This window comes from Candidatus Eisenbacteria bacterium (assembly GCA_005893275.1).
Lineage (GTDB): Bacteria > Eisenbacteria > RBG-16-71-46 > SZUA-252 > SZUA-252 > WS-7.
Map to the genome: position 1 here is coordinate 1 of VBOW01000021.1, position 57,671 is coordinate 57,671.

38 protein-coding genes and 2 tRNA genes (1 of these 40 running past the window's edge) are annotated in these 57,671 nt (G+C 65.9%); 10 read left to right on the forward strand and 30 right to left on the reverse strand.

The genetic code is table 11. The annotated features are described in order from the left end of the window. From mdh to E6K76_04455, 13 genes are all read right to left on the reverse strand, one after another. The coding region (gene mdh / locus E6K76_04395) for a malate dehydrogenase (protein TMQ59526.1) at window positions 1–788 on the reverse strand (788 nt) is incomplete at its 3' end. Then, a complete protein-coding gene (locus E6K76_04400; GenBank protein ID TMQ59527.1) occupies window positions 781–1,074 on the reverse strand; it encodes a 50S ribosomal protein L27 in 294 nt (97 codons plus the stop codon). The genes mdh and E6K76_04400, both read right to left, overlap by 8 nt. After that, window positions 1,064–1,570: a 50S ribosomal protein L21 gene (gene rplU, locus E6K76_04405; protein ID TMQ59528.1), complete on the reverse strand. Its 507-nt coding sequence runs from the start codon at window positions 1,568–1,570 to the stop codon at window positions 1,064–1,066. The genes E6K76_04400 and rplU overlap by 11 nt, the downstream gene beginning before the upstream one ends. A gap of 37 nt (window positions 1,571–1,607) precedes the next feature. Then, a complete protein-coding gene (locus E6K76_04410; protein TMQ59529.1) occupies window positions 1,608–3,173 on the reverse strand; it encodes an Rne/Rng family ribonuclease in 1,566 nt (521 codons plus the stop codon). Next, window positions 3,155–6,076, reverse strand: a complete 2,922-nt coding sequence (locus tag E6K76_04415; protein ID TMQ59530.1) for a TIGR03960 family B12-binding radical SAM protein — start codon at window positions 6,074–6,076, stop codon at window positions 3,155–3,157. The genes E6K76_04410 and E6K76_04415 overlap by 19 nt, the downstream gene beginning before the upstream one ends. A gap of 103 nt (window positions 6,077–6,179) precedes the next feature. Next, window positions 6,180–6,959 (reverse strand): ComF family protein, encoded by a 780-nt coding sequence (locus tag E6K76_04420; protein ID TMQ59531.1) that lies wholly within the window; start codon window positions 6,957–6,959, stop codon window positions 6,180–6,182. 25 nt (window positions 6,960–6,984) lie between these two features. Then, complete coding sequence (locus E6K76_04425) at window positions 6,985–8,148, reverse strand: shikimate dehydrogenase (GenBank protein ID TMQ59532.1); 1,164 nt, start codon at window positions 8,146–8,148, stop codon at window positions 6,985–6,987. Then, on the reverse strand, window positions 7,848–8,738 hold the full coding sequence (lgt, locus tag E6K76_04430; GenBank protein ID TMQ59533.1) for a prolipoprotein diacylglyceryl transferase: 891 nt from the start codon (window positions 8,736–8,738) through the stop codon (window positions 7,848–7,850). The genes E6K76_04425 and lgt overlap by 301 nt, the downstream gene beginning before the upstream one ends. A gap of 10 nt (window positions 8,739–8,748) precedes the next feature. Next, the gene (gene rodA / locus E6K76_04435; protein ID TMQ59534.1) at window positions 8,749–9,978 is read right to left on the reverse strand and encodes a rod shape-determining protein RodA; all 1,230 of its coding nucleotides are present in this window, start codon (window positions 9,976–9,978) and stop codon (window positions 8,749–8,751) included. Between the two features lies 1 nt (window position 9,979). After that, complete coding sequence (gene mrdA / locus E6K76_04440; protein ID TMQ59535.1) at window positions 9,980–11,818, reverse strand: penicillin-binding protein 2; 1,839 nt, start codon at window positions 11,816–11,818, stop codon at window positions 9,980–9,982. Window positions 11,819–11,821: 3 nt separating this feature from the next. Beyond that, complete coding sequence (gene mreD, locus E6K76_04445) at window positions 11,822–12,316, reverse strand: rod shape-determining protein MreD (GenBank protein ID TMQ59536.1); 495 nt, start codon at window positions 12,314–12,316, stop codon at window positions 11,822–11,824. Continuing rightward, window positions 12,313–13,224 (reverse strand): rod shape-determining protein MreC, encoded by a 912-nt coding sequence (gene mreC / locus E6K76_04450; GenBank protein TMQ59537.1) that lies wholly within the window; start codon window positions 13,222–13,224, stop codon window positions 12,313–12,315. Before mreC ends, mreD begins: the two co-directional genes overlap by 4 nt. Window positions 13,225–13,243: 19 nt before the next feature. Further along, window positions 13,244–14,281: a rod shape-determining protein gene (locus E6K76_04455; GenBank protein ID TMQ59564.1), complete on the reverse strand. Its 1,038-nt coding sequence runs from the start codon at window positions 14,279–14,281 to the stop codon at window positions 13,244–13,246. Between the two features lie 223 nt (window positions 14,282–14,504). Between E6K76_04455 and E6K76_04460 the strand changes: the two genes are divergently transcribed. Then, the gene (locus tag E6K76_04460) at window positions 14,505–15,041 is read left to right on the forward strand and encodes a carboxypeptidase regulatory-like domain-containing protein (protein TMQ59538.1); all 537 of its coding nucleotides are present in this window, start codon (window positions 14,505–14,507) and stop codon (window positions 15,039–15,041) included. Between the two features lie 4 nt (window positions 15,042–15,045). Here the strand turns inward: E6K76_04460 and E6K76_04465 are convergent, their stop codons facing one another. Further along, window positions 15,046–16,278 (reverse strand): rhomboid family intramembrane serine protease, encoded by a 1,233-nt coding sequence (locus tag E6K76_04465; protein TMQ59539.1) that lies wholly within the window; start codon window positions 16,276–16,278, stop codon window positions 15,046–15,048. Window positions 16,279–16,402: 124 nt separating this feature from the next. Here E6K76_04465 and E6K76_04470 point away from each other — a divergent pair, with 124 nt between their 5' ends. Then, window positions 16,403–17,665: a Glu/Leu/Phe/Val dehydrogenase gene (locus tag E6K76_04470; GenBank protein ID TMQ59565.1), complete on the forward strand. Its 1,263-nt coding sequence runs from the start codon at window positions 16,403–16,405 to the stop codon at window positions 17,663–17,665. Here E6K76_04470 and E6K76_04475 read toward each other — a convergent pair whose 3' ends face one another. The 8 genes from E6K76_04475 to E6K76_04510 all read right to left on the reverse strand — a co-directional run bounded on the left by E6K76_04475 (window position 17,666) and on the right by E6K76_04510 (window position 33,147). Further along, window positions 17,666–18,589 carry an LD-carboxypeptidase gene (locus E6K76_04475; protein ID TMQ59540.1) on the reverse strand — a complete coding sequence of 308 codons (924 nt, stop codon included), beginning with the start codon at window positions 18,587–18,589 and terminating at the stop codon, window positions 17,666–17,668. Further along, window positions 18,586–20,193 carry a D-alanyl-D-alanine carboxypeptidase/D-alanyl-D-alanine-endopeptidase gene (gene dacB, locus E6K76_04480; protein TMQ59541.1) on the reverse strand — a complete coding sequence of 536 codons (1,608 nt, stop codon included), beginning with the start codon at window positions 20,191–20,193 and terminating at the stop codon, window positions 18,586–18,588. Before dacB ends, E6K76_04475 begins: the two co-directional genes overlap by 4 nt. Next, window positions 20,190–21,296, reverse strand: coding sequence for a PorV/PorQ family protein (locus E6K76_04485; GenBank protein ID TMQ59542.1), 1,107 nt, complete (start codon window positions 21,294–21,296; stop codon window positions 20,190–20,192). Before E6K76_04485 ends, dacB begins: the two co-directional genes overlap by 4 nt. After that, on the reverse strand, window positions 21,296–24,271 hold the full coding sequence (locus E6K76_04490; GenBank protein TMQ59543.1) for a hypothetical protein: 2,976 nt from the start codon (window positions 24,269–24,271) through the stop codon (window positions 21,296–21,298). Before E6K76_04490 ends, E6K76_04485 begins: the two co-directional genes overlap by 1 nt. Window positions 24,272–24,334: 63 nt before the next feature. Then, a complete protein-coding gene (locus tag E6K76_04495) occupies window positions 24,335–27,274 on the reverse strand; it encodes a TonB-dependent receptor (GenBank protein ID TMQ59544.1) in 2,940 nt (979 codons plus the stop codon). Window positions 27,275–27,557: 283 nt separating this feature from the next. Then, the gene (locus E6K76_04500; protein ID TMQ59545.1) at window positions 27,558–28,922 is read right to left on the reverse strand and encodes a hypothetical protein; all 1,365 of its coding nucleotides are present in this window, start codon (window positions 28,920–28,922) and stop codon (window positions 27,558–27,560) included. Between the two features lie 321 nt (window positions 28,923–29,243). Next, the gene (locus E6K76_04505) at window positions 29,244–29,753 is read right to left on the reverse strand and encodes a GWxTD domain-containing protein (protein TMQ59566.1); all 510 of its coding nucleotides are present in this window, start codon (window positions 29,751–29,753) and stop codon (window positions 29,244–29,246) included. An 826-nt stretch (window positions 29,754–30,579) separates the two neighbouring features. After that, the gene (locus E6K76_04510) at window positions 30,580–33,147 is read right to left on the reverse strand and encodes a hypothetical protein (GenBank protein TMQ59546.1); all 2,568 of its coding nucleotides are present in this window, start codon (window positions 33,145–33,147) and stop codon (window positions 30,580–30,582) included. Window positions 33,148–33,242: 95 nt separating this feature from the next. On the opposite strand from E6K76_04510, the gene E6K76_04515 reads away from it, so the two are divergent. The 6 genes from E6K76_04515 (at window position 33,243) to E6K76_04540 (ending at window position 38,608) form a co-directional block, all read left to right on the forward strand. Continuing rightward, window positions 33,243–33,857 (forward strand): DUF47 domain-containing protein, encoded by a 615-nt coding sequence (locus E6K76_04515; protein ID TMQ59547.1) that lies wholly within the window; start codon window positions 33,243–33,245, stop codon window positions 33,855–33,857. 42 nt (window positions 33,858–33,899) lie between these two features. Further along, a complete protein-coding gene (locus tag E6K76_04520; protein TMQ59548.1) occupies window positions 33,900–34,889 on the forward strand; it encodes an inorganic phosphate transporter in 990 nt (329 codons plus the stop codon). 3 nt (window positions 34,890–34,892) lie between these two features. Then, complete coding sequence (locus E6K76_04525; protein ID TMQ59549.1) at window positions 34,893–35,510, forward strand: DedA family protein; 618 nt, start codon at window positions 34,893–34,895, stop codon at window positions 35,508–35,510. 36 nt (window positions 35,511–35,546) lie between these two features. After that, window positions 35,547–35,620, forward strand: a tRNA-Gln gene (locus E6K76_04530). 36 nt (window positions 35,621–35,656) lie between these two features. Further along, window positions 35,657–35,731: transfer RNA gene (locus tag E6K76_04535), tRNA-Glu, on the forward strand. A 54-nt stretch (window positions 35,732–35,785) separates the two neighbouring features. Further along, complete coding sequence (locus tag E6K76_04540; GenBank protein ID TMQ59550.1) at window positions 35,786–38,608, forward strand: insulinase family protein; 2,823 nt, start codon at window positions 35,786–35,788, stop codon at window positions 38,606–38,608. Window positions 38,609–38,637: 29 nt separating this feature from the next. Here E6K76_04540 and E6K76_04545 read toward each other — a convergent pair whose 3' ends face one another. The 6 genes from E6K76_04545 to tkt form a co-directional block, all read right to left on the reverse strand. Beyond that, complete coding sequence (locus tag E6K76_04545) at window positions 38,638–41,484, reverse strand: hypothetical protein (protein ID TMQ59551.1); 2,847 nt, start codon at window positions 41,482–41,484, stop codon at window positions 38,638–38,640. 61 nt (window positions 41,485–41,545) lie between these two features. Next, on the reverse strand, window positions 41,546–42,760 hold the full coding sequence (locus tag E6K76_04550) for a glycosyltransferase family 4 protein (GenBank protein TMQ59552.1): 1,215 nt from the start codon (window positions 42,758–42,760) through the stop codon (window positions 41,546–41,548). Next, window positions 42,757–44,238: a glutamate--tRNA ligase gene (locus E6K76_04555; GenBank protein ID TMQ59553.1), complete on the reverse strand. Its 1,482-nt coding sequence runs from the start codon at window positions 44,236–44,238 to the stop codon at window positions 42,757–42,759. The genes E6K76_04550 and E6K76_04555 overlap by 4 nt, the downstream gene beginning before the upstream one ends. Before the next feature lie 51 nt (window positions 44,239–44,289). Next, window positions 44,290–48,432 carry a hypothetical protein gene (locus E6K76_04560; GenBank protein ID TMQ59554.1) on the reverse strand — a complete coding sequence of 1,381 codons (4,143 nt, stop codon included), beginning with the start codon at window positions 48,430–48,432 and terminating at the stop codon, window positions 44,290–44,292. Beyond that, window positions 48,375–50,162: a hypothetical protein gene (locus tag E6K76_04565; GenBank protein ID TMQ59555.1), complete on the reverse strand. Its 1,788-nt coding sequence runs from the start codon at window positions 50,160–50,162 to the stop codon at window positions 48,375–48,377. Before E6K76_04565 ends, E6K76_04560 begins: the two co-directional genes overlap by 58 nt. 7 nt (window positions 50,163–50,169) lie before the next feature. Then, the gene (gene tkt, locus E6K76_04570; protein TMQ59556.1) at window positions 50,170–52,200 is read right to left on the reverse strand and encodes a transketolase; all 2,031 of its coding nucleotides are present in this window, start codon (window positions 52,198–52,200) and stop codon (window positions 50,170–50,172) included. Window positions 52,201–52,305: 105 nt separating this feature from the next. On the opposite strand from tkt, the gene E6K76_04575 reads away from it, so the two are divergent. After that, window positions 52,306–53,784 carry a peptidase M48 gene (locus E6K76_04575; GenBank protein TMQ59557.1) on the forward strand — a complete coding sequence of 493 codons (1,479 nt, stop codon included), beginning with the start codon at window positions 52,306–52,308 and terminating at the stop codon, window positions 53,782–53,784. On the opposite strand, the gene E6K76_04580 is transcribed toward E6K76_04575, so the two are convergent. Further along, window positions 53,781–54,380: a TVP38/TMEM64 family protein gene (locus E6K76_04580; GenBank protein ID TMQ59558.1), complete on the reverse strand. Its 600-nt coding sequence runs from the start codon at window positions 54,378–54,380 to the stop codon at window positions 53,781–53,783. The genes E6K76_04575 and E6K76_04580 overlap by 4 nt on opposite strands. 182 nt (window positions 54,381–54,562) lie before the next feature. Between E6K76_04580 and acnA the strand changes: the two genes are divergently transcribed. After that, window positions 54,563–57,340, forward strand: coding sequence for an aconitate hydratase AcnA (gene acnA, locus E6K76_04585; GenBank protein ID TMQ59559.1), 2,778 nt, complete (start codon window positions 54,563–54,565; stop codon window positions 57,338–57,340). A gap of 51 nt (window positions 57,341–57,391) precedes the next feature. Here the strand turns inward: acnA and E6K76_04590 are convergent, their stop codons facing one another. Then, window positions 57,392–57,671, reverse strand: the end of a protein-coding gene (locus E6K76_04590; protein TMQ59560.1) for a TIGR01777 family protein. Its footprint extends 641 nt past the window's final position; the window shows 280 of its 921 coding nt (coding positions 642–921); its start codon lies off the right edge, out of view; the stop codon is at window positions 57,392–57,394.

Below are 57,671 nucleotides of genomic sequence, written 5' to 3' on the forward strand. Positions count from 1 at the left end.
TAGATATCGCGGAACCCATATTCGCCGTTCAGATAGGCCGCCACCGGGAGGAGCCGCTTCTTATCCCGGAGGATCGACTCCGCCATTTGCACCGCGGACGCAGCCGGCGCGTAGAAAGCGCTGCCGGTTTGCAGGAGCTTCACGATCTCGGCGCCGCCGTCCCGCGTGCGCTGGACGATCTGGTCGAGACGCTCCCTGGCGACGAACTTCTCGATCGGGACGCCTCCGACGGTGGAGTAGCGCACGAGCGGCACCATCGTGTCGCCGTGCCCGCCCAGAACCATGGCCTGGATGTCCTCGACCGAGACTCCGATCTCGGCGGCCAGGAAGGAACGAAAGCGCGTGGAATCGAGCACGCCCGCCATGCCGATGACCCGCTCGCGCGGGAAGCCGGTCACGCGGTACGTGAGGTAGGTCATCACGTCGAGCGGGTTCGTGATCATGATCACGAACGCCTTGGGAGCGTGCTCGCGGATCGCCTGGGCGACGCCGCGGATGATGTCCGCGTTCGCCTTCAGGAGATCGAGCCTCGACATCCCCGGCTTCCGCGGCAGGCCCGCGGTCACGACGACGAGGTCGCTTCCCGCGATCGAGCGCAGGTCGCCGCTTCCTTCGATCAGCGTGTCGTAGCCGCGGACGGGGCCGGCCTCGAGCAAATCGAGCGCCTTCCCCCTGGCGACCCCCTCGACGATATCGACGAGCGTGATATCGCCCAGCTCCGCTTCGGCGAGGTACAGCGCGGCGGACGCACCGACGTTCCCCGCGCCGACGACGCCGATCTTAGGCACGGGCCGCCTCGGCCTCCGCGACGGCGGGATTGGGCTTGGGATCGATGGAGACCTGCATCCCTCGCTTGCCGCGCCGGGCGTACACGACGATGCCGTCCCTGAGCGCGAAGAGCGTGTCGTCCCTGCCTCGGCCGACGTTCAGGCCCGGCGCGACCGCGGTGCCTCGCTGGCGCACCAGAATATTCCCCGCGCGGACCCACTGCCCGCCGAATCGCTTCACGCCGAGCCGCTGCGACGCCGAATCGCGGCCGTTTTTCGAGCTGGATACACCTTTCTTATGCGCCATGCTTTCCTCGTTTTTCTCCTTTGGGCAGGCTGATGTCCAGGATCTTAACCCGCGTCAGGGAATCCCGGTATCCAATCTTCCGCCGGTACTTCTTGCGACGCTTGTACGTGCCGACCGTGACCTTGTCCCCCTTCTCATGGCCGAGCACCTGCGCCAGGACCGCGGCCCCCTCGACCAGCGGCGTCCCTACGTGAACCTGATCCGCCTCCGAAACCAAGAGGACGCGCTCGAACCTGAGCTCGGCCCCGGGCGCCTTGTCCACGTGCGGCAGGATGTGTTCCTCCTGCGGCGCCACCCGTAGCTGGAGCCCTTGGGCATGGATGACGGCGAAGCGCGGCTCGGCCTTGGATTCGGCCCTCGGTTCGGCTTTCGGTTCGGCCTTGGATTTGGCCTTCGCTTCGGCCTTGGATTTGGTCTTCGCTTCGGCCTTGGACTTGGCCTTCGCTTCGGCCTTGGACTCGGCTTTGGATTCGGCTTTCGATTTCGTTTTGGCCATGACGTTCCCTTTCCGCCCGGAGTCCCGGGACCCCCGACTAGCGTTCGAACTGCTTGGTGATCTCCTCGAAGGTCCGCCCGCGGAACAGGCGAATCTCGTCCCGCCTGAGCGAGGGATCGTCCCGGATCTCGACGCGGAAGCGGTAGTTCCGCTCGAGATCTTCCAGGAGATCCGAATTCTGCTCCACCAAATGCACGGCGAGGTCCGGATGCACCCGTAACAGGATGAGTTTCTCCTTGGCGCGGAGCCCGACCCGCCGGAGCATCCGCTCGATCCGGAGCGTCGCGGACGCGAGCGAGAGCACTCTCCCGGTTCCACCGCATTCCGGACAGTCCTGATTGAAATACGTGACCAGGCTCGGCCGCTGCCGCTGCCGCGTCATTTCCACGAGGCCCAGGTCGCTCACCGCGAACGTCTTCGTGCGCGAGCGATCCCGCTTCAACCGATTGCGAAGCGTGTCCAGAACCGCCTTCTTGTTCCCCTCGCTTTCCATGTCGATGAAATCGAGGACGATGATTCCACCCAAATCACGAAGTCTCAGCTGGCGCGCGATTTCCTCGGCCGCCTCCAGGTTGGTCTTGAGAATGGTGTCTTCCTGATTCTTCTTCCCGGTGAATCGTCCCGTGTTGACGTCGATCGCCACGAGCGCTTCGGTCTGATCGATCGTGATGTAGCCGCCGCGCTTCAACCAGACTTTGCGCTCCATCGCCTTCTCCAGCTCGGCCTCGATCCCGAAATGATCGAAAATGGGCTCCGCGCCGCGATAGAGCTTGATACGCGAGCTCAGCTCCGGAACGTAGTTCTTCAAGTAATCCAGGATCTCGCGGTACTCCTCCTTCGAGTCGATGACAAGCTGGGCCACGTCCTCCGTGAAGATGTCCCGGATCAACCCGGTGGTCAGCTCCATTTCCCGATGGAGGATCGACGGGGCCTTCGCCCGCTCGACCTGCTTTTCGATTTTGCTCCAGAGCTGCTCCAAGTACTTGATGTCGCTCTGGAATTCCTTCTTTCCGCGCTCCGAACCCACGGTGCGGACAATGAGCCCCGATCCCTTGGGCCGGATTTCCCGGATCAGCGTCTTGAGTCGGGTCCGCTCCTGGCGATCCTCGATTTTCCGGGACACCCCGATGTGATCGTGTCCGGGCATCAACACCAGGTAACGCCCCGGGAGCGAAATCTGAGTCGTCACGCGAGGGCCCTTGGTGCCGATCGGCTCCTTCGTAATCTGGACGAGGATCTCCTGGCCCTTCTGGAGCGCCTCCTCGATTCTCGGCGCCGGTTCATCGCGCCGCCACCGGCCGCGGCCCCCACCCCCGTCGTTTTGCTTCAGATCCTCCGATTCTTCGTCCTCGAACATGTCGTCGAGCTCGGAATCGGACGGGTGCAGATCGGACGCGTGAAGGAAAGCCGTCTTTTCGAGCCCCAGGTCCACGAATGCGGCCTGCATGCCCGGAAGCACTGCGTTGACGCGGCCCTTGTATATGTCGCCCACGCGGCGCCGGGCCTCGGGGCGTTCCACCATGACCTCGACGAGCTCTTTTTCTTCGAGGATTGCGATGCGTGTTTCGTGTCGACCGGCGTTAATTACGATTTCTCGGCGCATTCACCTCCGTAAGCAGGATCCGCCGCGTCCCCGTCAGCCGGATGGACCGGCACCGGCCGCCAGAACGACGATTCCTCAAGTGCTTCCAATGGATTCAAGACCGATCCGCCGCGCTCTACCCAAAGCGCTTCGCGATGGACGAGCAGGAGGCGGGGGTCGAATTCGAACGATTGAAAGAGGCTCCGGAGCAGAAGATCGGGCCTCAAGTAGCCCGGCGCGTGGAGCCGGCTCGAGACGCGGACGCAGAGCAGCGTCGATCCCGAATCGAGCGCGATCGCGGTCACCGCCGGCCGGGCGTTCACGGTCTTTCCCTTCTGCCCGTGCGATTGCTTCATCACCGGCCAGTCCGCCGCCTCCCGAAACGCCGCGACCCCTTGCTCCAGCTCCTGCCGTACGAGATGGACGTTCTCCCCGCGCGAGAGGCGATCCATCAGATAATTCGTGAGCCGCACTTCGTAGTCCGCCTGGGTGATCGCCGCCATGAGCGATTCGGTCTGACGCGTGAACGGGCTGCCCCCGGTGATCCGGATTCCGTCCGGCAGCACCTCGTTCATCGACTCGATCACGAGCCATGGGCACGGCTGTGCCAGCTCGAGATCGAAATACTCGGCGCGGCTCGTCGCGCCCAGCGAGAGCGGCGGTCCGTACGCGATCTTGGCGTGGCGATTGAACCCTTGCGAGAACGCCATCGGAATTTTCGCGACCCGGAGCGCGCGGTCGAAGATGCGCACCAGATCGAGATGCGACGTGAATCGCGCCTGGCCGAGCTTCTCGTACGAGACGCGGAATCGTTGGGCCTGGGGTCCCTTGTTCGAGGTGGGCCAGGTCTTGCGGCGGCGTCCGTAGGCCGGAGAGTCCGCGGAGCCCTTTCCCACCGCCCCGTTTCCATTCCCCGGCGGCTCCTTCTGCGGCTCGGCCTCAGGCGTGACTGCCCTGAGCGTTTCGATCGGCGCCTCGCGCAGCTCCTCGACCCGGTGCTCGATCATCTGCGGTGTCACGTCGTCCGGCACGCGGAAATCGAGCGTCTCGGGAAGCTGTCCCTGCCCCGGGGCGAGCTGGAGCGAGACGCGGCGTCCATCCCGCGCCTTGGGGGTGAAGCACGGCGCCCCGCAGCGGTAGCATGCGTGATCCCGGCAATCGGGCGTCAGGGCGGCGGCGTACGCCTTCGCCCTCTCTTGAAGAAGGAATTTCTTCACCACGGGCGTTCGGATGTGATCCCAGGGCAGCACTTCGTCCAGGTCCCGGGGCCTCAAATAGACGCTCGGATCGATTCCGGCCTGCTCGAACGCCTTCATCCACAGCCCAAAATTGAAGCATTCCGACCACCCGTCGAAGCGCGCGCCCATCCTCCAGGCCGCTTCGAGCGCGTCGGCGGTGCGCGCGTCTCCGCGCGAGAAGACCCCTTCGAGGAACGCCGTGTCGGGATCCCGCCACTTGAGCCTTACGTTGTTCATCCCCCGGAAGCCCTGCCGCAGCCTCTCGACCTTGCGCTGGAGCGTCTCCATCGAGTCCTGAAGCTCCCATTGGAACGGCGTATGCGGTTTGGGCACGTGGGGGGAGATGCCGACGTTGAAGTGCATCCGCTTGTTCCCCCCCTTCGCCCACTGCTGGCATTTCCCGATGATCTCCGCGATCCCGTCCACGTCGGCCTCGGTCTCGGTCGGAAGCCCGATCATGAAATAAAACTTGATCCCTCCCCACCCCTGGTCGCGCGCGAGCTTGACGGAGTATTCCAGCTCCGCCTCGTCGATCCCTTTGTTGATCACATCGCGCATCCGCTGGGTACCCGCCTCCGGCGCGAAGGTGATGCTGCCCCGGCGTCCCTGCTGGATCTTGTCCGCGACGGAGGGCGCGAGGGTGCCCACGCGCGTCGACGGCAACGACACGTTCACGCCCAGCTCGTTCGTGAAGCGATCGAGCTCATGGAGCACGACCGGAAGCTGTTTGTAGTCGGTGGTCGAGAGCGAGAGGAGCGAGACCTCGTCCCATCCCGCGTGCACGATCCCGCATTGGACTTCCTTCACCACCTGATCGGCGCGCTTCTCGCGGAGCGGGCGATTCATGTAGCCGGCCAAGCAGAACCGGCACCCCCGCGTGCAGCCGCGCATCACCTCGACCCCGAGCCGGTCGTGGGTGATTTCGGTCGGGGAGATGAGCGGCTTCTCCGGGTAGTACTCCGGATCGAGCGACGGAACGTAACGATACCGAGGCTTCTGAGTCGGGGAGTCGGGCTTGGGCTCCCGTGCCACGAACCCGAACGGGTTCACGACCTCCTCGAAGTGCGACGGAACATAGACCCCCTCGAGGGCGCCCAGCCGCCGGAGGACCTCGGCGCGCTTGAGTCCGCCCTCGCGCCGCTCGATCATGAGGTCGCACATCTCCTGGATGACCTCCTCGCCGTCCCCGATCACGAAGGCGTCGATGAAGGGAGCGAGGGGCTCGGGATTCACCGTGCAGAGGCCGCCCGCCACCACGATAGGGTCCTGGTCGCGTCGAGCGGCAGAGCGGAGAGGGATCTGCGCGAGGTCGATCATCGTGAGCACGTTCGTGTACGAAAGCTCGTACTGGAGCGAGAAGCCGATGAGGTCGAATTCGGCCGCCGGCGTGCGTGACTCGAGCGAGTAGAGGGGGATCCCCTCCGCACGCATGAGCTGCTCCATGTCCCCCCAAGGCGTGAAGCAAAGCTCCGCCATCGCGTCCGGGCGCTTGTTCAGGATGTGATACAGAATCTTGATCCCGAGATAGGACATTCCGATTTCGTAGAGGTCGGGGAAGCAAAGCAGCGCGCGCACCTTGACCGAGGCCGGGTTCTTCCGGGCGGCGTGGAGGAAGCTGCCTGTGTACCGGCTCGGCTTGGTCACGATCGGCAGATAAGCCTCGTCCAAAATACGCAGTTTATCCATGCCGCCCTCCCAGGCGTAGTCGTCGGCGTAATCCACAGTGGCTTAGCATGTTATGGTGGAACCGCAAGAGCACGACCCAAATCTCACCAAGTTTGAGAATCTATCATAAACTTCCGCGCCGCGGCAACGTCGCACTGATTTCCCGACCCTGCCGCGCCGGATCCCCGCCGTGGGATGCGGCGAGCGAGAGGACCCACGCGGCACCGGCCCGATCCAGAGCTTCCCCGGCCGCGAGGAGCGTGCTTCCGGTCGTCGCGACATCGTCCAGAAGGATCACCGGCCTGCCCGAGATCGCGGCCGGTTTCGGGACCCGAAACGCCCCCTTCATGCTCTCGCGGCGCCGCTCGGGATCCAGCCTCGCTTGAGGTTCGTGATCGCGTGTGCGCACGAGCGCGTCGACAACCGGGATTCCCCAGCGATCCGACGCGTCGCGTGCCAGGAGCGAGGCTTGGTCGAATCCGCGCCATGCCCGCCGGGCGGGATGAAGCGCCACCGGGACGAGGACGTATTCGCGGCCGATACCTTCACGAAGCCCGGGCGGCTCCGGGAGGAGCGACCCCACCCAGCGGGCGAGTGCGGACGCCCCCTCGTATTTGAAGGCGTGGATGATTCGATCGAGCGGGGGCTCGAATGCGGGCCCAGCGAGCAGGAGCCTCCCCGGCCCGTGCGCGGGGCAGACTCGCTCGGACAAGGTCGCCGCGCGATCGCCGTGGAGACAGTGAAGGCACAGGGCGACTCCCGACCTCCCGACCCGTCCGTCGCACGCCGCGCACACCTCACGATCGCGAGGCGGTGAGCCGCCGCAGCCGGGACATCTGCGGTCGAGCAGCATATCGCAGAGATCGCGAAAGCCGGCATGAATCGCGCGCTGAATCGGGATCACCCCGTCGCCTCCCCTCCCCCAAGAATCAAACCGCCCCGAGCAGCGCCTTCTTCATCGCGCCGACGGAGGGCTTCTGTCCCGTCCAAAACTCGAAGGCCGCCGCCCCCTGATGAATCAGAAGCGCGCCCCCATCCTGGTACGGAAGCCCGCCTTCGCGGGCACGCGCCCGGGCGGCTGCGGCGCGGGCGCCATAGTTGAGGTCGAGCACCGCCGCCCCGGGGGCATGAAGGCGCCACCACCGCTCCTCCTCATCGGAAACCGGCTCCGCGGGGATCGCGCGAATCATGAGGTCCCACCGGTCCCCTTCGCCCTCCGCCGCGCGATCGCCCCAGGAGGCCGAGGTGATCCGTGGCCCAAGCCCCCGCTCCGTCGCCGCTCGCGCGAGCGCCCGCGCGCGCTCGGGGCTTCGACTCACCACATGGACCGCATCCGGGCGAAGCGCGAGCAGCTTCGGGAGGATCGAGCGCGCTGCGCCTCCCGCGCCGATCAGGATCACGCGTCGTCCCGTCACCTCGATGCCCGCCTCCCCGATCCACGCGAGAAACCCGATCCCGTCCGTCGCGTGCCCGCGCCACCCCTCCCTCTCCCAGCGGAGCGTGTTCACGGCCCTGGCCCCTTCGGCCTCCGCCGTGCGATCGCGTGTGAGCGCGAAAGCCGCCTCCTTGTGCGGCGTGGTCAGGTTCAGCCCCGGCAGGCGCGCGCCGTGGAGCCCCCGCAGCGCCTGCTCGAGACAGGGAGCGGGAACCTCAAGGGCGACATAGACCGCGTTCATCCCCGCCGCGTGAAACGCCGCGTTCTGAATGAGGGGAGATTGGCTGTGACGCACCGGTTGGCCCAGCACCGCGTAGACCTGGGTCGCCCCGTCCACGCGGCCCACGCCGGGATCGCTCAGGCGGTCGGGTCCCGACGGGCCGGGGAGGGCTCCGGGTGCTCGATGTCCGTCTCCATGCCTGCGGGCTCGCGCGGAACCGATGTCGAGTAGACCCGATCCGCCGCATCGCGATCGGCGTGCTGGAGACGCTTCAGCATGAAGAGTGCGGCCATCACAAGCACGGCGCTGAAGACTTGGTTCACGTTGAAGGGGAACGGCCCGATCTTCCCGAGATAGCTCGTCGAATCGTAGTAGCGGGTAAAATCGATCACGAAACGCAGCACCGCGTCGAGCGCGATGTAGGTCCAGAAGAGGCATCCGTCGAAGCGGGGCAGCCGATCCCATCGGAGGAGGAGCACGAAAAGCGCGACCCCCGCCCCGGCGAGGTAGAGCTGCGAGGGCTGGAGCGCCTCGTTGGGGAAGACGAAGTTCGAATAGGAGCCCGGCGGGAACCGGATCGCCCACGGAAGGTGCGAGGGCAGGCCGAAGCAGCAACCGTTCAGAAAACAACCGAGCCTCCCGATCCCGATCCCGAGGGCCATGCTCGGCGCGGCGGCGTCGCCCACGCGCCAGACCGAAAGACCCGCCCGCCGGACGTAGAGGATCCCTCCCGTGATCGCGAGGAAGTACCCCCCATAGAGCATCAGCCCGCCTTCCCAAATCCGGAATACCCCGCCGAGGTCGCGCCCGTAATCGCTCCAGTGGGTGAGCACGTAGAGCCCGCGCCCCCCGACGATCGCGAGGACGAGCAGCAACAAGGAAAGGGTGCTCAGCTTGTCCTCGGGGAGGCCGCGCTCGGCGCCGCGCTTCAGGAAGAGCTGGATTCCGACGAGGAAGGCGATCGCGAGCAGAAGGCCATAGCTATGCAGCTCGAGACCGTGAAATCGAAAGAGGGTCGGATGCACCAAACTCTCCGGGTCAGTAGTCGCGCCAGCGCATCGCGACGTTCTGGATGAGGCCCACTTGTAAGAAGCTCGCCACGAGCGAGGATCCGCCGTAACTCAGAAGCGGCAGGGGAAGGCCGGTCACGGGCGCGAGCCCGACCGTCATCCATATGTTGACCAGCACATGGTACAGAAAAATCGAGGTCATTCCAATCGCCAGGAGGCCGCCGAAGCGGTTCCGGGCGCGATGCGCCACACGGATGCCGCGAAGAATGAGGAGCAGATAGAGCGATGCGACGAGCGCCGCGCCGGCAAACCCCATCTCCTCGCCGACGACCGAATAGATGAAATCGGTGTGCTGCTCCGGGAGGAAGGCGAGCCCTTTCTGGGTCCCGTGGAGGAACCCCTTCCCGAACATCTGTCCCGAGCCTATGGCGATCTTCGATTGGATGATCTGGTATCCCGCCCCGTAGGCGTCCGCGCCTGGATCCAGAAAGGTGGTGATGCGCTGCTTTTGATAAGGCTGCAGGTGATTCCAGATCTGCGGCGTCGCGATCCCCACGACCAGGTTGATGCCGACGACGAGAAGCAGCGGCAGAAGACGGATCCGGGACCGGTAGAGGATGATCGCCAGGACGCCGAGGAAGACCAGCCACGCCGGGGTGAGGAAAGAGAGCGCGACATTGGCGATCGGCGAGATCATGAAAAAGAGATAGAGAAGCGGCAGCCCCGCCCAGTAGAGCATCGTCAAGAGCATCGCGACGAACGCGACCGAGGTTCCCAGGTCCGGCTGCTTCAGCACGAGGAGAAACGGAATCCCCGCGGTCAGGATCGGCCGGACGAGATTCTTGATCTGGGTCCAGTCCTTCTTGCGATCCGAGAGCTGGCTCGCGAGGAGGATCACGGTCGCCACCTTCGCGAGCTCCGAGGGCTGGATCTTGATCGGTCCCCAGCCGAGCCAGCGCTGCGCGCCCAGCCCGACGTGCCCGATGAAGAGCGTCAGAACGAGGAGCCCGAGGCCCACTCCGTAGAGCAAGTACGATGTTTTTCCCTCGTACACCCGGTACGGAATGGCCGCGATGAGGCCACCCGCCAGGAGCGCGAGAAGAAGGTAGGCGATTTGCTTCAGATACAGCCCATGTTCCACCTTTGCGGAAGCCATCGAGGTCGCGCTGAAGACGAACGCGATCCCGATCAAGGTGAGAATCAACGTGGCGATGAGCAGCGGACGGTCGATGTCGGAGGAAAACCGCGGCTCGATCATGTCATCTCCTTGCTAAGACCGCGGCGCTCTCGGGCGGCGCGGGATGAAAGAAGGCTTCGAGCACTTTCCGCGCGATCGGCGCTGCCGCCGAGCTTCCGTGTCCCGCGTTTTCAACGAGCACCGCGACCGCGATGCGCGGAGCTTCCGCGGGGGCGAAGCAGATGAAGAGCGCGTGGTCTTTGCCGTGAGGGTTTTGCGCGGTGCCCGTTTTCCCCGCGACGGCGATCGAATCGATCCTGGCCTGGCCGCCGGTCCCGGACGGATCGGAGACCACCGACACCATGGCGTCCCGGACGGCGTCGAGGTTGTATCGGGACAAGGGCACGATCTGGCGGAGCGAATCGTCCGCCTGGCCCAATCCCGGAAGTCTTCCCGAGGCCACGCTCCGGATCACGTGCGGTTTCCACAGCGTGCCGCCGTTCCCCACGAACGCCGCGAGCTGGGCGAGTTTCACGGGCGTGAGCGATGTCTCCCCCTGACCGATCGCGAGATTCAACGTGATGCCCCGGCTCCACCGTCCCACGCCGAACCGTCGGTCGTACCAGCCCAGGTCCGGAAACAGACCCCGCCGTTCCTGAGGCAGATCGATTCCGGTCTTCTCCGACAATTGGAGCCTCGACATGAATTCGGCCAGGCGTTCCAGACCGATCCGCAGCCCGAGCTGGTAGAAGTACACATCGCACGACCGAACGATCGCGTCATGCATGGAGAGGAGGCCGTGCCCGTCGTGATTCCAACAGCCGAAGAGCCGGGTGCCGAACCGAAACTGTCCCGTGCACGACTGCGCGAACACCGTACCGGGGGTGATCGCGCCGGATTCCAGCCCCGCGAGCGAGGTGAAGGGCTTGAGAGTCGATCCGGGCGGGTACGCGGCTTGGATCGCGCGGTTGAAGAGAGGATAGTTCCCCCCGCCGCTCAGCTCGTTCCAGCGCTCCTGGGTGATGCCGGTCGAGAACTCGTTCGGATCGTAGTTCGGCTTGGACGCGAGCGCGAGAACCTCGCCGTTGCTCGGATCGAGGGCGACCACGGCGCCCCGGGCTCCCGGCGCGAAGGCGTCTTCGGCCGCGCGCTGGACGTCGAGGTCGATCGTGAGCCCGAGATCCACCCCGCGTCGAGGCAGGATGGGGCGCTTGTCGCCGAGAAGCTCGGCCTTGCGCCCCAGCGCGTTCACTTCCACGAAGCGTTTTCCGTCCTGCCCGCGAAGGAGCTTCTCGTATCTCCGCTCGATCCCCATCCGGCCGATGAGGTCGCCGCTCAGATAGTCGCCGTACCTGGGATCGACGAGCTCCTTGTCGGAAATTTCCCCAACGTATCCGAGCAGGTGGGACGCCATGAGGCCGAGCGGGTAGCGGCGCAAGGGCTCCGACTCGACTTGGACGCCGGGGAGCTGGTCCCGGTGCTCGGAAACGAATGCGACCGACTTGATGTCCACATTCCGCTTCAATCGGATCGGTAGGAAGGAAATCTTGCGTTCTCGCTGAATCTTATCCTTGAGGAACGCCGGATCCACACCGAGGATGGGCCCGAGGGCGGCGAGCGTGGAATCGATACGCGCGGGCGTCCGCGTGTAGGCCTTGTCGAACGGATCCAGCGTGACGGTAAAGGAAGGAACGCAGTCCGCGAGCAAACGTCCTTTTCGATCCCGAACTTCCCCTCGTGGCGCGGTCAGCACCTCCACGCGGATCCGGTTTCCCTCCGAAAGCTCCCGGTACCGCCCTCCTTGGAGCACTTGGAGGAAGAAGAGCCGCAGGAGAACGAGCGCGAAGATCCCCACGACCGCGAACGTGAGAGCCCGCTCGCGCCGCTGCCAGCCGCCGAGGGCGATCGGCTCCGCGCGCACCCGCTACACCTCGTCCGTGAGCAGGAGGGTCCGCGAGGCCCGCTCCACGGTGGCGAGGAGCAAACTTACCAGGATGCTCGTGTAGAGGGCCGAGGGAAGCGCCACGAACACGAATTGCCGCACGAGCGCTCCGAAGTCGCCGGCGGTATAGAACCCGAAGTAGATCAGGTCGTGCACCAGCATCGCGGTCACGAAGAAAAAGAACCGGACCCCGATGTTGGAGCGATGGACGCGGAACCCTGCCTTCGCGACGATGAAGCCCACGATGGTCTTGGCGAGGGCATTGAGCCCCAGCGGCCCGGGAGCATCCAGGTCCTGAAAGAGACCCACCGTGAAGCCGCCGATCACACCTGGAATGGGCCCGCGCATCCAGCTGAAATAGACCACGAACGCGACCAGGAGATCGGGCCTTACCCCGGCGATCGCGATCCGATGGACAAGGGTTGCCTGGAGGATGAGGACGACGAGGAGCACGAGCGCGTCCCGGAAACCCCTCACCGCCCGTCCCCCGCTCCGGCGCCTTCGCTTGGCGCCGGCGACGGCCGGGCGGCCGTGGCCGGGGGCGCGGCGCTATCGGGCTCCGTCGATTCCAGGGGCAGCATGCGCGGACCGCGACCCGCGCCCGCCGGCAGATAGACGAGCACTTCCTCGAGGCCGCGGAAGTTCACCGCGGGCTTGACCTGGACATCTTTCATGAGCCCGTTCTCGGCAATCCCAACGCGCGAGACGGTCCCGACCCGCACCCCTTCCGGGAAGACACCCCCCAGGCCGGAAGTGAACACCCAGTCTCCCGCCTTCACGTCCTCCTGCGAGGAAACGTAGAGGAGACTGAGGACGGGGTTCTCCCCGAATTCCCACTCCAATACCCCATCGACACGAGATCGCCCCACGCGCACGGCGACCGCGCAATCCCGGTGCAGAAGGGTCAGGGCCCTTGCCTCATGCGGCGAGACGCGCTCGATGCGTCCGACGAGCCCTTCGGGGGTGATCACCGCGCTGTTCGGGAGGATCCCTTCCTTGGATCCTTTGTCGATCGTGAGGCTTCCTCCGAGCCGATCCAGGCTCCGCGCGATCACCCGGACCGCTGCAAGATCGAAGGGATTCTCCTGCGAAAGCTCCAGGAGACGTCTCAGGCGCGCATTCTCGACCCGCTCGGAGCGGGTCTCGTCCACCTCGATCTGAACCTGAGCGAGACGCCTCTTGAGCTTCTGGTTCTCCCAGTAGACCCCGATGCCGGCGTCGACCCAGCCCACGACGGCGTCCACCGGGGCGAGCACGGCGTGCTGGACGAACCACGCGGCGCGCGCCTGCTGGCCGCGCCCGAGGAGCATCAGGGTGAGGGATAGAGTGCAGGCAATCGTGAAGGCCGCCCAATCGCCGCGGCGTGCGAACAGAAGCCGAAACATCGGGCCTTACGCCCGCCGCTCAGTCGCGGACGACCGACATGAGCACCTTTTCGTAGAGGGTAGGATCGTCGAGTATCTTTCCGGTCCCGAGGACGACACAGGTGAGCGGATCCTCGGCGACGGTAATGGGCAAATTGGTGGCTTCCCGCAACAGCATGTCGATTCCCTTCAGGAGCGATCCCCCGCCGGTCATCACGATGCCGCGGTCCACGATATCGGAGGCGAGCTCGGGCGGAGTCCTTTCCAGCGATTGCATCAGCGCGTCCACGATTTGCTGGAGCGGCTCGCTCAGAGCTTCTCGGACTTCCACCGACGAGATCTTCATCGTCTTGGGAATGCCCGCGACCAGGTCGCGGCCTTTGATCTCCATCTCCTCTTCCTGCTCGAGACGGAACGCCGAGCCGATGCGCATCTTGATCCCTTCCGCGGTCTGCTCCCCGATCAGGAGATTGTAGGCCTTTTTCACGTACTGGACGATCGCCTCGTCCATTTCATCTCCGCCGACCCGGATCGACTGCTGATTCACGATCGAGTTCAACGCCATCACCGCGATCTCGGTCGTGCCTCCCCCGATGTCGATGATCATGTTCCCCGACGGCTTCCCCACGGGGAGACCGACTCCGATCGCCGCCGCGATCGGCTCCGGCACCAGAAGCACCTCCCGCGCCCCGGCGTGCTGCGCCGAGTCCTGCACGGCGCGCTTCTCGACTTCCGTGATTCCCGAGGGGACGCAGATGATGATCCGCGGACGGACCCAGGTGCGGCGCCGGAGAGCCTTCTGGATGAACTCGCGGAGCAGATCTTCCGTCTTCTCGAAGTCGGCGATCACGCCGTCCTTGAGCGGGCGGACCGCCACGATCTCATCGGGCGTGCGGCCGAGCATGCTTTTCGCTTCCTTGCCGACCGCGATGACCTTGCCGGTGGTGCGATCCACCGCAACGACGGAAGGTTCGTTCAGCACGATCCCCTTCCCCCGGAGATACACCAGCGTATTCGCCGTTCCGAGGTCGATTGCGACGTCGTTGGAGAAGACGCCCATCAGCTGGTCGAGAAACATCCGTGCCTCCCGAATCTCGTGGGTCGACATGGTGGGCTCACTCCCTCCCTCCGTCCTGGCGGACAGAGGCTCTCATGGCATGAAGTGTGCGGACCGTACCAGACTCGTCGACGGCGGCGCAAGGCCATTTCTCCCCGGAAGACGAGTTGACAGGCCGGGATACGAGTGTTAGCGTGCCCGACAGAGGTCCGTCAGGCATCGCGCCACTGGGAGGATATCGACCATGATGCGAGCCATCTTGAGGATTCTCGTGCTTTGCGCGACCAGCGCCCTGCTCGGCTCCCCGGCGCTCGGAGCGCCGCCCAGCATACCGGGACAGAGAGTGGAGCCCCGTCCCGAGAGCGCCAGCACCAAGTCCGTCCAGGAATACCAAGGGCTTGGCGTAGGCCGGCAGCTCGCAACCTTCGCGGGAACCGTCCTCGACATCAACGATCGCCCGATCGCCAACGTCCTGGTGGATCTGTTCATCGACGGAGCGCCGGCCGGCACCACCGTCACCGAGGGCAACGGGTACTACGAGATCAACGTACCCTACGACCCGCACGGCGACACCACCGTGCTCCTGTGGTACGTGCCGCAAGACAGGCTGCTCCTTCCGAAGGAGCTCGTGATTCGCGAGAGCAAAGTGAGCCAGGCGAACGCGCTCATCTCCCGGTGCGTGCCGCGGGCGACGCTCACGCCGGGGCACCAGTTCCGCGTCTACCTCTTCGACTCCACGAATAGGAACAAGGACCTCGCCGAGTTGAACTGCCTGCCCTAGCGGGCTACGCCGCCCCGCGTTGGAGCGCCAGCGCCTCTTCGACGGCCCGGAGCCGCTCCCGCGCGAGCCGCTCGACATCGGGGGGCAGCGGTTTGCTCAGGAGCTCCTGGCACACGTACTGGGCACGGCCGGGATTGTTGAGCACCTTCCATTCAATATCGGCGCACTTGAGGAGAGCCGTGGCGGCGCCGGGCGCTTCCGAGTAGTGCCGGCCGTAGGACTCATAGGCGCGGCTCGCGTCGCTGGGCCTGCGGCGCTCTTCGTATCCGCGCGCCACGCGGAGCAAATCCCCCGGCGGAAGGGTCACGTCTCCCAACAGACGCTTCATCTCATCGAACGCGTCACACGCCTCCTCGACTTCCCCGCGCTTCAGCCAACCGGTGATCGCCTCTCGAAACCGGCCCAGCGATCGGGAGCTCTGGTGCGTGACACGGTGGACGCGCGCGGCGCAGATCAGCACCTCGGGGTCGCCCGGGCGCTTCTCTAGGTAGGCTTCGTACTCGCCCAGGGCGGCGAACCATTCCCCGCGCTGGGCGTAGCGATCCCCGAGAACGAGTCGCCGCTCGAGACGGCCTTCTTCCGCCAGCCCCATGAGGAGACCAAGCCCCACGCCGGAGCCCAAACCCGCGAGGTGCGAAACGTACGCGGTCCCCTCGATCGGCTCGACCAGCTGATAGATCCCCTGGAGCACAAACCAAGCCGCGATCGCCACCACGGCGGGGAGCGCGAACTTGTGCGCTTTCGTGATGCCCTGGAAATAGAGCAACGTGACCGAGGCGAAGCGCAACCGCACGAAGTAGAGCCGCACGAGGAAGAGCCCCATGACCCCGGCGACCGCGCCGGAGGAGCCCAGGATAGGCATGGAGGCAAGATCGGGGGCCGCGGCCACCATCCAGCCGGCCTGCGCGAGATTCGCGAGCCCGGCAAATCCCAGGTAGGCGATGAGAAACCGCACGGAGCCGAGGCGGGATTCGATCGGGGGCGCGAGGATTCCCAGATAGAGCAGGTTGCTCAGCAGGTGGAGCCAGCCCGCATGGAGAAAGGAAGAGGTAATGGAGGTAAGAATCGACGGTTCGCCGGGAAGGAGCGTCAAGCGGTAGAATTCAGGCTCGAACCCCGGCGCCAGCTGGAAGAAGAGAAACACTCCGACGTTGGCGCACGCCAAAGCGATCGTTCCCCAGGGCGTTCTCCGGACGCGGGCTTCGGTGCCGATCGGGATGTAGAAGAAGTAGTACATGCTTGATTGGGGGTCCCTCTCTTCTCTACACTACTCCGGGCGCAAAAATGAAGCACATTCGTGACTTAGCGCTGTCCAACCAGAGCAGCCGATGAGGACCGTGACCCCCTACACAGGGACGGACATGGGTTCCGAGATCCAAAAGGAGCTGGACCCGCTCGAAAACGCGAGGCTCCAGTTCGAGGAGGCGGCACAACGCCTCAAGCTCGATCCGAGCTTTCTCCAGATCATCAAGGAACCGCGCCGCGCCACGATCGTGAAGCTCCCGGTCCAGATGGATGACGGGAGCTTTCGCGTCTTCACCGGATATCGGGTGCAGCACTCCATCATCCGCGGCCCGGCGAAGGGCGGAATCCGCTACCACCCCGACGTCACGCTCGAAGAGGTCATGGCGCTCGCCGCCTGGATGACGTGGAAATGCGCCGTCGTCGGGATTCCCTTTGGAGGCGGCAAGGGGGGCATCGCCTGCGACCCGGCGAAGATGTCCAAGGGGGAGCTGGAGCGGCTCACGCGGCGCTACGTCGCGGATCTGATCGATGTGATCGGGCCGGAGTCGGATGTGCCCGCCCCCGACGTCAACACCAACGAGCAGACGATGGCCTGGATCATGGACACCTATTCCATGCACGCGCGACACACCGTCACCTCGGTCGTGACCGGCAAGCCGCTCGAACTGGGCGGGTCCGCGGGACGCCGCGAGGCGACCGGGCGCGGCGTCCTCTTCGTCATCCGCGAGGCCGCGAAGAAGCTCGGCCTGAGCCTGAAGGGCGCCAGGGTCGTCGTGCAGGGCTTCGGGAACGTCGGCTCGGTGGCGGCCGACCTCCTCGCCAAAGACGGCGCCCTCATCGTGGGGGCGAGCGATGTGAAAGGGGGCGTCGCAAACCCGAAGGGGCTCGACCTTCCCGCCCTCATGCGGCATCTCTCCGAAAAGAAGACGGTGGCGGGGTTTCCGGGCGGCACCCCCGTCGAGGGCAAGAAGATCCTCGAGCTCCCTTGCGACATCCTCATCCCGGCCGCGCTGGAGAATCAGATCACGCACGTGAATGCGTCGCGCCTCTCCGCCCGCATCATCGCCGAGGGAGCGAACGGTCCCACGACTCACCAGGCGGACAAGATCTTGAACAAGGCGGGCGTCATGGTCATCCCGGATATCCTCGCGAACTCAGGAGGCGTCACGGTCTCCTACTTCGAGTGGGTCCAGGACCGGCAGGGATATTTCTGGCGCGAGCACGAGGTGAACGAGCGTCTGGAACACATCATGGTCACCGCGTTCAACGACGTCGCGAGAATGGCCGAGGCACACACGGTTTCGCTCCGGGTCGCGGCCTTCATGCTCGCGATCAAGCGCGTCGTCGACGCGATCCAGCTCCGCGGGGTCTACGCCTGATCAGGAGACCAGCCCCTCCTCGAACGTGAGCCGCCCGCGGCGGGGATCGAGCGTCGCGCGCGCGCCGAGCGGCAGGGGCAAGTTCCGGCGCCCGTGCCCCGCGTGAAGCCCCCGAAGGACCGGCACCCCCAAACCACCCAGATGATCCCGCAGGACCTCGTTCAACCGAAGCTCGCGGTGCCCCGGCTTCGGCACGCAATGGATGAAGCTCCCGAGCGCCAGCCCATGCGTTCCGCGGAGCGCGCCCGCCAGGGAGAGGTGCGTCAGCATGGCGTCGATCTTGTAGGGGGGCTCGTTCACCTCTTCGAAAAAGACGATCGCTCCCCGGAGGGAGGGAAGGAACGGAGTCGCGGCCGCGTGATGGACCAGGGCCAAATTGCCGCCCAACACCCGGCCGGACGCTGAAGCGCGTCCGCCCGCGACGTGGCGGGGGACCGCCAACGAGCGGATTCCGAGGGCGGGGCTCGGACTCGAAAGCCAGGCGAGCCATCGGCTGATTTCCCCACGCCGTCCGAAGCCCAGGCCGTGCAGGTTCGGCCCGTGGAGCGTGCGGACCTGGGCACGTGCCTGAAACCCCAGATGCAGGAAGGTCGCGTCCGAGTATCCCGCGAAGATCTTCGGGTCGCGGCGCATCGCCTGCCAGTCCACCTGGGTGGCGATTCGCATCGCCCCGTAGCCGCCCCGCGCCATGAGCACGCACCGGATATCCGGATCGCGCAGCATCCGGTTCAAATCCTCCGCCCGCGCGGCGTCCGACCCGGCGAGATGTCCCCGCCGGTCGTAGAGATGCCGCCCGACCCTCGGACGATAGCCCGCTTGCTCCAAGACCCGGAGCCCCGCGATCACGTACCGGCGCAGCACAGGCCCCGAGGGAGCGACGACCCCGATCCGGTCCCCCGGGCGCAACCGGGGCGGCGCCCTCATCGCGGAATCATCCTCGGGGCTCTACCCGGCGCTCCGGCGCCCGGCTCCGCGGCGCCCCGCCGATACCGGCTCAGAGCGCCCACGATCGCCTCTTCTGCGGACCGCGCCGAAGCGACGCTCCCTCTCAACCCGTTGCTCAAGATCGAAAACACGATCCTCTCCCCTTCGGCGGTGGTCACGTATCCGGAAAGCGCGCTCACGTTCGTGAGCGTTCCCGATTTGGCTCGGAGCGACGCGGCGGGACCCAGGTCCGGGAAACGCCGCTGGAGAGTCCCCACACCGCCCGGGACGGCGAGCGTCTCGCGGAAGACGCCGCTCAACGTGGAGTCCCGTTCCAGGTAGACCAGCCATCGCACGAACGCGCGCGCGCTCGCGAGATCGAGGGGAGAGAGCCCGGACCCGTCGACGAACGAGAGATCGAGCGTATCGACGCCCCCGTCGGCCAGGATTGCCGTGAGCCTCCGCAGGCCCTGCGCGGCGGATTTCCCGGTGGGCGCAGGATCGAGGAGGCGCAGGAGCGCTTCCGTCTCGACGTTCAGGCTGTAGGCATCCACCATGGAGACGACCTCTGAGGCCGGAGGCGAGGAAAGCTGGACCAGCGTGGCCGCGCTCCTCGGACCCGGCGATCCACCGTCCCACGGCATCACCGCGACCTTCCCCTTGACCTTGATCCCGGCCCGTTTCATCGCGCCAAGGAGCACGAGCCCGGCGGTGGAATCGGGCTCGGGAACGGCGACCTGCCGCCTGGCCGAGCCGCCGCGCGGAATCCGTCCGCTCACGCGGAGGACCCGCGAGCCGGGATCGCGCGAAAATGCCAGCAGCGGCGGCGCGGAAGAGTCTGCCATCGACACTCGCCCCTCGATCGTGAGCGGCGTCTCGGGGGGATCCAAGGAGAGCGTGACCCCGTTCGCGGTCGCGCTCGCGAGAAGCGTCGCGGAGTTGCCGTTCGCGAGCACGGCGTTCAGCGGGGCCCCGTACGACCACGGCAGGTCGTCCACCGCCCACCCCGGTCCGTACGGTTCGCGCGCAAAAAGGGTTCCGTCCACCCAGAGCGTGCCCTCGAACTTCCGCATCCCCGATTCGTGGAGCAGAAATGCGAGCGAATCGAGAAGCCCGCGGGAGCCCGGTTGGAGCAACTGGTACACGTCGGGGTAGCCCGAAGCATGCAGGATCAGGTCGCCCGACACCTCGAGCTCGCGGCCCCGTCGCTTTCGCTTCAGCTTGCCCGCCGCCGCGATCTCCGTGACCCCGCGCGCGCCCGGTCCGAATTGCTTGAGGAAGGCCCCCGTCACAAAGAGCTTCATGTTGCTCGCGGGGATGAAGCGGCCGCCGGGGTTGAGCCCAAGGAGGGTGTCGCCGCGATCGAGAGACACCGCGAGGATCCCGAAATGGGAACCCGCCGACGCGTTCTCGGCCATGAGGGCGAGAGAATCGGCGAGCGGTCCGAAGGGTGCGGCGCACGCGGCTGTCGCGCCGCCGGAGCACGGAATGAAGGCGAGGATCGCGGCGAGGACCAGGGCCGCGGTGACGCGCCCGGGCAGCGAACCGGGGCGGACCCGGAGAGGTCCGCCCCGTGGAAGACTCGCAGCCCGCGTCCGGCTCAAAACGAGATGCTGAGCGAGACCTGCTGATTGTCGTCGAAGAATTGGCCCACGTGGGTGCCCGCCCAGTCGAAAGTCAAGGGACGGTCGCCCATCTTGAAATTGACACCTGCGCCGTAGCTATAGCTGTAGAGGTAATCCGCCTGCCGGTCCACCTCCTTGAGCGCCGCCTGGCCGACGTACCCTCCCCTCAGGGCGATGTGCTCCCCGAGCATGTACTCCGCGCCGACGCGATACTCGTCGGTCGAGAAGTTGTTCCCCTGGAACGTCCCGTAAAGCGTCGCATGCTGCTTTTCCGCGATGCCCACCTCGTAGGAGACCCCGATCTGCAGATAGGACGGCAGCTCGAACTCCGTCGGCTCGAGTCTCACGACGTGAGGTTGAGCGGATGGATCATCGCCGGGAAGGGTGATCCGCTGCTCGAAGTCGGGCCCGCCGAAACTCATGCTGGGCCCGACGTTCTTCATCGCGAACCCGAACCTGAGCCCGCGCCAGCCCGGGTCGTATTGCACTCCGAAATCCGCGGCGAAGCCGGTCGCCGTGGTCTGCGCGATCTTTTCATTGATGTAGCTCGCCGTAAACCCGAGCAGCACCCTGTCGGTCATCCGGCGGCCGTAGGACAGTCCGAACACGGAATAGGTCGGATTGAGAATCTCTCCGGTCCCATCCGGGGCGTCCTCCGTGGTCACGATGAGGTCCCCGAGGTTCAGCACCTTGAGCGAGAACGCCACGTTCCCGGCGGCCCCCAGTTTCGTGGAGACGGCTCCATAGTTCACCTTGGTATCGCCGAGGTAGCTGCTGTAGGCGATCATCGCCTCGGCGTTGTCGGTCGCGGCAAGCGACGCCGGGTTGTAGTAAAGATTGGCGATTCCGTTGCCGAGCGCCGTCGACGACCCGCTGAGGGCGATCGCAGCCGCTCCTACCGGGATGCGCAGCTCCTGCGCTCCGGCCGTTCCGAGCCGGTCGAGGCCCCCCGCCCCGGCGCTTCCCGCGATTCCAAGCAGCGCAAGGGGAAAAGCGAGCGTTGCAAAGAAGGCCCTCATGCTCCGAACCCTCCGTCCGTGGGAAGGAATCAACATAGGTCTCATCGCGATCGGGCCCCCCATTAGAAGTTATCCAACCGCTCTTTTTCGATGAACACCGCGAGCCGGTCTGTCTTCGCACCGACGCCTTCGACCTCGATGCGGTAGATGTAGACTCCGCTCGCCACCGGCAGATTGCGATCCGTGTTGAGGTTCCACTGGATCTCGGCGTTGGCCATTTGATCGGAGGTCGTAGCTTCACGGGTGATCGTTCGCACGAGATCGCCCGCCAGGTTGAAGATACGGAGCGTTACGCGGCGGGAGGCGGGGATGTTCGTGAACTTCATGACCCGATCGAACTGTGTGAGCTCGTATTGCGAATGCGCGTAGTAGGGGTTCGGCACCGCGCGGATCTTGTTTACATCGTTTCCGACCACCGTGCCGGGCGCCGTGCCCGCCTTCACGGTCCGGAACGTGTACTGGTCCGCGCTCGTAAACCGCCCGGCGAGGACCCGGATGGTGGTCTGGGGCGGCCACCCCAGCGTGTACAGCGGATTGTTATACGCCGGCTGGAAGTTGCCGAGCGTCTGATCCGATCCATCCGGCACGTAATCGGTCGATTTCGTGACCGGGTTCGGCGCGCCTCCCGTCGTGTCCCAATCCACAAGCGCGTACGGAATATTCCGAATGTAGAAGCGGTCCCCCTGGCTCCAGTCACCGCTCAAGTCCCGATCGCGCGCCATGATCGACATCTTCACGTCATCGCTGGGATCGTTCAAGGAGTTGAAACCCAGATCCCAGACCTCAAAGGGAACCTTGAAGGTCTGAACGAACGAGACCTCCCCGCTCCCGTAGGTCCACGCGAAATTCGTAGTGTCGGCCAGGACCCGGATCTCGTAATCGTGATTCTTCGGGTGGCCAAAGAACGGCGTGAAGCCGCCGAGACCACCGAAATCATTGAAGTGCCACGTCCCGGTCGAGTCGGTGCTGGGCGGCGTCATGTTTGTAAGCGTGCTATCCGCCCGGAGCTCACCGATCCCGGCGACGCCACGAGGCGCCGTCGGCCGCACCATAATTCCGTCCACGACCGGGTTCTCGAAATCGCCGCTCACGTTCGCCTGGTTGACCAGGAGGGTATCGCCGGCCGACGCGTCGATGAGCGTCCATTGCTCCAGGTTATTTAACTTCACGATGTAGTCGTGCCCTGTGATTTGGCTCTGGACCAGTTGATCCACGTCGACGGTTCCGCTCGGATTGAGCGGCCCCGTGGCGACCGGTGTCGCCGCGAGGGAGAACACGGCGCTGCTCGTCTTGGGCGCGGCCCGAATTGGATTCCGCGCGCTCTCGAGGACCTCGGAAACGATCCCGAGCGGGACGCCTCCCACCGTGTACGAGGGCGCGTTATTGGCGTCGTAGGCGTACGCGGTGACCGCGAAGTAGTACTCCTTGTTGTTGATCAGGTTCCCACCGCGGATCTTGTCGCTCGTGATGTCCAAGGAGAACTGAAGCCCGCTGTCGGTGGCGTTCACCTTGAGCTCGCGTTGAACCGCTCCCGAGGTCGAGTTGAACTCGTCCGAGTAGATGTTCGTAACGCCATCCGGGTTGTCGAACGTGGCGACGACGGTTGGAGTCGCGTCCGCGCTGTTCGAGGACATCTGCCAGACCCGGATTCCTTCGAATTTGAAATCCTGGTTTAGCGCCGTGTTGATGCACTCGAATCCGGCGGGCTCGGAGCCCCACACGAGGCGGATGCCCTTATTCAGCGGCTGCACGTACACCGTGGGGGACGGAGGAGGAGCGCAAATGTCGAAATTCAGGTTGAAGACCACTTGCGCCACGTCGTCTTTGCTCTTCATGTCCGAGATCGAGGACAGCCGGTCCGTCCCCTGACCGACGATGATCGCGATCGTCACCTCTTGCGAATCCCCCGGCGCCATCGTGAAAGGCCCGGTGGACAGCATGAGACGGCGGTCCGCGGGGTTCGAGTCAAGCCAGCCGGTACTCGTGACGGGATCCCCCGGCACCTGGAATTTCGTGATCGGCTGCAACGGATCGTCGTTCACGTGAACGGGAGACCCGTCGGGCTTGAGCCCGAGCATGTAGTTGTAGGTTTCTTGAGAACTGTGGGGATCCGTGCCGTTGATGTACTTGTTGAACGAGGTCATGCCCAGCGTATCGAAGACCCCCGGGGTTCCGGTGGGAACAATCGGGCCCCGGAAGAAATCGTAGCCGACCGCCGGAGGCCGGGACCCGTATTGAGCGTCGCCGTTCGTCGCGTTATAGATGTAGCCCAGCGACCGGGTCGTGTCGCAACCGACCAGGTCGTCCGTGAACCCGCCGAGGTCGGGATCGCTCCAGGCGGAGATGAACATGCTGTCGAGGGTGTTCCCGCCCTTGTTGATCATCTTGTAGCGCACGAAAATGATGTTCCCCAGTGCCCCGGCCCGGTTGAACGCGAACGTCGTCTGCTGAATTTCGACTCCGAGCGGAGCCGTGAAACCGGCGTCGTTGTTGTGCACGCTCGGGTCGGCGTCATTGTAGACGCTCCAGATCATCGCGTCGCCGAGGAGCGCCGGCCGGCCCGTCGAATCGACCGGGGCCCCCATGTCGGCCGGCCAGTTCAGATAGTCGAAGCTCGTCGTGTTGCCGCGGACGATCTTGTAGTTCTTGAACCGCGGATTATCCGTTTGGAATGTGCCGTTCGCCATCGGCCCCGGCACGAACTCCTGCGAGTACTCCCCGACGGCGATCCGGACGCTGCCCCCCACCTTGGCGCCGATCCAGGGGCCCGCGGCGAAAACCGCGGTGTGCGTCGAGCCCTTGGGGTAGATGAAGCCGGCGTTGCCGGTGACCAGGTCGTACGCGAACGACCCGTGGTTCGTCACCACCATATCGATGTTGTTCACATCCATATGGGTCGTATTGTCTATGGTCTTGGCAGCCCGGCGCGGCCCGGTGGGGCGGTCCTGCCCCACCGCCGGCTTTGCCGCGGCCGCCGCTTCCGAAGCGGTGAGCGTCAAGATCAGGCTCGCCGCCCCGAGCCAGCGCAGACATCGCATCGTGTTCACCCTCCTTGGCTTCGTCAGACTTGACCCCAGTGCCGCGATGGAATTCTGCATGGCCTAGAAACTGATTTTCGCGCCGAAGCGCACCAACCGGCCGTTCTCGTGCAAGGTGGGACTGCGTTCCGCCAGGATGTAGCGCCGTTGGGCCTCGGCCGTGCTGTAGGTGTTCTGGCCCTCTTCCGTGTTCAGGAAATTCGTGGTCTCCGCGCTCCCCGTTCCGGTGTAGACGGTGCGGACATTGTCGCGGTTGAAGGCGTTGAGCACCCAAACGTACACGTCGAGCGTCTGGGCGCCGAGGCTGAACCCTTTGTTCGCCTTGAGGTCGACCGAGACGGTCCAGGGACCGTACCGGGAGTTGATCGGCCCGATCGGCTGCGCCGCCACGTTGGCAAGCGTCACCTCGTTGTAGATCCGGGTCGGCGTGTAGGGGTACCCGCTCCCGGCGTTCAGGAGCACGTTGACCCCCGCGTTCTCGAGGAGCCGCGTGCCGCCAAGAGCCGGCCCTTCGCCCTTGCCGAGCCGGTAGTCGAAGTTCCACGAGAATTTGTGCCGCTGATCGAAGGCGAGCGGCGACGCGAGCTTCGGTGTTTCATCCGCCGTCCATGCGATGTTCCGCTGGGTCTGCGAGACCGAGCCTGTCCCCGTTGCCCAAGACAAGCTGTAGGACGCCGTCATGGAGACATAGCCCACGCGCCTCAGCGTGTAGGCGAGATCGAGCCCCTTGATCGTCGCGAAGTCGCGGTTCTGGTAGGAAGAGAAGGCGTTCGGTGTCGAAGGAATATTCGTGATCTCGACGAGGTCCTTCACGTCCTTGTAGTAGGCCGCCACCTCGATTCTCGAGCGCTCGGTTGGAGTGTGTGTGAGCCCGATCTCATAGGCCGTGGTCTGCTCGGGCTTGAGGTTCGGATTTCCGAAACCGACGAAGTACCCGCCCGTCTTGATCTTGTGCTCCAGGAAGGCGTAGCTCACGTAGAGATCTTGAAGATTGGGCTGCTGGAAGAACTTTCCATAGTTCACATGGATCAGCGTCCGGTCGGTCACCGGGAATCCGACTCCAAGGCGTGGGCTGAGCCTCCGGTAGACCTTCGACTCTTGTAGATCTTGGGGGTCGAGCTTCGTCGGAAGGTTGGTCGAATCGTTCACGTCCGACTGGAGTGGGTTCGACTCGCTCCGCAGCGACTGCGTGGACGGGGTCAGGTAGTCGAACCTGAGCCCGGCGTTCACGACGAGGCCAAGTTGCTCGTACTTCCCCTGGGCATAGAGCGATGCCACCTTGGGATGCTTGGGACCGTCCAGTCCGCCGTCGATTTTCTCTCCGAAGGGGTCGTATCCGTACCGATCCGCATCGAGCGTGTTCTTGGGAAGGAGCACGCCGGCGCTGTCTTCGTAGAGCTGCGTCGGGAAGTAGTGGTCGTAATAGCGGAGCGTGTGCCGCTGGTAATCGCCGCCCATCTTGATCTGGAGCACCTTCGAAACCTGGTTCGCGTAATCGGCGGCCACGCCGTAGTAGGAGGAGTTCCGGTGGAGGAAGTCGTCCCACACGTGGGCGCCCTGCGGATCCTGGGATCCGTAGAAGAAGAGCGCCTCGTTAGGATCGTACGTCGGATCGCCCGCCCCCTGCGGAAACGCGTACTTCTTGAGGTCGTCGAAGTAAACTCCGTCCCCCCGGATCCGGTCGGTGAGGAAGTAGTTGCCCTTCACCTCGAAGTAGGAGCGGGTGTTCAAGCTCTGGTTCCACGTCCCGTACACGGAATAGTTCTTGTCGTGGAAACGCGGAGCGTGATCGAGGTTGAACCGATACGGGTTTTGAAACTGCTGCCACTTGTCCTGGTTGTAGGTACCGCCGAGCTTGAGCGTCTTCAGCGGGCTGGGCTTCCAAGAGAGCTTGCCGACCCCCGACCAGGTTTCGCTGCCGTCCGAGGGCAGGACCCCGTTCGTGAACAGCCCGGCTTGCGACGGATCCCCCACTTCATCCGTGATGATGCTCGGTCTGCGGTCCTCGACATCCTTCCGCTCGCCGGCCGCGTAGAAGGTGACCTGTTTCATGCTGGGAGCCAAGGGCCCGCCCAGGGACGCGCTGAAATTCTTGTAGCCGCGGCTCTTCTTGAACCAATCGCCGAGAACTCCCTCCGCGGACCCGAAGTACTTCTCTCCGCCTTCCTTCGTGACGATGTTGACCGCGCCCGAGTTGATGCGCCCGTATTCGGCGTTGAATCCGCCGGTCTGGACCACGATCTCCTCGATCGCGTCCCCGTTGATCGCCGTCGTCGAGACCCCCGTGAGCGGATCCTGCTGCGAGAAGCCGTCCACGTAGTAGGCCACCTCGTTGGGGCGGCCGCCCCGAATGATCAGCGTGTTGTTGTTCTGCGACTCGTTGTCGATGTTCAGCTTGAAGTTGACGACGCCCGATTGCTGCGCTACGGCATCCTGGTAACCGCGCAGCGGCTGGTACTTGAGGTCCTCTCCGGAGAGAAACTTCGCCGAGCCGGTCAGGTCCTTCTGGATCAGGGGACGCTCGGCCTTGATGACCACCTCGGGCACGTTCGTCAGGACCGTGGATTCAATCGAGAAGTCGAGCCTGGTATTGAAGTCCGGGATCATCTCGATGTTTTCCCGTGCCTGGGAGACGTAACCCAGGAGCGAGACCCGAACCAAGTACCGCCCCGCGGGAATATTCAGGATGACGTAGTTCCCCTGGGCGTCCGTCACGGCGCCGCGCTTCAGCTCCGGGATCGAGACGCTGGCCAGCGCGACCGGCTCCCCGGTTTTCGCGTCACGAACGACGCCGGACAGCTGCCCCGTCGTCCCGGCCCACGCGGTGCCGAACACAAAAATGGCGCAGGCCAAAAGTATGGCCGCGCCGAGGACTACCTTGAAACGAGGTCGAAACATGATTCGCCCCCCTTTGATGATCCACCGTATCGCCATTTCGAGGGTCTCTCCATCCCTGGCAACGATCGGATCTCCCGTACCGGATCCGACCTCCACGTCGCACATCCCGTGCCCGTCCCGCAGGCACCCTCATCTTGGCCACCGAGGACTCAAAAAGTTACCGGCTCTGTCGCATTCACCCCCTGCTCCGAAGCCCACATACGAGCTGCGGCTCTGAATGCTTGAGCCGCAACACATTCCACTGCGTTGAAATTACGTACCTGTCCGAAAACTTGTCAACACTTTATTACCACGAAAGAAAGCGGGCCGCCCGGATTGCATGCCCGGGCGGCCCCTACGCGATTTTGATGGGCGGCTCCGCAGAGCCGTGCTGCTTGGCGGCGACCTCTTAGAAGTGGTAGGTCGCGGAAGCGCGTGTGAACGGCGTGGACCGGTCGCCGGAGAGAATATACCCGCCGGAGAGCGGGAACTTCTCGTTGAGCGTCATATCGACGTCCAGGTTATTCCAGCGGAGGCCCGTGCCGAGGCTGAAGTTGAAATCCGACGTCCGGGTCTTGTCCGTGACCGTGGTCGACGGGGTTCCGAACGTCGTGTTCTCGGTCCGATCGCTCAGCAAGGAACGGTTGGCGCCGATCCGCACCTTGAGCCACTTCGTCGCGTCGGTCTCGATGGCCGCGAAAACGAGCGGCACCATCGTGGTCTTCTCTTCGAACAAGGACTGCTCGCCCGCCGCGACCGCGCCGTCCGTGCGCTCGTAGGAGTGCTTCGTCTGCGCGACCTGCACGCCCCACAGGAGCAGGTTGTTGTCGTTCACCCTCATGTTGTCGGAGAGCCCGACGCCGTAGCTCTTGTAGGTTTCGTCCGCGGAGCGGATACTTCCGGCGGCCGGAACGTTGGTGACCTTCCAGCTCAGGTCGTCGTTGACGTACCAGCCCGCGGGCACCCAAACGTGCCTGTCACCCTGATTCACGAATGCGCGGCCCACGACGGCGTAGGAGGCGCCCCCGTCGTCTTCCCATTTCTCGCCTTGGACGCCACCCGTGACTTCGGTGCGATCCAGCGAGTACTTACGGTAGGTGACCGCGCCCTCGAGGCGGTTGTCGTTGCTCATGTGGATCGTGATGCCGGGCGTGATGCCAAAGGTGTTGACCTCGATCGGACCCGTACCCCCCGCACCAGATCTAATGAGGTCGGCTTGGAACAAGCCTCCGAACGGGTAAGGATCGAAGGGATCCACGCCGAAGCCGCGAACCCGATTGAGCGAGGTCGTGCCGCCGGCGTTGCTCGTCTCCTCGAAGCTCGAATTCGTGATGTCCAGGCGAACCGCAAAATCAAAATTGGTGAGCGCCTTGCCCCAGATCGCGTCGAGCTGCTCGTTGGTGAGGCTGCCCGAGGCGGTGTAGTTGTTGAGCGCGCTCTGCTTCATTTGGAATGCGATGGCTCCCAAGCGCGGGAAGTTCCGGATCACAGTGAGGCTCTGTTGGCCCGTGGCGACCGCGCCGAGGGAGATAACCGTCCCGTCGCTGGAGGACCCAGTGGGATTGTTTCCCAACTCGGCCAGAACGAGGTTGTTCTGGCGAACCACGGATGCCGGGTAGTAATAGATGTTCACGTAATCATCGGTGAATTGGCTGAGCGTCGGGACCGTCAGGGACATGCCCTCGACACGAGAAAGCGATGCCCGGCTCTCGCCCGCAGTAAGGGCGACGACTGCGGCCAGGCTCAAGACAGCCATCAGCTTGCGCTGAGACATCAGTTATAGCCTCCTTGGTTTGGTGACCCCGATGGATCTGGGGCCTCTTGCCCGAACTCGCTATGGAGAGACGGGGATCAAGTCCGGTGCGCGGAGAGAGTTGCGCAGAGATCGAATCGTTTCTGCCCCACCCCCTTTCGGTCTGGTCTACCCAATACGTGCCTGGCCAACCATATCCCATCCCACCCCAATGCTAAGGGGCATCAAAAATTCCGGCGCACCGTAGTCTTCCTAGGGTAGGCCTGTCAATCTAAATTTGATCCTTTTGGAATCAACGTGCTGATGCACAATGACTTACGAAATCGAATCGGAATCCGCGGGCTAGGGACTGCTGGGGGTGGAGACGAGCTCGTATCGTCCGAATCCATCACGATCCACAAACACAAACGTCTTTCGTTCGCGGTAGTAGTACCAAATCTCCTCGGGGGGGCGATCGAAGTTGAACGGGTTGCGGACGACCTCGTCGGGCGGCCCATAGCTAACGTAGATACGTCCCATGTCGGTCTTCCAGCCGGGGCTTCCGGTGGAGAAGTGCTGGTTCGCGTACTGCACCCGTTGATAGAACTCGTCCCGCGCCTCGTTTTCGGGTGTCTCGGGGGTGGGGTCGCGCTTCCTCCAGAACGAATCCCAGAATGCCTTCCTCTCTTCCTCCCCCTTGAGCCTCCCCATCTCGTCGCTTTCCTGCTGGGTCGCGATGTAACGCAAGACGTCCAACGATTGCGCGGAGGCAAATCCCATCGTCGCGCGCGATTGGTCCACATCGAAGCTCTTGTCCCGGCGGATCGTGGAGTTCTTTCTGTCCTTCGAGCCGGGCCCGGGCGGCACGTTCATCTCGACAACGAAGCGGTAGGATCCGGCGCCCAGACCGGCGAGCCTCGGGCGCAGGAGAAACCTCGTTCGGCCGGCTCCCCGGGCGAATGTTGTGTCGCCGGTGATGACCTGCTCCCCGCTCTCGCTGACCACCTTGTACGCGAGGCGGAAGACCGAGTCCGCTCCCGCGCCGCTCCTCTGGTCGAAGATCTCACCCGCGCCCGCGAAGGCGTCGAGGTTGTCCCCGTAGTGCCGGGACGGATTGGGAACGAATTTGGGGTCGGACCCACCCATCCCGGCTTCGACCGTGCCCAGGGATAGATCGGAAAACCACACGAGCCCCGGCGGCGACGACGGAACCTCGAACTCGATCGCGGTCCCCGACGTGCGCTCGGCCACGAGATCCGCGATCGCCACCTCGATGCGGTATTTGCCGGGCGGGACCTGGAAGTCGAGATGGTCCGCGATGTCCTCTCCCCGCCTGCGCGTCTCCGAATAGGTCGACGCGCGAAGCTCACGCGTGTAGGTGTCGCCCGTGAGCTGCCTTCCACCTTTTTGCCTGAAGAAAATCACGCGCACTTCGTACGCGGCGTGGTACCCGGCCGGAGGTGTGCGTTCGAACAGCAGCTCGCTGCGGCTCATGCGGTAGTCGAGCCGGACCGTCGGCTTGCCCGATTCTCCCAGCTGAAGCGTGGCATCGACCGAGAAGTGGGGGCGGCTGGGGCTCGTTCCAGGCGGCGGAACCTCTGCCTGAGACGGCGGTCCCGGGTTCTGGTATTGCGCCGAGGCCGTTCCGCTGCAGAGCCATGCCGCGCAAAGGAGCAAGAGCCCCGGCCGGGCTCGGGCTCTAGCGCAAGAGGATGAGTTGGCGGGCATCGTCGATTCCAGGTCCGATCAACTGCACGAAGTACACTCCATCCGCGAGGAGGCGTCCGCGATCGTCACGTCCGTCCCACGCGACCGAGCCGAAGCCGCCGCCGGAGGCTATGGTGCCCACGATCCGCCGCACCAGCCTCCCCGCCGGATCGAAAACACGGAGCTGAATTGATTTTCCCCCATCCCCCGAGAGCACGCGATACGGAACCGAGAGCGTCTGCCCGTTCCTCGGACTATAGGGGTTTGGATAGACGCGACCCAGGGCGGAGTTGGAAGGCACGTAGATCGCTCCTTCCGCCGCTTTGAGCGAGGACCCGTCCGGAAAGAACGCCTCCAGCCGGTAGCGGTAACGGGTGCCCGCCTGGACGGCGGCGTCGAACGCGGAGCCCGCCGCCGGGCTCAGGAGGGAATCGTTCACGCGGACCCCCCAGGAAGGGCCGAGCCCCTGGGACGCGGTCCCCAAGTCGCGGTACACGTTCCAGCCGACCAGTCCCGCCGGCGGAAGGACGCTCCAGGAAATCCTTACCCGGGGCCGCACGGCCGCGGGGTCGAACTCGAGGTCGAGCGGCGGGTCCGAGCCGACCGTGGCGCTCGCGCGAAAGCGCTCGAGCCCGAAGCTCCCCGCGACGAACAGCGTGTCGCCCACCCAGAGCGCGTCCCGCGAGAAGCCCGGGATCGTGATCACCCCGCGCACGAGGGGCGCCCCCGGATTCCGCAGATCGATCGCGAGCGCGCCGTCATCCCCGAGGAGCGCGAGCGCGGTCTCTCCGAGCTGGGCGACGCCGAAGCAGCGCGGCGCCGGAACGGTTGCGAGGAGGGCCGGGGAGGTTGGGTCCGTCAGGTCCCCCACTTGCACATCCCCGCCGCTGGTCCCGACGATCAGCCGCATCCCCGAGATATCGAGGTCTCGAGCGCCGATGCCGGACGCGGCGCCGAGCTGGGTGGGCGCGTCCGGATTTCCGAAGCCGATCGAAAGGAGACCCAGGAGCTCATCGGCGAGGTAGGCGATGGTGTCTCTTACCGCGATCGCGCGCGGCTCCAGGACGAAGGGATAGTTCAGGCTCCCGCGGGCGACCGGCGCCGTCGAATCCGCGACGTTCACGAACGTGACGCCGGCCGAGCCTCCACCGCGTCGGGCAACGACGACGAGCCCGGTGTCGACCGCGGAAACGGCGATCGTATTCCCCGGGAGCGGGAGCGTGGCGAGCGGGGTCGGCGCTGCCGGGTCGGCGACGTTCACGATCATGAGGCCGCCCGTGCCGGACGCGAGGTAGGCGATGTGGCGGACGCGGTCCAGCGAGATGTCGTAGGCCCGCGCGTTTCCGGATAGGGCCAGGGTTCCGACCAGCGATGTGTCGGCGGACCCCGCGCGGTAGATGCGAAGCCCGCCCGTATAGTCGGCCGCGTAGACCAACCCCGCGTCCCAGGCGATCCGCCGGACCCGGCCGGTGCCGGTCGTTGTGGTTCGCGACGGCTGAGCCGGCTGTGCCACGTCGAAGATCTCGAGCAAGCTCTGGCCCACCTCGTCCGGTTCCCCGGGCAGCGTCAGATCGTCCTCCGAAACCAACGCGAATCCGCCCACGATGGAAACGTGGAACGGCTCCATCGCGGTCAGCCGATCGACCTCGGAGGCCAAGACCCCTCCTTTGGCGCCGCTGCGCGAGAACTGCGCATACGTGCGTGACTCGCCGACGGCGACGACCGAGCTCTGGTCGGCATCGACGTCCCGGACGAATTGCCCCGAGCCCACGGGCGCAGCCGTTCCCGGAAGGCGCGTTTCGGTATCGAAGGGCAGCACGCCTCCGCTCCCGATCGCAACGAATGCCATCGCATCCGGCCACGCCAGATCCTGGACCAGGAACCCATTCGCCGTGAAGTCCCAGAGCGACTCGGGCGCGGCGCCGGTCTGGACACGGTACAGCGTGAGAAACATGCGAAGCGTAGGGGCGGAACGCACGCTCAGGACGAGGAAGGAATCGGAACGGGCCCGGACGCGCACGATTCCCCTCCCATCCCGATACGCGCGGGTATCGACAAGGGAGAGCGCGCCCGGTGACGTTTCCCGGAGAAAGTAGAGCGTGGATTCGCTCGCGGCTGCGAGGGTCCCGCTCCCACGCGCGAACGCTCCGTGCTTGAGCTCTCCCAGATGATCGTGGCCCCCGACCGCAACCAGGTTCGTGGAGTCGGTGGCGTCCACGGCCACGATGCCTCGGTCCCCGGCGAAGAGATACGCGGTGCGCCCGCTCCAGGCAACCTCGCCGACCGGGCCTGCCGTCCGGAACGACCCGAACAGCGTGTCCCCGGCCCCCGCCGATCCGCGGAACTCGATTCCCGCCCGCGTCGGGACCAAATAGGTCCCGCCCGCGGCGCCGAAGGATACGGGGACCGCTGGGCCGTATCGCGCGGAGACCGAAGAGGGCGTGAGGCGCGTGGCGATGATCTCGCTCGCGGCACGCGCACCCTGGAGCGGCATGGCGAGGAGGCAACCCACGAGAATGGCGAGGACGGAAACGCGCGACGGCCGCAGGGATGGGGTCATCTGACTCGACGCTACCACGCGCCGCGGAGCGGCCTCAAGCGCCGTTGTTTCCGCTTGTCACACCGACTCGCGCGATGGTATAGATTCCCACTCTTATGCTTCGCTTCCTGCCGATCCAGACCCGCTTCTTTGACCTTTTTGAGGCCCAGGCGAACAAGGTTCTGGAGGCCGCCCAGGCGCTCAAGGAGTTGGTCGAGCATTACGAGAACGTCGACGAGAAGGCCCGCCGCATCAAGCAGCTCGAGAGCGACGGCGACAACATCACCCACTCGATCATCGACAAGCTGAACCGGACGTTCATCACGCCTTTCGACCGGGAGGATATCCACGCGCTTGCCTCCGGGATGGACGACGTGCTGGACAACATCGAAGGGGTCTCCAGCAGACTGGCGCTATTCCACGTCCGCTCGGTCACACCGGAGGCGATCGAGCTGGTCTCGGTCGTGGAGCGCTCCTGCGCCGCCATCCAGACGGCGATGACCCATCTGCGCGACCTGAAGAGCATTCCCCCCTATCTGATCAGGATCAACGACCTCGAGAACGAAGCCGATTTCATCTCCAGGAATACGACCGCGCAGCTCTTTGAACAGGCGAGCGATTTCCGCGAACTGATCAAGTGGAAGGAGCTGTATGGACGCCTTGAAGCTACGACCGATGACTGCGAGGACGTGGCGAATATCCTGGAGGGGATCGTCGTCAAGAACAACTGACGCGCTTCGTGGTGCGCGCCGACACGCCCCCGTGACGACCCCATGACGATTTCCGTTCTCGTCATCATCGCGCTCGCTCTCCTGTTCGACTTTCTGAACGGCTTCCACGACGCCGCCAATTCGATCGCCACCGTCGTCTCGACCCGCGTCCTGACCCCCGGGATCGCCGTGGTCTGGGCCGCGGCATTCAACTTCATCGCCGTCTTTGTCCTGGGGGTCGCGGTCGCCGCCACGGTCGGGAAGGGTATCGTCACACCCGAGGCGATCAACAACCACGTCATCGTATCCGCCTTGACCGGAGCCATACTCTGGAATCTCCTCACCTGGTGGCTCGGGCTCCCGACTTCTTCGTCGCACGCGCTCGTGGGCGGGCTCGTGGGCGCCGCGCTCTGCAATGCCGGCGCCCGAGCCATCGTGATGAGCGGCGTCGAAAAAACCGTCCTGTTCATCGTGATCTCTCCGATGGCGGGGCTTCTCCTGGGCTACGCGAACATGCTCGCCGTCTCTTGGATTTTCCACAGGACGGCGCCGAGCCGGGTCGACCGGCTGTTCCGCAGGCTTCAGATCGTTTCCGCGGCGCTCTACTCCCTGGGGCATGGAGCCAATGACGCGCAAAAAACGATGGGGATCATCACCGTCCTGCTCTTGACGACCCACCGGATCGACCACTTCTACGTGCCGGCGTGGGTCGTCTTCGCCTGTGGGTCCGCGATGGCGTTCGGGACCCTCTTGGGCGGATGGCGAATCGTGCATACGCTCGGCGCCCGCGTGACCACCCTTCGACCCGTCGGGGGATTTTGCGCCGAAACCGCAGGGGCGATCAGTCTCTTCACCGCGACCCACCTGGGCATCCCGGTGTCGACGACGCACACAATCACGGGCGCGATCGTCGGCGTGGGCGCCACGCGGAGGCCTTCGGCGGTCCGTTGGGGGGTCGCGGGACGGATTGTGTGGGCGTGGGTGCTCACGATTCCCGCGGCCGCCGCGGTGGCCGCCGTGACCTTCCGTCTCACGGCGCTCGTCGCTCCGTAAGCCTTGCTCGAGACCCTCCTCAAGCCGGTCACTTCGTTCGTTCTCTCCGTGATCTCGAATTGGGGATACGCCGGAATCGTCTTCTGCATGACCATCGAGAGCGCCTGCATTCCTCTCCCCAGCGAGATCATCATGCCGTTCTCGGGTTATCTCGCGACGACCGGGCGGTTCACGATCTGGGCCGTGGCGCTCGCGGGCGCCGTCGGAAACGTCCTCGGCTCCTGGATCGGGTATGGGCTCGGATCGGTGGGAGGGAGGCCCCTCGCGGAGCGCCTCTCCCGATGGCGCATCATCCGCGTGGAAGAATACGACCGTGCCGATCGCTGGCTCAAACGCCACGGCTTCCAGGTGGCCTTCTGGACCCGTCTCGTTCCGATCGTGCGGACCTTCGTCAGCTTCCCGGCGGGCGCGGCGCGCGTCCCGATCGCGCGCTTCACGCTGTACACGTTTCTCGGTTCCTACATCTGGTCCTTCGCGCTCGCGTGGGTCGGAGCGGCCCTGGGCGAGCACTGGGAATCGATCCGCGAGATTGGGCGCGGGTTCGACATCGCGGTCCTCATCGCGCTCGTGGCTCTGTTCCTCCTCTGGCTCCGCTCGCACTTCAAGCCTGCCCCGCGTTGACGGTTTTCGGCACGGATGCTAGTCTTCTCCTCCCTCTGGGGGATCGTCCAGTGGTAGGACACGTGGCTCTGGACCACGGTACAGGGGTTCGAATCCTCTTCCCCCAGCCACATCGAATTTCGAGCGGCCTCTTATCGCGCTGTTTCGGCGCTATCGTCTAGGGGTTAGGACGGGTGGTTCTCAGCCATCAAACCGGGGTTCGAATCCCCGTAGCGCTACCATTTTCTCGCGCCGGACCCTGCCTGCGTTTCATCCGCGTGAAAGGAGTCTCCTTCATGCCGTTTCGACGATCCTCGCGCCGCCGCCCATTTGAGTCGGCCGCCCCGATCGCGGCCGTACTGCTCGGGGTAACGCTCCTCGTTTCCGCGGCGAGTCGATCCGCCGCGCAGCCGCGCGAGCGGCAACGGCGGGATCCGCGCGGGGAGACCGCCCCAAGGCTGCCCAGGAATGTGGAACGGCTCGACTCGCTCGGCGGCATCACCCAGTACCGCCTCAAGTCGAACGGCATGGCGATCCTTCTTGCCCGGAACGACGCCGCTCCCGTCGTCACGTTCGAGGTGGTCTATCACGTCGGATCCCGGAACGAAGCCCCCGGCAACACCGGCTCGGCCCATCTTCTCGAGCATCTCCTCTTCAACAAAAGCACCAAGAACTTTGGTCGAGCCCTCGGGCACAAGACCTTTCAGGAGGTCTTGTTTCAGGCAGGGTGCGACTACTCCTCCACCAACATGAGCACCTGGTACGACCGGATGAACGGGTATTCGACGCTCCCTTCGGACAAGCTCGAGCTCGCGATGAAGATCGAAGCGGACCGACTCGGGCGCGCGCTGATCCTCGACGCGGAGCGGCAGCCCGAAATGACGGTCGTCCGGAACGAATACGAGATCGGGGAGAATGATCCTTCCCAGGCCCTCTACAAGGCGGTCATCGGCGCGGCCATCACGGCTCATCCCTATCACTGGGACACGATCGGGTACCGCTCCGACATCGAGGGCGTCTCGACCGAGACGCTGCGCCAGCATTACAAGGACTTCTTCTGGCCGGATAACGCCGAGGCCGTCCTCGTGGGGGACTTCGATCCGCTCACGGCGCTTCGGATGTTCGACCGCGAGTTCGGCTCCTTCCCCCGGTCCCCGAAGCCGATCCCGTCCGTTATCACGGTCGAGCCACCGCAGGAGGGTGAGCGGCGGGTCATCGTCAAGAGGCCGGGCCAGGTGGGGCTGGTGGAGATCGGATTCATGCGTCCGAGCTCCCTCCACCCCGACTTCATCCCCCTCGACGTGCTCGCCACGATCCTCGGCTGGGGTGTCAACTCGCGGCTGTACCAGGCGCTCGTCGAGAAGGGCCTTGCGACGGAGGTGAGCGCGAGCAACTACACGCTCCGCGACCCGTTTCCCATTCTGATCGACGCCACCGTCGCTCACGGCGTGAGCCACCAGAAGGTGGAGGATGCCACGAAAGCCGCGCTCTACGCGGTCGGGAGCACGGGCGTCACCCCCGTGGAGCTCGCGCGCGCGAAGAGCCAACTCGAGGTCTCCGTGATCCGAGGCCGCGACGGGACCTACGAGCTCGCCTCGAGCCTCGGGGAAGCGGTGGCGTCGGCGGACTGGAAGTGGTTCGTGCGCTACGTGGAGACGATGAAGCGCGTCACGCCCGAGGACGTTCAACGAGTGGCCGCGACCTACCTGATCCCCGATCACGCCACCGTCGGCTGGTTCGTTCCGTCCAAGGCCGACGAGAAGAAACCCCAGAAAGCCGCCGGCACGGGCGGCTCGACGGAGTCCTCCGCATCGAGCGGGACGAGCGCGACGGGGCCGGCTCACGAGACGTTCGCGCAGCGAACGCTCCACCGGGTGCTGGGGAGCGGGATCACGCTCGACGTCCTGGCGAATCACGCCGTCCCGACGGTGGCGGTGCACGGGATCGTGCTGGCCGGCCGGATGCACACGCCGCGCGAAAAGCCGGCGCTGGCCCAGCTCACCGCGATGATGCTGGAGCGCGGCACGAAAACCCACGACAAGCGCGCGATCGCGGCGCTCCTCGACGGAGTGGGAGCCCGGCTTCACGTCGTGAGCGACATGTACGGGGCGACGATCCAGGGATCCTCCCTGTCGCGCGACACGAGACTTCTCCTCTCCGTCCTGGCGGAGGAGATGGGGAGTCCCGCCTTCCCCGATTCCGAGCTCAAGAAGGCCAAGGCCGAAATGAGGACCGACGTGCTCCGGGCGTTCGACGACACGCGCCAGCGTGCGTTCGACCGGCTGACCCAGGTCGCCTTCCCGGCGGGCCATCCCTACCGGGCCCCCTCCAAAGACGAGATGCTCGCGAGCATCGACGATGCGCGTCCCACGGACCTCGACGCCTTCCACAAGGACCGCTACGTCGGCGCCTCAACCTATCTCGCGATCGTGGGAGATGTCGATCCGGAGCGGGTGGCCGCCCTCGCGGACTCCCTTCTCGGCGAGCTTCCGCGCGGGTCGCGCCCGGACCTCGGCGTGGCGCGCGCCGACCGGGGGCAACCCGCGCGAGAGGCGGTCACGCTGCGCGGAAAAGCCAATATGGACCTCATGTTTGGAGCGACGAGCGGGCTGAGGCGGCAGGACCCGGACTACGAAGCGAGCCTCGTCGCCAACGCGGCGCTCGGACAGAGCTCCCTCTCGTCCCGCCTTGGACTGCGGGTTCGCGATACGGAGGGGCTCACGTACAGCATCTATTCACGCTTCACGATGACCGACTACCTGGACGGCGTCTGGCTCGCCGATGTCGCGGTCGCGCCCAGCAATCTCGGGAAGGCCATGAAGTCGACGCGCGAGGTCATCGAGAGCTACTGCAGGGATGGGATTACGGAGGAGGAGGTCGCGACGCAGAAGAGCTTCTTCGCGGGAAATTACCAGGTCCAGCTGGCGACCAACGCCGGCACGGCACAGGCGCTCGCGGTGGCGGAGAAGTTCGGCTATGGGCCGGCCTATCTCGACGAGTTTCCGGATCGCGTGAGGCGCGTCTCGCGGGACCAGGTCAACGCGGCGATTCGCGCGCATCTCGATCCTGCGAAGCTCAACGTCATCGTCGCCGGGGACCTGGACAAGCTCCCGGAGTAGGCGGCCTCGCCCCGGCCCGAGCGAGGTCCCTACCGCACGAGCGTCATGGCGCGCGTGCGAACGGTGCCGCCGACCGCGAGCCGATAGAAGTAGCGCCCGCTCGCGACCGCGGCGCCGCGGTCATTCCGCCCGTCCCAGCGCGCGCGATAGACACCCGGAGGCTGCGCCGCGTCCACCAGGGTCCGGACGAGCCGGCCCGAGGCGTCGAATACCCGCAGCGAGACGCGCCCACCGGGACCCGCATCGTAAGGGATCACCGTCTGGGGATTGAACGGGTTCGGGCGGTTCTGCTCCAGGCGGGCGACGCGCGGCGCTCCCGCGCCCGCCACCGCCGTGACCGCGGGAATCGAGGTTGGATCCCATGGCCTGGAACCCAGGGCCAGCTCCCAGCGATCCCGGTATCCGTCGCGGTCTCGATCGATCGCCATTCTCATGCCCGAGTTTGGAGGAACGCCCATATACGTGATCTCTCCCCCGTTCGTGGCCCACGACCGCAAGGTATCCGTCGGGATCGTGCCCTCGGGGTTCAAGTCGCTGATGAACGTGTGGCCGGGCTGATACAAGAATCCTTTCATGATGCCGCCGATTCTCCCATGGGCAATGAGGTCGCAGTTTCCAAGATCGGCTTCGAGGTAGAGCGAGTCGAGGAGAGCCGTGGTCGCGGGGGCGTTCTTTGTGGCGCCGTTGATCGTCAGCTCCCTCCCCACCGAAGGCGCCGTCCCCGTGTCGAAGGAGAGCAGGAACGCCTCGATCTCGTAGCGCGCCATGGTGTCCGGGAAGCTGAACACCGGGAACCTCAGGAAATTCACGATGTTGTCGACCGAGCCGTCGTGGAGGAACCCAAACCCTCGCTTCTGCGCTCCGGAGGCGCGCGTGAATCCGGTCTTTTGATACATGTTTCGAAGCTGAGGCACTTTGAAATCCTGGCTCTCTTGCAGGATCGGTCCCGGGAAAATCACGCGATCCGTTCCCGTGGGCAGCGAGTGGCAGGTAGCGCACGGCTGTCCCCCGTCGTGAGGCCGGGATTCGAACTCGACGCGGCCCGAATCGGCGAGGGCCGTGAATTTGCGATTCAAGGTCTGATTGGGGTTCGGCGGATAGACCACCGTCATGATGAAGTCGTTGTACTTCTGCATGTCGGTCGTCGAGAGCGAATCGGGCGCTCCCATCAGGTTCACGAACGCGGGATTGAAGCGCGTGAAATCCAACCGGTCCCCGCGCCAGTGGAACGGCGGCGTGTCCGAGAGACCGCGCAGCGATTGGGTCGTCATCGGACCCTTCAAGGGATGGACCTGTCTCCCGGCGATCTGGAGACTCGGATCCATCCGTCCCTGAGGATTCCCGAGATCCCAGGCGATGTTGTCGAAGTTCCCGCCCACGTGGCAGCTCGCGCAGGCGAGGTCCCCATGGGCGGAGATGTTGCCGTCGTAGAGGAACCGCCTGCCGCCTCGCACCTCGGGCGGGCTCGGATCGAAACGGAGCGCCACCTCCCCGATTTTCGTCTCGGTGTCGGTATCCAGGATCGCGATCGAGTTGGTGAACCGGTTCAGCGCGAAGAGCTGGTGGCGCGCGGCGTCGAGGGCGAGCCCGGCGGGGCCGCGAGGCTCCCCGGGCGCGATCCCGGGAGGCGAGGGCACGCCCCCGGTGGCCATCCTGTTCGTGACGCCTCCCGATAGATTCAGCACGCCCACCTTGCTCGACCCCATCGCCGCGACATAGGCCTTGGCTCCCGTCGAGCTCACGACGATGTCCGTGGGCTCGGCGAGGCTCAAGTCGCGCTCGGACTGGGGTCCGGGGCTCACCGTGTAATTGATGTGGTCGTTCAGGTGGACCGGGGTCACCGTCCCCGCTCCTCCCGAACCGATCAGGGTCACCTGGTCTTTCGCGAAACGCCCCCTAAGATTTGGCTCGAAGCGGGTCCGGTTCGCGGCATCGGTGTTGGTGACGTAGAGCGTCCCGGTCGAGGGATCGACCGCGATGTTGAACATGTTCGTGCCGACGTTCGAGACATTGGAGGTCACCGCGCCCGTGTTCGCGTTGAGCACCGCGACGTCCACGTCGGGGAGGGAGAAGCCGGCCGGAACGCCCGCGTCCCACACCTTGGGCGTCGGGAGCCCGTCGTCGATCCAATGGGTCCCGTTCCACTGGACGATCACGCCCACGGCGGGCGCGGGGGGGAGACCTGGATCCATGGGGGGATTCGGAGGCGATGGCCCGCCCAGCGCGGTCACCGTCTGGGCTCCGATGATCGTGGTCCGGTTTCCCGCATCGAGCACGCTGACGTAAACCTGCGAGCCCCCGGAGCCGCCGACCGCAAGCGCCCGGGGGTGACGACCGAAGATCGGAGTCGGAGCGAACGCGGGCGCGAGCGTGGCGGGATTGAATGCTTTGACCGCGTCCTCCCCGCTCACGCAGACGAACGCGCGCTCCGGGCTCCCGGCGAACGCCACGTCGGTCGGCTCGTCCCCCACGCGGAGCGTCCCCCGCACGCTCAGCGTTTTCAAATCGACGACGCTCACGTCGTCCGAGAGGTGATTCACGACCCATGCGACGCTGTCGTTTTGGGCGCGGACCGAGACGGGCTCGAGCCCCACGGGCACTTCACCGAGCGTATCCAGCGCTCCGGGGCCGATCGCGAACACCTCGAGCCGCGCGTCGGGAGTATTCAGCGCGAGGAGCTTCGTTCCATCGGGCGTGATCGCCAGCGGGTGCACCTGGAGCGATTCGAAGTTGCGAAAATCCGGAACCACCGGAGTCGAGGAGCGCGAATCATGCGGGCGAAGGGTGATCGACAGGAGAAGGAGCGGGGGTATCAACGCGAGAAGAAAGCACGCGGCCCTGCGCCGGCGGACGGATCGGATGCGCTCTGCAAACACGGGGGACCTCCCAGAGGACGCCGGGCTGGCTGCGGCCGGAGCGTCCTGACCTAAACCCTAATTATATCACTTCTTGCCCATGCTTGCAATCCCTCGCCGGGCGCTCCACAGCTCCCTGGTCCTCGAGTCTCCTCCGGTGCGCCGCGTACGCCTGCCCTAGTAGCCTCCGCATCCCCGACCCGTAACGCTCGCGGCTGAAACGAACCGCCTGACGGCGCAGCGCCGCCGGGTCAAAGGAACGCCGCGTCACCTCCCGCATGGCGCTCTCGAGGGATGCTTCGCTCGGCTCGTCGAAGAGGATCCCGGTCTCCTTCGTCACCGTTTCGAGCGCGCCTCCCCTCGCGAGGGCGATCGCCGGCCGGCCGCACGCGAGCGCCTCCAGCGGCGCGATCCCGAAATCTTCCTCGTGCGCCTGAATCAGCGCACGGCAGGAGCGATAGGCGTCCCGCAGCGCCTCCATCGAGACCCACTCTTCGAACGTGACGGTCGGGCCCGCGATCGAGCGAAGCCTCCTCAAGTCCGGTCCGGAGCCGATCACTCGAAGCTTCGCGCCCATCCGATTCGCCGCGCGGATCGTGAGATCGACCCCCTTGTAGGGCACGAGCGCGGAGACCGTGAGAAAGGCCGCGTCTTTCCCTGGAGCCGCGTCCCCCGGCGTGAAGAATTCCGTGTCCACGGGGGGGTAAACGACGAGGGCGGGACGGCGGTAGTGCTTCCAGATGCGATCGCGGACGTTGAGCGAGTTCCCGACGAATAGATCGACACGATCGGAGCTCAGCCGGTCCCACAGACGGAATCGATGGGCGATCCAGGGGCCCAGGAGCCGTTCGAGCGCCCCCGCGCGCCCGGGCGCGAAGTACTCGGAGTACAGATCCCAGAAGTATCGGACCGGGGTGTTGCAGTAGCACACATGAAGCGTGTCGGCGCGCGTGACCACGCCCTTGGCCGCACAGTGGCTGATGGAGACGACGAGATCATAGCCGCTCAGGTCGAAGGATTCGATCGCATGGGGATACACGGGGACGAACCACCGGTAGCGGCGTCGGCCCATCGGGAGCCTCGCGATCCACGATTCGTGGATCGGATGCGACTCGATCGTCCGGGAGAGGTGCCCTTTCCAATGGACGAGCGTGTACACGCGCGCTCGCGGGAACATCTCACAGAGCACTTCCAGGCACTTTTCGCCGCCGCGCATCCCGGTCAGCCAATCGTGGACCAGCGCGACGCGCAGCGAGTCCAGTCCGACGGATGGGGGTGTCGGGGTCGGCTCGCTCACGCGGCAGGCGCCGGGAATTGAGCCGCAAGCCGATCCGCCGCGTCGCGCAGACGCTTCACGGTCTTCTCTCGGCCCAGGAGCAGGATCACGTCGAATATTCCGGGACTCACCTTTTTCCCCGTGAGGGCGATCCGGGCCGGCATGATCACCTCCCCGGCCTTCACTCCCTCGGAGGATGCGAGCCCACGAACGGCCCTCTCGATCGGATCGTGCTCGAAAGGCTCCACCTCGGAGAGCACGGTCGCGAGCTTCTTGAGGCGCGCGGCCGCGTGCGGGTTCGCGACGAGCTCCGCCCAGGGTTGGGGCTCGGGCTCGACCCGGTCCACGTAGAGATAGGCGGCGTACTCCGGGAACTGTCGCGGGCGTTTCATGCGGTCTCCGACCGCGGCGACCGCCCGCTCGAGAAACGCGCGGTCGGCGATCGCGGACTCGGGCAGGGCCCCACTCTGCTTAAGATTCGAAGCCACCATGTCCGCGCGCGTGGAGAGCGGGAGCGCCCGGAAGTACTCTCCGTTCATCCAGTCCAGCTTCTCGTAGTTGAAGATCGCCGGATTCTTCGAGACCCGGTCGAGCGTGAACACCTCGACCAGCTCATCCAGCGTGAACATCTCGCGCTCGCCGTCGAAGGCCCAGCCCAGGAGGGCGAGGAAATTCACCATCGCCGCCGGCAGGATTCCGTCGTCCCGGAACGCCGTGACCGAGACGGCGCCGTGGCGTTTGGAAAGCCGCGCGCCGTCCGGACCCAGGATCATGGGAAGATGCCCGAATCGCGGGGGCGGCGCGCCGAGCGCCGCGTAGAGCTGAATCTGCCGCGGCGTGTTCGAGATATGGTCGTCGCCGCGCAGCACGTGGGTGATCTCCATCGCGGCATCGTCCACGACGGCCGCGAAGTTGTACGTCGGATGCTGATCCGCGCGCAGGATGACGAGGTCGTCGAGGGTGCTGTTTTGGAACGTGACCCTGCCGCGCACCTCGTCCTCCCAGGACGTTTCCCCCTCGGGCATGAAAAATCGAAGAGCGAAGGGCTCTCCTCGTTCGGCGCGCGCGCTGGACTCCTCCCTGGGGAGCCGGAGGCAGGTGCGGTCGTACTTGGGCGGCTCCCCGCGCGCGAGAGCCTCCTCGCGCTTCCGCTTCAGGTCTTCGGGATCGCAGAAGCAGCGGTAGGCTTTCCCCGCGGCGAGCAGGTGCGCGGTGGCCTTGGCGTAGCGCGCGAGCCTCTCGCTCTGAAAATAGGGGCCGAAGGGGCCGCCCACCTCCGGGCCCTCGTCCCAGCCGAGCCCGAGCCACCTGAGACCGTCCAAGATTCCGCCCAGCGCCTCCTCGACATTCCGGTCCTGGTCGGTGTCCTCGATCCGGAGCACGAAGGCGCCGCCGTGCTTGCGCGCAAAAAGATAATTGAAGAGCGCCGTCCGCGCGTTGCCGACGTGGAGATATCCGGTCGGGCTCGGCGCGAATCGCACGCGTACGGGTGAAGCCATCCCCCGGTCCTTTCCTCTCGTGATGGAATGGGTGCCGCGGCGAGAAGCCGCTCAGCGCAAGAGCGCCATTTTCCTTGAAAACGCGTTGGGTCCGATCGCGGCGCGGTAGAAATAGACGCCGGAGGAGACCGGCCGACCGTGGTCGTCGTGACCGTCCCAGCGAAACTCATAATAGCCGGGATCGAACGGCCGCGAAACCGGCGTCGAGACGAGGCGTCCGTGGACGTCGAAAATCTGGATGAGCACGGTCTGGGGGCGGGTCCCGGAGACCGCGTATCCGATCGACGTTGTCGGGTTGAAGGGGTTCGGTCGGTTCTGGCCGAGCCAGGAGCGTTTCCATAGGAGCGGCGGCCCCGGCGGCCCGTCGCCCGGCGGCACGGAATCGACCGCCGTGAGCACCGGGAAGGTGGCGAGCCCCGTCCTCCAGTTGTCGTGATGGAACATCGGCCAGGCCATCCCGCTCGAGAGGAACATCCCGGGATAGCGCCACGCGTGCACGGCGCGGTCCCACCCGGCGAGCACGATATCGGTGGCACCGTCCAGATCGACGTCCCAGATGGCGGGCGTGCTGCGCGCTTCGGCGCCGATCTCGATCGGGAAACCGCTCACGGCCGTGCCGTCCGCGTGAAACGCGTAGAGCCTCCGGTCTTCCGCGCCGATCAGGATCTCGAGCGACCCGTCGCCGTCAAGATCGGCCACCGCGGGAGAGGCCTCCGTCGCGGCGCCGACCGTCAGGTTGGAGAATCCGGGCAGGACGTTGCCCCCGGGATCCCATGCCATGACACGGCCGTCCGTACCGCATGCGACCACATCGAAACGCGGATCCCCCAGAGGCGCGAGGAGCCGCGCCAGGACCGGGGAGGGCACGCGTCCGTTTCCGGGTGTCAGCTCGAGAGGCCGGGGCCACCCGGGCGCCCGCTGCCCCGACGCGGTGAGCACGTAGACGCTGTCGTTGGCGGAGCCGAACACCACCTCGAGCCCTCCTCCGGGAATCACGTCGCCGATGGCCGGCGAGGAGCTGGCGAGACCGCTGACCGCCACGTCCCACACCGTGGAAGAATCGGCGTGGATCGCGTAGACGTGTCCCGCCGAGGTGCCGAAGACGATCTCGCGCACGCCGTCACCGCCCAGATCCGCGATCGCGGGAGACGAGATCACGCTCCCCTGAGGCGTGAACAGGACCCCGCTCGCCCCGCGCACCGGAGCCCCGTTCGCGTGCCACGCATAGACCTTGTTCGTGTTCGAGCCGATCACGATTTCGGGTTTGCCGTCTCCATCGATGTCCCCCACCGCGGGGGTCGACCAGAAGGGGGCGCCCCCCTTCCTGGGCCAGCCCGAGGCCATGGTCCCGTTCGCGTGCCAAACCGCAACACTCGAGTCGTTCCAGGAAGCGGCGATGATTTCGGGGACGCCGTCGAAATCCAGGTCCGCCGCCGCGGGGGAGGAAGGAATGTGGTGGAGAGCCGTGCTGAAGATTCCGGACGTGACGGGGTTCAAATCCCCGTCGATCCAGTCGGTGCCGTCCGGCCGGAACACGTACAGGTACTCCGCGCCGACCAGAATCTCCGGTCGCGAATCCCCGTTGAGATCGGCCAGACAGACGTTCGAGGATGTCGCTTCCCCCAGGGTCTCCGGCCAGCCGACGAGCGACGGCGGGTTGGTGCTCACGATGAGCGGCGCGGAGCGCGCGCCTTCGTTCCCGCCCGAATCCACCGCGGTGACCGCATAGCGATACCGCGTGAGCGGCGGCAGCCCCGGATCCTCGTACGAGGACACGCGGCGGACCGGGACCGGCGTGAGAAGCGCGAGCGGGCTTCCATTGTCGAGGGCGCGGTAGATCCGATAGCCCGACCCGTCGCCGGCCGCGACCGGGTCCCACGCTATCCTGACACGGTCCGATCCAGGAATCTCGGCCTTGAGCCCCACGGGCGAAGCCGGGGCGGTGTGGTCGACCGCGAAGGTTGAGGAGTGGAAGTACGCGTCATCGACGCGGAGATCGAACAGCCGTCCCGCGGGCACGACCGCTCCCGAGCGGATTCGCACCGAGGCGCTCGTGCCCGTGGCCCCGGGAAGGATGTCCGCCACGCTCGCAACCGAATCGAGAACGGTGATCCCCGCCGCCGGGGTTCTCGCGTGGACCGAGAGGCCCCGTCCCCGGCCGCTTCCCTCGTTCGCGATCGTGAAGCGGTAGACCACGGTTTCGTTCGGATCGACGAGCCCGTTCCCGTTTCCGCCGGCGGCGGGGCTGTCGTCGAATCCATTGGACGCGAGGAGGAGCGAGGCCGCGCCGACCGCGATCGGCACGTCGGTCGTGTCGGTTCGGACGCCGTCGCGCACGATCACGCGGAGCCGTTCCCCTCGGGAGGCTCCCGGAACCGCGAGCGCGCGGATGCGAAGGCTGTCGGGGAGGGTCGCCTGGGCGCCGGCACCGAGCGCGGGGAGCGAAGCGGCGCCTTGCAGCACGGTGAGACCGCTCGTCAGCGCCGAGAGCGCGACCGTGACCGGCCCCGCCGCGCCCCCGGTTCCCGCGTTCTTCACGCTTCCCTGGAGCGCGAACGCCTCGCCGGCATCGGCACAGCCGTCCCCGTCTCCACCGACCGAATCCCGCACGCCGACGTTCAGGAGCGTGAAATGCGCCGGTGCGTCCGCGGTGACGGTAAGCGAGTCGAGGAAAGGAAGACGGCCCGGGGCGGTCACGGCGAGCGAGAATTTGCCGGTGCTTCCCGGGTGAAACAGCACGGTCGCGTGTCCGGCGGCGTCGGTGAAGGCCGGCCGGTAATCTTCTCCCTGTTTCCAAGCCACCACCAGCGCCGACTCGACCGGCGCGCCGGATGCGAGCACGGTCACGGTGAATCGGCCCACGCTCAGCGTCACGCTGGAAGGCCGCGTCACCGCAAGGGACGTGGGAGGGCAACGCCAGAGCGGAATCGCGGGATCTCCCAGGAGAACCGTCTCGAAATAGCCCCAACGCTCCTGGGTCTCGCTTCGGGCCTGAGGCAGGAGCGCCGCACGCGCGTTCTCGACCGCTTCGCCGAGCGTCGTCGGCGCGCCGGTCTCGAGATAATCGGTCAGACGGGTCGAGATGGTGTAGCTCACGCCGGGCCAGGCCTCCCGGGTCGCGCCCACGTACGCGAGCGCTCCTCCCGCCGGATTCCGGACGACCTCCTCGGCCACGCATTCGTAATCCACAGCCGCCGAGGAGCAATTCGAGGAGATCCAGAGCGGGAGGGAGTCCCCGTTCGCGAGCGTCGCCAGGTCGGGCATCGTGAGATTCTCGCTCCCGATGGAGAGCTGCGAGCGCGCTCCGTGTCCGATGTGATTCACGATGCCGTATCCTCGCCCGAGGGCGGCCAGGGTGGCGGCCTTGGTGAGCGGCATCGCGCCGGGATAGGCGTTCACGTTCTCATAGTAGCGATCGACCCTGGCGCAGGCCGGCGCGCGCACCTTGAGCGATTCCCCCTGCACCGCGCCATCCACCGAGATGAGCTGCCCCGGCTGCCACGCGTACGGGAAGAGCACCTCGGCGAGGATCAGATGCTTCGAGAGCGGCGGCGCGAGCGGGTTGGTTGCGTAGCGGAGCGCTTTCGAGACCAAGACCTGAGCTTCCGACCGCGTGGCGGCGGAAAGCCTGCCCACCGCGATGTCGGGGTTCATGTCGAGGCTGTCGGCCACCTCCCCGTAGATTCCGTCTCCGTTTCCATCCCACGTCCCGTCCAGATCCGCGTAGTAGGCGTCGCTCGGGATGTCGATCGTTTGGGAGAAATTCGCGCGGGCGTAGCGCATCGGAATCGCGTCGTGGTCGCCGGCGAGCACGGCCCAGCGGGTCCCCCAGAGACGGTGGGCCGCCTGGATGAAGCTTCGGATGGCCTGCGCGAGGTCGTTCGAGCGGGGGTCTGCGGCGCGGACGGTAGAAAGATTGCGAACCACGGTCGCGATGCCGGTCCGGGTGTGGTAGTCCGCGAGCTTCTGGTAGATGTCCGCGAGCGAATCGGGGGCGACGATCACGCAGTCCACGGGAGAGCCGAGACCCGACGGCTGGGTGGTTGGAAGAAACGGGGCGGCGCGCCGCGGATCCGGCGCCGCCCGCGGCACCCTCGGAGGAAGCTGGGCCCGCGCCGCGGTCGCCAGGGCCAAGATCAGGCAGGCGGCGAGCGGCGCCCCGAGCCTGATCGGTCCGACGAGCCGGCGGCACACCGCGGACCGGCGCGAACCAAGCCTGATACGGGGCTTGAGCCCCTGAGGATAAGCCATTGAATGTACGATGCTTGTCGCCTCGGCGAAGCGCGAAGGTGAGCGGTCTTCCCCGCGTCAGTATACGCCCCCGACGCGCCCCGGGCAATGGGCCCGCGACGGCCCACGCCCCCGGACCGGGCGATGCGAACCCGGGTCCGGTCCACGACCTTCCAATCGATGGCGTAGACCGAGTAGTAGTAGGTTCCCGGACGCGTAATCCCGAGGTTCGGAATCTCACGCGCGAAGATGAACCGGTAGGGACTGGTTTCATCGCCTCCGTCGGCGAGCCTTGCTCGCACGGCGTGTCGATCGATGAGGTAATCCGGCCTTCCCGCTTTCTCGAAGAGGAGCCGCCGAACCACCGCGTCGTACCCCTCGCGCACGACGACCGGCGCGATCTCCGGGGTGACGAGTCCATACAGATCCAGGACGGGGCGATCGGAGTAGTACCCGAACGCGCCGATGTCGGGGACCGCGAAGGAGGCGCCGGGCGGCGTCCGGTCCCGCGCCCAGATTCCGATCGAGACCAAGGACGCCCGCAATCCGCGCGTGTGCGCCCGCGTGCTCGGCACGCCCACGAGGCAGGTGAAGAGCGCGTTTTGCAGCGTGAACGCGCAGAGAAAAACGGGTAGCGCCAGCGCGTATCGCCTCGGGGCGCTGGTGGCGACCACCCATCTCAGCGATGCCATGCCCAGGAGGAGCACGCACGGAGTCGCCGGGAGTAGGTACCGCGACACAACCTGCACGCCCCCGAGGGCGAAGGTCAGGATCAGGAGCGCGGGCCACGCGGCGCAAACGCTCCAAAAGAGGCGCCGCCCGCGCGTCCCCGGAAGCGCCGTCGAGCGGCTTCCGAACGCGAGGACCAAGACAAAGAGCGCGAGGGGTAGCGCGTCGGTCACAAGCTCGATTTGGAAGGCGGCATGAATCGCCGCGATCGCGAGCCCGGGCCTGACCCACGCCCCCGACTTCGCGGCCGCGGTGTTGGGGAGCACCGTATGAAACCATCCCCACGCGGTGACGAGCCAGGGCAGGAGGACGAGCGAGACTCCCCCGAGGAGCTCGACCGCGCGGCGGAAGCCCCGTTCGGCGCCCGCCCACACGGCGAGGAGCCCGAGCGCCGCGAGGAGGTGGCATTCGGGTCGCGCGAGGGAGGCGAGGCCGAGCGCCATCCCGGTTCCCCACCCCGGTCGGCCCTGGAGCAGAATGCCCGCGAGCCCGTAGAGCGCCAGCGCGACGCACGCGGTCGCGAGCGGCGATTCCATCCCGGAGAGGGCCCATCGCATGGCCCACGCGTGCGCCGCGATGAGAAGGCCCAGCCCGAGCGAGGTCCACTCGTCCCATCCGAGCCTTCTTCCGATCCGCGTCAAGAGCCAGACCGTGAGCACGTGGAATACCGCGCCGTACGCCTTCGCGACCCAGGCGAGCGCCGGCATCCACGAGGCGTCGCGCGGCGCGGCGGCCTCCATCGGAAGGACCTTACCCGTGAGCGCAAGGAGGAACACCCAGAGCGGGCTGGTCGCGCCGTAGGTGGGCTCGCCCGCGTTGAACGAAAATCCTTTGCCCTGGACGAGGTGTTTCGCGAATTGGAGGTAGATGAAGGAATCGTCGGTCAGGTAGCCGATGAACGGCACGAGCGAGGCGGCGGCGGCCGCGAGGAGCAGAAGCGGGAGCGCGCGAGATCGCGCGTTCACGAAACGCTCATGAACGTCCCAGCCAGCGTTGGACCGTCTCCACAACGGATTCGGGGGTGAATCCAAGGTGCTCCGCGATCGCGGACGCGGGGGCCGAGGCCCCGAATCGGTTCAGACCGATTCGGAGGCAGTCCAGGCCCAGGAGCTCACACCACGGTTCGGTGCGGGCGGCCTCGATCACGATGCGCCGAGTGCCGCTCGGGATCACCGCCTCCCGATAGGTTTCCGGCTCGGAGCGGAACGCTTCGACACACGGCATCGAGACGACGCGGGCTCGGGCTCCGTTCGACTCGAGGCGCTTTCGGGCCTCCTGGGCGAGCGGCACTTCGGATCCGGTCGCGACGATCACGAGATCCGGCGATCCCCCCTTCGCGTCCTCCAGGACGTACCCGCCGCGCAGGATGTCCCGGCGGTCGAATCCATCGCGTCGTATGACGGGCTTGAGCTTTTGACGTGTGAGCACGAGCGCGGTGGGGCCTCGTTCCCGGCCGATCGCGCGGGCCCAAGCCATCGCGGTCTCCAGCGCGTCCGCGGGACGCCACACCTCGAGCCCCGGGATCAGCCGCAGCGACGGGAGGTGCTCGACCGGCTGGTGGGTGGGGCCGTCCTCTCCCAAGAACACGCTGTCATGCGTGAACACGTAGATCACGCGGATCCCCATCAGGGCCGCGAGACGGATCGAAGGGCGCATGTAGTCGGAGAAAATGAGGAACGTGCCGAGGTAAGGAATGAAGGATCCGTAGAGCGACATCCCGTTTCCGATTCCGCCCATCGCGTGCTCACGGACTCCGAAGTGGAGGGTGCGCCCCGTGTAATTCACCGGCGCGCCGCAGGTGAGCCCCGCGGGGGAAACGTCGCCGCCTCCCTTGATTCCGGTCATCGTGGAAGGTTCGAGGTCGGCGGAGCCTCCGACCAAGGAAGGCACCGCCTTGGCGGCCGCCTGGATCACGTTGCCCGAGTGAACCCGCGTCGCGGCTTCCTGGAGCGGGGCGGCCGCGGAGAGGACCTCGTCGATATTCGGAGGAACGTGGCGCTTGAAGTACGCGTCCCAAACCACAGCGCCTGCCGCGTCCTCCCGCCGAAAGGCCTGGTAGCGCTTATCCCATTCCGCTCTCTCCTTCCTCTTCTCCTCGGCGAGCGCGTGGAAGTGCGCCCGCGCCTCCTCAGGGATGTAAAACGCCGGCGAGAGGGGCCAGCCCGCCCCCTCCTTCGCGCGGTTCAGCTCCTCTTCGCCCAGCGGCTCGCCGTGCGCCTTCGCGGTGCCCTGCTTTGTGGGCGCGCCCTTCGCGATGACCGTGCGGGCCACGATGAGCGACGGCCGCATCTCGTCGGCCACCGCGCGAAAGAGCGCCTGGTCCACATGGTCGCGGTCGTTCCCATCGACGACCTCGACGTGCCAACCGTACGCTTCGAACCTCCTCCCCACATCCTCACAGAAGGCGAGCGGGGTCGGCCCTTCGATCGAGACGCGATTGTCGTCGTAGAGATAGTTCAGGTTTCCGAGACCCCAGTGCCCCGCGAGCGAGGCGGCCTCGGAGGAAATTCCTTCCATCAGGTCCCCGTCGCTCACAATCCCAAAAATCCGGTGATTGAGGAGGTCTGAATGGCGCTTGAGTCTCGCCTGCATCATCCGCTGCGCGAGCGCCATGCCGACGCCGTTCGCGAAACCCTGGCCCAGCGGGCCGGTCGTCGCCTCGATGCCGGGCGCATGGCCGTACTCGGGATGGCCGGCGGTCTTCGAACCCCACTGGCGAAACCGCTGCAGCTCCTCCATCGGGAGATCGAATTCGAAAAGATGGAGGAGCGAATAAAGCAGCATCGACGCGTGCCCGGCGGAGAGCACGAACCGGTCGCGATTCGGCCACAGAGGATCGCCCGGATCGAATCTCATGTACTTCGCCCAGAGCACGTACGCCATATCCGCGGCGCCCATGGGAGCGCCGGGGTGTCCCGATTTCGCCTTCTCGACGGCGTCGGCCGCCAGGAACTTGATGGTGTTGACGCACAGCTGGGCTTGATCGACGGAAGTGGTGGGCATGCGCACCTCGGTTTTCGCCTAATTTCCGGAACCGGCTCGGGATCGGGTGTTACTATAACCGCGGACAGGGATTCGTCGCTACCACCTCGGCCATGGGAGAGAGACATGCCCCGATGCTCGTGCCGCGCGGTCGTTCTCGCGCCGGCCGCATTGCTCGCGGTTCTCGCGCTCGCACTCGGGGGCTGTGCGACCAATCCGGCCACCGGCAAGCGCCAGATCTCGCTGGTGAGCACGAGCAAGGAGCTGGAGATCGGGCGCGAATCCGATCCCGCCGTCGCGGCGGAATACGGTCTCTACGGAGACTCCACGGTGCAGCGCTACGTCGATTCCGTCGGACAGAGGCTCGGCTCGATCTCCCACCTGCCCACTCTGGGATGGCACTTCCGCGTTCTCGACAGCCCGGTCGTCAACGCGTTTGCGATTCCGGGGGGCTACATCTATATCACGCGCGGGATCCTCGCCTATTTGAATTCGGAAGCGCAGCTGGCCGGCGTCCTGGGCCACGAAATCGGCCACGTCACCGCGCGCCACAGCGCCCAGCAGATCACCCGCTCTCAGATCGCGGGCGTCGGCCTGCTCGTCGGGACGGTCTTCGTCGGAGCCCTCCGGCCCTACAGCGGGTTGGCGCAGGAGGGGCTCGGGCTTCTCTTCTTGAAATACAGCCGCGACAACGAAACCCAGGCGGACGAGCTGGGCGTGGGATACACGACCAAGGCGGGCTACGACCCACGCGAAATACCCGGCACCTACTCCATGCTGAAGCGCGTCTCGGAGCGCCAGGGAGAGCAGCTCCCCGGGTTTCTCTCGACGCATCCCGACCCCGGTGACCGCGAGATCCGCACGTCGCAGCTCGCGCAGGCGGCGGTCGCGGGTGGACGGCGGGATATCGTGATCCACGCGCCGAAGTACCGGGCCCGGATCAACGGGATCATTTTCGGAGACGACCCGCGCGGGGGCTTTTTCGTCGGGAATCGCTTCTATCACCCCGACCTCGGGATCGAGATGATCTTCCCCGACGGCTGGAAGACCCTCAACCAGCCGAGCTCGGTCAACGCCGTGAATCAGTCGCTGGGAGGCGCGATGGAGGTGACCCTCCAGCGGACGAAGGACAGCACGGCGACTCCGGAGCAGTACGTCCAATGGCTCACCCAGGAGAAAAAGATCCTGGATGCATCGGGCAGGTCGGAGAATTTCCGTGATTACTCGGCCTGGATCGGGCAGGTGCTCGTGAGCGGCGAGGGTGGGAGACAGAGCCTCATCGCGGGATTCGTGCGCTATCGACCCGGTCAGTTCTTACAAGTACTTGGGTTCACACGCTCCCCGAACGATGTCGCGGCCGAGCAGGTTCTCGCCTCGATCCGGAGCATCGCCGCCCTCCGGGACCCGAGCAGGCTCAACGTGACCCCGGATCGCCTGGCAATCGTCACCGCCGACCGGCAGACGACCTTCGCCGACTTCGTGAACGGTCTGGGGCCCCAGGCCCTGAGCCTCGAGGAAACGGCGATTTTGAACAACATGCGCGCGACCGCGATCATTCCCGCCGGCACACCCGTCAAGATCGTCCGCAAAGGGCAGCATCCCTAGCCGGAAGGCGCGACCAAACTCCCGAGGCGGATCAGTCCCGCGCCCGCCAGGGCGAGGGCGCAGTCTTTCGGCAATCGTCCGATCAGGACCGAGAGAAAAAAGCGGCTTGGATCGATTCCGATCATCCCGGCGACGAAGCAAATCGCGTCGGCGGGCGAGAAAGGCACCAGGAAGATGGGCACGAGCGCGAGCCACCGCTTTCCCCCGACGATCGCGTTGGCCCTGTCGACATTCTCGGTGCCTACCCACCGTTTGAGGAGCGGCAAGCCCGCACGGCTCCCTATCGCGTACGCGGCGGACGATCCGACCAGCGTCCCGACGGAGGCGATGAGAACGCCCACCACGGGGCCATACAGAGCCCCCGCGAGAATCGGCATGAAAACACCCGGGATCGGCGCGACAAGAATCTGGGCGATCTGGAGCCCGAGCAGGATCAGGGGGCCCCAATGCCCGGCGCCTCGGAGGAACCCTTCCAGGCGCGGGCGGGTGAAGAAGGGTGCCGATTCGATGCCGATCCAAACCAGCGCGGCCACGACGGCCGCGAGAAGGATCCCGTGGATCCATGTGAACCGGGGGTGGGTTTGCGCGCGGGGCATGGCCGCAGAATGTAAGTGACCGTGCCTCGATCTAGAAGCGAGATCTGACCGCCCGGCCGGATCCCGATTCGAACGGCGGATTCCCAGAAGCCGCCTCGTTCCGGTATCCTCACTCCGTTTCCGCGGCCCGCGTTTTCATGACGCCCGGTTTCGATCCGCGAATCCAAGATGGAGTGAGCCACATGGACGATGCTTTCGGGGCACGCTCGACGCTCAAGGTCGGGGAACGCCGTTACGAGATCTTCCGGCTGGAGACGCTCGCCAAGGCGGGCCTTCCGGTGGCACGTCTTCCCTACTCCATGCGGATCCTCCTCGAGAACCTGCTCCGCACCATGGACGGTCGCGTGGTGCGCGCCGAGGACGTCGAAGCGGTGGCGCGGTGGGATCCCAAGGCGGAGCCGAGCCGTGAGATCGCGTTCACTCCGGGCCGCGTGCTCTTGCAGGACTTCACCGGCGTGCCCGCGGTGGTGGACCTGGCCGCCATGCGCGACGCGATGGCGAAGCTGGGCGGGGATCCCAAGCGGATCAATCCGCTCCAGCCCGCGGAGCTCGTCATCGACCACTCGGTGCAGGTGGACGAGTACGGCTCGAGCGCGGCGCTCCTGATCAACGCGAAGAAGGAGTTCGAGCGAAACCGCGAGCGATACCTCTTCCTCCGCTGGGGGCAACGGGCGTTTGAAAACTTCCGCGTGGTTCCGCCGGCGACCGGGATCGTGCATCAGGTCAATCTGGAGTACCTCGCGCGGGTCGTGTTCTCGACCGGAGGCGATCGGCCTCAGGCCTACCCCGACACGCTCATCGGCACCGATTCCCACACGACGATGATCAACGGCCTGGGGGTTCTGGGCTGGGGCGTCGGCGGAATCGAAGCGGAAGCGGCCATGCTCGGGCAGCCGGTCTCGATGCTCCTGCCCCAGGTGATCGGCTTTCGCATGACCGGCTCCCTCCGGGAGGGGGCGACGGCGACCGATCTCGTGCTCACCGTCACCGAAATGCTCCGCAAGAAGGGCGTGGTCGGGAAGTTCGTGGAATTCTTCGGACCGGGCCTGGCCTCGCTCCCGGTCGCCGATCGCGCCACGATCGCGAACATGTCGCCCGAGTACGGGGCCACGTGCGGAATGTTCCCGATCGACGCCGAGACGCTCCGCTATCTCGAATTCACCGGACGAGCGCCGGAGCAGGTCCGGCTGATCGAATCGTACGCCAAGGAGCAGGGGCTCTTTCACGCCCCGAACAGCCCCGAGGCAGCCTACTCCGACACCCTTTCCTTGGATCTCGCGAGCGTGGAGCCGAGCCTCGCGGGACCGCGTCGGCCTCAGGATCGCGTACCCCTTCGCGACGCGAAACGGAATTTCGCGGAGGCGCTCCCCACGATGCGGGTCGCGAAAGTCGCGCCCGCCGCCGCCGGCCGGCCGCTCGAGCTCTGGGAGGAGGAAGGAGGCGACGGCGCGATCCAGCGGGCGACCGCGACGCTCCCCCAGGTGACGATGGGGGGCGAGTCCTTCCCGCTGCGCGACGGTGCGGTCGTGATCGCCGCGATCACGAGCTGCACCAACACGTCGAATCCCTCCGTGATGGTGGGTGCCGGGATCATCGCAAAGCGGGCCGTGGAGCGCGGGCTACGAACGAAACCCTGGGTCAAGACGAGCTTGGCCCCCGGCTCCAAGGCGGTCACCGAGTACCTGAAGCGAGCCGGGCTCGCGCAGCACCTCGAAGCCCTCGGCTTCTACACGGTCGGCTACGGGTGCACGACGTGCATCGGGAACAGCGGGCCGCTTCCGGCGCCGATCTCGAAGGCGATCGAAGACCAGGAGCTGGTTGTGGCCTCCGTCCTGAGCGGGAACCGGAACTTCGAGGGGCGCATCCATCCCGAGGTGCGCGCGAACTATCTCGCCTCCCCGCCGCTCGTGGTGGCGTACGCGCTCGCGGGGCGGATGGACCTGGACATCACCTCTGAACCTCTGGGCGAAGGCTCGGACGGGAAGCCGGTCTATCTGCGCGATCTCTGGCCGACGCAAAAGGAAATCGACGAGACGATCCACGCGGCGGTCCGGTCGGAGACGTTCCGTGAGACGTACCGCGACGTGTACACCGGGGACGAGACGTGGCGAAATCTCCCCGTGCCCCAAGGGGACCGCTACGCGTGGGAGGCAACGTCGACCTACGTCAAGCGCCCGCCGTACTTCGACGACATGCCGGCCACGCCCCCCGCGCCGCAAGACGTGCGGGGCGCGCGGGTGCTCGCGCTGCTGGGGGACAGCGTCACCACCGATCACATCTCACCCGCGGGCTCGATCAAGAAAGACAGCCCGGCGGGGCGCTATTTGATCGAGCACGGGATCCAGCCCCTCGATTTCAATTCCTACGGCTCGCGGCGCGGGAACCATGAGGTGATGGTGCGCGGCACGTTCGCGAACACGCGGATCCGGAACAGGATGGTCCCGGGGGTCGAGGGGGGGTACACGATGCACCTCCCGAGCGGAGAGCAGATGTCGATCTACGACGCCGCGATGCGGTACGCGAAGGAGGGTGTGCCGACGGTCGTGATCGCGGGAAAGGAATACGGCTCGGGGTCCTCCCGCGACTGGGCCGCGAAAGGGCCCAAGCTGCTCGGCGTGCGCGCCGTCATCGCCGAAAGCTTCGAGCGGATCCATCGGAGCAACCTGATCGGCATGGGCGTCCTTCCCCTTCAATTCCAGGAGGGTCAGAGCGCCGAGACGCTGGGTCTGACGGGGAAGGAAACGTACGACGTCGAAGGCATCGCCACGGCGCTCCGGACCGACGCGGCGCGCGCCACCGAGCTCACGGTCCGGGTGAATCGAAAGGGACAGGGCGCGGAGGCGGCCGGGCCGGATTCGTTCCGGGCCAAAGTCCGTCTCGACACGCCGCAGGAGGTCCGCTACTACGAGAACGACGGCATCCTGACCTTCGTTCTTCGCCGCCTCCTCCGCGGCGAATGAACCCTACGATCGAGTCCATCGCCCATCCCGAAGCGGCACGGCGGCCGGCCATCAGGACACCTTGTGCGACTCCTCTACGGCGTGCCGCAGCGTTCCCTCGAGATCCCGGAAGCGAAACCCGTACCCCAGCGTCGAAAGCCTCGCCGGCTCGACGCGTGCGCTCGAGAGAAGCGCCTCCTCCGCCATCTCCCCGAGGAGGAGCTTGAGCGCCGGTGCGGGAGCGGGAATCAGCGCGGGCCGCCCCAGCACCCGACCCAGGGCACGCGCGAAATCGCGGTTTCGCACAGGCGCCGGCGCGACCACGTTGACGGGCCCCTCCACGCCCTCGCGG

What these genes read in the sequence shown, in the direction of transcription:
- E6K76_04470 (TMQ59565.1), top strand. Translation starts at nt 16,403, where the DNA reads ATGGGTTCCGAGATCCAAAAGGAGCTGGACCCGCTCGAAAACGCGAGG.
- E6K76_04400 (TMQ59527.1), bottom strand. Translation starts at nt 1,074, where the DNA reads ATGGCGCATAAGAAAGGTGTATCCAGCTCGAAAAACGGCCGCGATTCG.
- E6K76_04490 (TMQ59543.1), bottom strand. Translation starts at nt 24,271, where the DNA reads ATGCGATGTCTGCGCTGGCTCGGGGCGGCGAGCCTGATCTTGACGCTC.
- E6K76_04515 (TMQ59547.1), top strand. Translation starts at nt 33,243, where the DNA reads ATGCTTCGCTTCCTGCCGATCCAGACCCGCTTCTTTGACCTTTTTGAG.
- E6K76_04520 (TMQ59548.1), top strand. Translation starts at nt 33,900, where the DNA reads ATGACGATTTCCGTTCTCGTCATCATCGCGCTCGCTCTCCTGTTCGAC.
- E6K76_04475 (TMQ59540.1), bottom strand. Translation starts at nt 18,589, where the DNA reads ATGAGGGCGCCGCCCCGGTTGCGCCCGGGGGACCGGATCGGGGTCGTC.
- E6K76_04505 (TMQ59566.1), bottom strand. Translation starts at nt 29,753, where the DNA reads ATGAACGTGCCGCCCGGGCCCGGCTCGAAGGACAGAAAGAACTCCACG.
- acnA (TMQ59559.1), top strand. Translation starts at nt 54,563, where the DNA reads ATGGACGATGCTTTCGGGGCACGCTCGACGCTCAAGGTCGGGGAACGC.
- E6K76_04555 (TMQ59553.1), bottom strand. Translation starts at nt 44,238, where the DNA reads ATGGCTTCACCCGTACGCGTGCGATTCGCGCCGAGCCCGACCGGATAT.
- tkt (TMQ59556.1), bottom strand. Translation starts at nt 52,200, where the DNA reads ATGCCCACCACTTCCGTCGATCAAGCCCAGCTGTGCGTCAACACCATC.
- E6K76_04510 (TMQ59546.1), bottom strand. Translation starts at nt 33,147, where the DNA reads ATGACCCCATCCCTGCGGCCGTCGCGCGTTTCCGTCCTCGCCATTCTC.
- E6K76_04540 (TMQ59550.1), top strand. Translation starts at nt 35,786, where the DNA reads ATGCCGTTTCGACGATCCTCGCGCCGCCGCCCATTTGAGTCGGCCGCC.
- E6K76_04415 (TMQ59530.1), bottom strand. Translation starts at nt 6,076, where the DNA reads ATGGATAAACTGCGTATTTTGGACGAGGCTTATCTGCCGATCGTGACC.
- E6K76_04495 (TMQ59544.1), bottom strand. Translation starts at nt 27,274, where the DNA reads ATGTGCGACGTGGAGGTCGGATCCGGTACGGGAGATCCGATCGTTGCC.
- E6K76_04465 (TMQ59539.1), bottom strand. Translation starts at nt 16,278, where the DNA reads ATGTACTACTTCTTCTACATCCCGATCGGCACCGAAGCCCGCGTCCGG.
- E6K76_04575 (TMQ59557.1), top strand. Translation starts at nt 52,306, where the DNA reads ATGCCCCGATGCTCGTGCCGCGCGGTCGTTCTCGCGCCGGCCGCATTG.
- E6K76_04485 (TMQ59542.1), bottom strand. Translation starts at nt 21,296, where the DNA reads ATGGGGGGCCCGATCGCGATGAGACCTATGTTGATTCCTTCCCACGGA.
- E6K76_04410 (TMQ59529.1), bottom strand. Translation starts at nt 3,173, where the DNA reads ATGCGCCGAGAAATCGTAATTAACGCCGGTCGACACGAAACACGCATC.
- mreC (TMQ59537.1), bottom strand. Translation starts at nt 13,224, where the DNA reads ATGTTTCGGCTTCTGTTCGCACGCCGCGGCGATTGGGCGGCCTTCACG.
- E6K76_04455 (TMQ59564.1), bottom strand. Translation starts at nt 14,281, where the DNA reads ATGTTTCTCGACCAGCTGATGGGCGTCTTCTCCAACGACGTCGCAATC.
- E6K76_04425 (TMQ59532.1), bottom strand. Translation starts at nt 8,148, where the DNA reads ATGCCTCTTCTGGACCTACATCGCGCTCGACGCGGTGCTGCGTTTCGT.
- E6K76_04580 (TMQ59558.1), bottom strand. Translation starts at nt 54,380, where the DNA reads ATGCCCCGCGCGCAAACCCACCCCCGGTTCACATGGATCCACGGGATC.
- rplU (TMQ59528.1), bottom strand. Translation starts at nt 1,570, where the DNA reads ATGGCCAAAACGAAATCGAAAGCCGAATCCAAAGCCGAGTCCAAGGCC.
- E6K76_04500 (TMQ59545.1), bottom strand. Translation starts at nt 28,922, where the DNA reads ATGTCTCAGCGCAAGCTGATGGCTGTCTTGAGCCTGGCCGCAGTCGTC.
- rodA (TMQ59534.1), bottom strand. Translation starts at nt 9,978, where the DNA reads ATGATCGAGCCGCGGTTTTCCTCCGACATCGACCGTCCGCTGCTCATC.
- E6K76_04460 (TMQ59538.1), top strand. Translation starts at nt 14,505, where the DNA reads ATGATGCGAGCCATCTTGAGGATTCTCGTGCTTTGCGCGACCAGCGCC.